The 57,671-nt window shown below is 50.8% G+C and carries 48 protein-coding genes and 5 tRNA genes (1 of these 53 running past the window's edge); 23 read left to right on the top strand and 30 right to left on the bottom strand.

From position 1 onward, the window contains the following. The 15 genes from dacA to miaB all read right to left on the bottom strand — a co-directional run. Positions 1–638, bottom strand: the 5' portion of a protein-coding gene (gene dacA, locus JK211_RS09425; RefSeq protein ID WP_212708420.1) for a D-alanyl-D-alanine carboxypeptidase DacA. The gene continues 574 nt to the left of window position 1, outside the view; 638 of the gene's 1,212 nt are visible here — the first part of the coding sequence; it begins with the start codon at positions 636–638; its stop codon lies off the left edge, out of view. 120 nt (positions 639–758) lie between these two features. Further along, entirely contained in the window at positions 759–1,877 is a 1,119-nt protein-coding gene (gene rlpA / locus JK211_RS09420; RefSeq protein WP_212708419.1) for an endolytic peptidoglycan transglycosylase RlpA, read from the bottom strand. 10 nt (positions 1,878–1,887) lie between these two features. Continuing rightward, the gene (mrdB, locus tag JK211_RS09415) at positions 1,888–3,006 is read right to left on the bottom strand and encodes a peptidoglycan glycosyltransferase MrdB (protein ID WP_371734605.1); all 1,119 of its coding nucleotides are present in this window, start codon (positions 3,004–3,006) and stop codon (positions 1,888–1,890) included. A 2-nt stretch (positions 3,007–3,008) separates the two neighbouring features. Then, positions 3,009–4,913 carry a peptidoglycan DD-transpeptidase MrdA gene (mrdA, locus tag JK211_RS09410; protein ID WP_212708418.1) on the bottom strand — a complete coding sequence of 635 codons (1,905 nt, stop codon included), beginning with the start codon at positions 4,911–4,913 and terminating at the stop codon, positions 3,009–3,011. A gap of 34 nt (positions 4,914–4,947) precedes the next feature. Beyond that, complete coding sequence (rlmH, locus tag JK211_RS09405) at positions 4,948–5,418, bottom strand: 23S rRNA (pseudouridine(1915)-N(3))-methyltransferase RlmH (protein WP_212708417.1); 471 nt, start codon at positions 5,416–5,418, stop codon at positions 4,948–4,950. A gap of 3 nt (positions 5,419–5,421) precedes the next feature. Continuing rightward, positions 5,422–5,739: a ribosome silencing factor gene (rsfS, locus tag JK211_RS09400; RefSeq protein ID WP_212708416.1), complete on the bottom strand. Its 318-nt coding sequence runs from the start codon at positions 5,737–5,739 to the stop codon at positions 5,422–5,424. A gap of 94 nt (positions 5,740–5,833) precedes the next feature. Further along, complete coding sequence (gene nadD / locus JK211_RS09395; protein ID WP_212708415.1) at positions 5,834–6,478, bottom strand: nicotinate-nucleotide adenylyltransferase; 645 nt, start codon at positions 6,476–6,478, stop codon at positions 5,834–5,836. Continuing rightward, positions 6,471–7,502: a DNA polymerase III subunit delta gene (gene holA, locus JK211_RS09390; RefSeq protein WP_212708414.1), complete on the bottom strand. Its 1,032-nt coding sequence runs from the start codon at positions 7,500–7,502 to the stop codon at positions 6,471–6,473. Before holA ends, nadD begins: the two co-directional genes overlap by 8 nt. Next, a complete protein-coding gene (gene lptE / locus JK211_RS09385; protein ID WP_343877586.1) occupies positions 7,502–8,098 on the bottom strand; it encodes an LPS assembly lipoprotein LptE in 597 nt (198 codons plus the stop codon). Before lptE ends, holA begins: the two co-directional genes overlap by 1 nt. Positions 8,099–8,112: 14 nt before the next feature. Continuing rightward, complete coding sequence (leuS, locus tag JK211_RS09380) at positions 8,113–10,695, bottom strand: leucine--tRNA ligase (protein ID WP_212708413.1); 2,583 nt, start codon at positions 10,693–10,695, stop codon at positions 8,113–8,115. A gap of 269 nt (positions 10,696–10,964) precedes the next feature. Next, a complete protein-coding gene (gene lnt, locus JK211_RS09375) occupies positions 10,965–12,497 on the bottom strand; it encodes an apolipoprotein N-acyltransferase (protein ID WP_212708412.1) in 1,533 nt (510 codons plus the stop codon). A 6-nt stretch (positions 12,498–12,503) separates the two neighbouring features. Then, positions 12,504–13,385, bottom strand: a complete 882-nt coding sequence (corC, locus tag JK211_RS09370) for a CNNM family magnesium/cobalt transport protein CorC (RefSeq protein ID WP_212708411.1) — start codon at positions 13,383–13,385, stop codon at positions 12,504–12,506. A gap of 86 nt (positions 13,386–13,471) precedes the next feature. Beyond that, positions 13,472–13,951, bottom strand: a complete 480-nt coding sequence (gene ybeY, locus JK211_RS09365) for an rRNA maturation RNase YbeY (protein ID WP_212708410.1) — start codon at positions 13,949–13,951, stop codon at positions 13,472–13,474. Then, a complete protein-coding gene (locus JK211_RS09360) occupies positions 13,948–15,000 on the bottom strand; it encodes a PhoH family protein (RefSeq protein ID WP_212708409.1) in 1,053 nt (350 codons plus the stop codon). Before JK211_RS09360 ends, ybeY begins: the two co-directional genes overlap by 4 nt. A gap of 197 nt (positions 15,001–15,197) precedes the next feature. After that, positions 15,198–16,622 carry a tRNA (N6-isopentenyl adenosine(37)-C2)-methylthiotransferase MiaB gene (gene miaB, locus JK211_RS09355; protein WP_212708408.1) on the bottom strand — a complete coding sequence of 475 codons (1,425 nt, stop codon included), beginning with the start codon at positions 16,620–16,622 and terminating at the stop codon, positions 15,198–15,200. A 172-nt stretch (positions 16,623–16,794) separates the two neighbouring features. Between miaB and ubiF the strand changes: the two genes are divergently transcribed. Next, positions 16,795–17,967 (top strand): 3-demethoxyubiquinol 3-hydroxylase, encoded by a 1,173-nt coding sequence (gene ubiF / locus JK211_RS09350; protein WP_212708407.1) that lies wholly within the window; start codon positions 16,795–16,797, stop codon positions 17,965–17,967. Positions 17,968–18,089: 122 nt separating this feature from the next. Here the strand turns inward: ubiF and JK211_RS09345 are convergent. The 10 genes from JK211_RS09345 to nagB all read right to left on the bottom strand — a co-directional run bounded on the left by JK211_RS09345 (position 18,090) and on the right by nagB (position 24,921). After that, positions 18,090–18,164: transfer RNA gene (locus JK211_RS09345), tRNA-Gln, on the bottom strand. Between the two features lie 8 nt (positions 18,165–18,172). After that, positions 18,173–18,249 (bottom strand) — tRNA-Met (locus JK211_RS09340). 18 nt (positions 18,250–18,267) lie between these two features. Continuing rightward, positions 18,268–18,342, bottom strand: a tRNA-Gln gene (locus JK211_RS09335). Positions 18,343–18,363: 21 nt separating this feature from the next. Further along, positions 18,364–18,448, bottom strand: a tRNA-Leu gene (locus JK211_RS09330). Between the two features lie 6 nt (positions 18,449–18,454). Next, positions 18,455–18,531: transfer RNA gene (locus tag JK211_RS09325), tRNA-Met, on the bottom strand. Positions 18,532–18,862: 331 nt separating this feature from the next. Next, positions 18,863–20,527 (bottom strand): asparagine synthase B, encoded by a 1,665-nt coding sequence (gene asnB / locus JK211_RS09320; protein WP_212708406.1) that lies wholly within the window; start codon positions 20,525–20,527, stop codon positions 18,863–18,865. 351 nt (positions 20,528–20,878) lie between these two features. Continuing rightward, the gene (locus JK211_RS09315; protein WP_212708405.1) at positions 20,879–21,631 is read right to left on the bottom strand and encodes an HAD-IIA family hydrolase; all 753 of its coding nucleotides are present in this window, start codon (positions 21,629–21,631) and stop codon (positions 20,879–20,881) included. A 38-nt stretch (positions 21,632–21,669) separates the two neighbouring features. Continuing rightward, positions 21,670–22,890 carry an ROK family protein gene (locus tag JK211_RS09310; protein ID WP_212708404.1) on the bottom strand — a complete coding sequence of 407 codons (1,221 nt, stop codon included), beginning with the start codon at positions 22,888–22,890 and terminating at the stop codon, positions 21,670–21,672. A 7-nt stretch (positions 22,891–22,897) separates the two neighbouring features. Beyond that, entirely contained in the window at positions 22,898–24,046 is a 1,149-nt protein-coding gene (nagA, locus tag JK211_RS09305; RefSeq protein WP_212708403.1) for an N-acetylglucosamine-6-phosphate deacetylase, read from the bottom strand. Between the two features lie 74 nt (positions 24,047–24,120). Then, a complete protein-coding gene (gene nagB / locus JK211_RS09300) occupies positions 24,121–24,921 on the bottom strand; it encodes a glucosamine-6-phosphate deaminase (RefSeq protein WP_212708402.1) in 801 nt (266 codons plus the stop codon). 337 nt (positions 24,922–25,258) lie between these two features. Between nagB and nagE the strand changes: the two genes are divergently transcribed. The 5 genes from nagE to JK211_RS09275 all read left to right on the top strand — a co-directional run bounded on the left by nagE (position 25,259) and on the right by JK211_RS09275 (position 33,742). Continuing rightward, entirely contained in the window at positions 25,259–27,295 is a 2,037-nt protein-coding gene (gene nagE / locus JK211_RS09295; protein ID WP_212708440.1) for an N-acetylglucosamine-specific PTS transporter subunit IIBC, read from the top strand. Positions 27,296–27,444: 149 nt separating this feature from the next. Further along, positions 27,445–29,112 (top strand): glutamine--tRNA ligase, encoded by a 1,668-nt coding sequence (glnS, locus tag JK211_RS09290; protein WP_212708439.1) that lies wholly within the window; start codon positions 27,445–27,447, stop codon positions 29,110–29,112. 325 nt (positions 29,113–29,437) lie between these two features. Beyond that, positions 29,438–30,832 carry an OprD family outer membrane porin gene (locus tag JK211_RS09285; RefSeq protein WP_212708401.1) on the top strand — a complete coding sequence of 465 codons (1,395 nt, stop codon included), beginning with the start codon at positions 29,438–29,440 and terminating at the stop codon, positions 30,830–30,832. Between the two features lie 20 nt (positions 30,833–30,852). After that, positions 30,853–31,050: a ChiQ/YbfN family lipoprotein gene (chiQ, locus tag JK211_RS09280; RefSeq protein ID WP_212708400.1), complete on the top strand. Its 198-nt coding sequence runs from the start codon at positions 30,853–30,855 to the stop codon at positions 31,048–31,050. Positions 31,051–31,081: 31 nt separating this feature from the next. After that, a complete protein-coding gene (locus JK211_RS09275) occupies positions 31,082–33,742 on the top strand; it encodes a family 20 glycosylhydrolase (protein WP_212708399.1) in 2,661 nt (886 codons plus the stop codon). Between the two features lie 110 nt (positions 33,743–33,852). Here JK211_RS09275 and fur read toward each other — a convergent pair whose 3' ends face one another. The 4 genes from fur to ybfF all read right to left on the bottom strand — a co-directional run bounded on the left by fur (position 33,853) and on the right by ybfF (position 36,492). Next, positions 33,853–34,299, bottom strand: a complete 447-nt coding sequence (gene fur / locus JK211_RS09270) for a ferric iron uptake transcriptional regulator (RefSeq protein WP_212708398.1) — start codon at positions 34,297–34,299, stop codon at positions 33,853–33,855. Positions 34,300–34,624: 325 nt separating this feature from the next. Further along, a complete protein-coding gene (gene fldA / locus JK211_RS09265) occupies positions 34,625–35,155 on the bottom strand; it encodes a flavodoxin FldA (RefSeq protein WP_212708397.1) in 531 nt (176 codons plus the stop codon). A 133-nt stretch (positions 35,156–35,288) separates the two neighbouring features. Further along, a complete protein-coding gene (ybfE, locus tag JK211_RS09260; protein WP_212708396.1) occupies positions 35,289–35,564 on the bottom strand; it encodes a LexA regulated protein in 276 nt (91 codons plus the stop codon). A gap of 145 nt (positions 35,565–35,709) precedes the next feature. Then, entirely contained in the window at positions 35,710–36,492 is a 783-nt protein-coding gene (gene ybfF, locus JK211_RS09255; RefSeq protein ID WP_212708395.1) for an esterase, read from the bottom strand. Between the two features lie 240 nt (positions 36,493–36,732). Here ybfF and seqA point away from each other — a divergent pair, with 240 nt between their 5' ends. The 9 genes from seqA to JK211_RS09210 all read left to right on the top strand — a co-directional run bounded on the left by seqA (position 36,733) and on the right by JK211_RS09210 (position 45,743). Then, the gene (gene seqA, locus JK211_RS09250; protein ID WP_212708394.1) at positions 36,733–37,278 is read left to right on the top strand and encodes a replication initiation negative regulator SeqA; all 546 of its coding nucleotides are present in this window, start codon (positions 36,733–36,735) and stop codon (positions 37,276–37,278) included. A 30-nt stretch (positions 37,279–37,308) separates the two neighbouring features. Then, positions 37,309–38,949, top strand: a complete 1,641-nt coding sequence (gene pgm / locus JK211_RS09245; RefSeq protein WP_212708393.1) for a phosphoglucomutase (alpha-D-glucose-1,6-bisphosphate-dependent) — start codon at positions 37,309–37,311, stop codon at positions 38,947–38,949. Positions 38,950–39,134: 185 nt separating this feature from the next. Further along, entirely contained in the window at positions 39,135–39,953 is an 819-nt protein-coding gene (locus JK211_RS09240; RefSeq protein WP_212708392.1) for a DUF1722 domain-containing protein, read from the top strand. Beyond that, positions 39,950–41,392, top strand: a complete 1,443-nt coding sequence (gene phrB, locus JK211_RS09235; RefSeq protein ID WP_212708391.1) for a deoxyribodipyrimidine photo-lyase — start codon at positions 39,950–39,952, stop codon at positions 41,390–41,392. The genes JK211_RS09240 and phrB overlap by 4 nt, the downstream gene beginning before the upstream one ends. Before the next feature lie 8 nt (positions 41,393–41,400). Continuing rightward, entirely contained in the window at positions 41,401–42,144 is a 744-nt protein-coding gene (locus JK211_RS09230; RefSeq protein ID WP_212708390.1) for a type 2 GTP cyclohydrolase I, read from the top strand. Between the two features lie 275 nt (positions 42,145–42,419). Beyond that, on the top strand, positions 42,420–43,076 hold the full coding sequence (gene pxpB, locus JK211_RS09225) for a 5-oxoprolinase subunit PxpB (RefSeq protein WP_212708389.1): 657 nt from the start codon (positions 42,420–42,422) through the stop codon (positions 43,074–43,076). Next, complete coding sequence (pxpC, locus tag JK211_RS09220) at positions 43,070–43,999, top strand: 5-oxoprolinase subunit PxpC (protein ID WP_212708388.1); 930 nt, start codon at positions 43,070–43,072, stop codon at positions 43,997–43,999. The genes pxpB and pxpC overlap by 7 nt, the downstream gene beginning before the upstream one ends. Beyond that, the gene (gene pxpA / locus JK211_RS09215; protein WP_212708387.1) at positions 43,996–44,733 is read left to right on the top strand and encodes a 5-oxoprolinase subunit PxpA; all 738 of its coding nucleotides are present in this window, start codon (positions 43,996–43,998) and stop codon (positions 44,731–44,733) included. Before pxpC ends, pxpA begins: the two co-directional genes overlap by 4 nt. 155 nt (positions 44,734–44,888) lie before the next feature. Beyond that, positions 44,889–45,743, top strand: coding sequence for a shikimate dehydrogenase (locus JK211_RS09210; protein WP_212708386.1), 855 nt, complete (start codon positions 44,889–44,891; stop codon positions 45,741–45,743). A 54-nt stretch (positions 45,744–45,797) separates the two neighbouring features. On the opposite strand, the gene JK211_RS09205 is transcribed toward JK211_RS09210, so the two are convergent. Further along, positions 45,798–47,081, bottom strand: a complete 1,284-nt coding sequence (locus JK211_RS09205) for a citrate synthase (RefSeq protein WP_212708385.1) — start codon at positions 47,079–47,081, stop codon at positions 45,798–45,800. A 584-nt stretch (positions 47,082–47,665) separates the two neighbouring features. Here JK211_RS09205 and sdhC point away from each other — a divergent pair. From sdhC to sucD, 8 genes are all read left to right on the top strand, one after another. After that, positions 47,666–48,055, top strand: coding sequence for a succinate dehydrogenase cytochrome b556 subunit (gene sdhC, locus JK211_RS09200; protein ID WP_212708384.1), 390 nt, complete (start codon positions 47,666–47,668; stop codon positions 48,053–48,055). After that, on the top strand, positions 48,049–48,396 hold the full coding sequence (gene sdhD, locus JK211_RS09195; protein ID WP_212708383.1) for a succinate dehydrogenase membrane anchor subunit: 348 nt from the start codon (positions 48,049–48,051) through the stop codon (positions 48,394–48,396). Before sdhC ends, sdhD begins: the two co-directional genes overlap by 7 nt. Then, positions 48,397–50,163, top strand: coding sequence for a succinate dehydrogenase flavoprotein subunit (gene sdhA, locus JK211_RS09190; RefSeq protein ID WP_212708382.1), 1,767 nt, complete (start codon positions 48,397–48,399; stop codon positions 50,161–50,163). 17 nt (positions 50,164–50,180) lie between these two features. After that, positions 50,181–50,894 carry a succinate dehydrogenase iron-sulfur subunit gene (locus JK211_RS09185; RefSeq protein WP_212708381.1) on the top strand — a complete coding sequence of 238 codons (714 nt, stop codon included), beginning with the start codon at positions 50,181–50,183 and terminating at the stop codon, positions 50,892–50,894. Between the two features lie 399 nt (positions 50,895–51,293). After that, positions 51,294–54,101 (top strand): 2-oxoglutarate dehydrogenase E1 component, encoded by a 2,808-nt coding sequence (gene sucA, locus JK211_RS09180; protein WP_212708380.1) that lies wholly within the window; start codon positions 51,294–51,296, stop codon positions 54,099–54,101. Positions 54,102–54,116: 15 nt separating this feature from the next. Continuing rightward, entirely contained in the window at positions 54,117–55,337 is a 1,221-nt protein-coding gene (gene odhB / locus JK211_RS09175) for a 2-oxoglutarate dehydrogenase complex dihydrolipoyllysine-residue succinyltransferase (RefSeq protein WP_212708379.1), read from the top strand. A gap of 68 nt (positions 55,338–55,405) precedes the next feature. Then, positions 55,406–56,572, top strand: a complete 1,167-nt coding sequence (gene sucC / locus JK211_RS09170) for an ADP-forming succinate--CoA ligase subunit beta (RefSeq protein WP_212708378.1) — start codon at positions 55,406–55,408, stop codon at positions 56,570–56,572. Next, positions 56,572–57,447: a succinate--CoA ligase subunit alpha gene (gene sucD, locus JK211_RS09165; RefSeq protein WP_212708377.1), complete on the top strand. Its 876-nt coding sequence runs from the start codon at positions 56,572–56,574 to the stop codon at positions 57,445–57,447. The genes sucC and sucD overlap by 1 nt, the downstream gene beginning before the upstream one ends. Positions 57,448–57,671 lie beyond the last annotated feature (224 nt).

Below are 57,671 nucleotides of genomic sequence, written 5' to 3'. Positions count from 1 at the left end.
TTGTAGATTGCGTATTCGTCAGGCACGTCGCGGATTAAGGCCTGACCGATCAGTGCCATATCCCGTGCTGAACTATACTGGCCATCAGCATCCAGCCCATGGACGGTTTTGAAGTGAGTGTTTTTTAATCCCAGAGCGCTGACATAGTTATTCATCAGACCGACAAAGGCGTCCTGACTACCGGCGACATAATCGGCCATTGCAACGCAGGCATCATTCCCGGATTGCAGTACAATCCCCCGTGTCAGTTTAGACACCGGGACCCGATCTCCGGGTTTAAGAAACATTAATGAAGACCCTTTGAATACCGGATTGCCGGTTGCCCAGGCATCCTGGCCGACAGTCACCATATCATCCTGATGGATTTTACCGGCTTTGAGCGCCTGGCCAATCACATAACTGGTCATCATTTTGGTGAGGCTTGCCGGGTCGCGGCGGTTATCTGCATTTTTTTCTGCCAGTACTGTGCCTGAATTATAATCAATCAGGATGTAGGCTTCGGCATCAATATCAGGGACGCCGGGGATCATGGTTTGCAGATTGACATCATCAGCCATTGCAGAATGACTGATAATCAATGCAACCAGAGAGGCAGAACTGAATTTGGTCAGGAAGTGCAAAGGGGAATTTCTCTTCATCTTTAGAGTAACTTCATCCATGGGACAGGTATTATTTGTCACAAACTATAACAGGATGCCCTTGTAACAGGCATCCTGCTTTACTTAAGTTTATGCTTTAGCGCAAAACAGAAGGGAAAATTACGGCGCAGTAGTAATAAATGAGTTTATTTTTTCACCTGATAATCGCTGCTGTAACGCGGCGGCTTCCTTGCGATCGGCATAACCTCCCAGTTGTACACGGTAGGTGTTCCCGTTAACGACTTCAGTATGTGCGTTAACGCCAAAACGCTGGCTCAGCTTCTGCTCTAACTGTCTGGCACGCTGTGCATCATTGAGTGCCGCGACCTGGACGACAAAGCCGTGACTTTTACTCGCGGAGGACGCCGGTGTTTTTGCGGCCGGGGCTGCAATAGCTGCTGCTGCCGGCGCGGGTGGGGTTGCCGCCGGGGTTGCAGGCTCCAGTACGCCGCTGGCTAACGGCTGTGGCGCACCAAGAAAACCGTTACTGTGTAGCGGGGCACCCATACTGTTACTACTTTGCAAGCTGCTATTGGCTATCGGCATAACATGAGAGGTACCAGTAACTGACGGGGCCGTGGCTGGTAAAGCGGTACTGTTACTGCTTTGTATAGCCGGTGTCGGGGCCATATCAGTGCTGTCCAGGTTTGGTCTGGCCGGTAAGTCATAACTTTGTATAGCCACTCTGGTCCCGTTGGTTCCCGGTCCGGATAAGGTACCATCGGGAGCGACAGTAATAGCATCTACACGAACCTGTGTATTATTGGAAATATTCAGTCGCCCTGCGGATGCAGAAGACAAATCGATGATTCTTCCTGCAACAAAAGGACCGCGGTCATTAATCCGTACCACCAGCTGACGACCATCCGCCAGATTGGTGACACGTGCATAGCTCGGAATGGGCAGGTAAGGGGACGCTGCGGTATAGGCATTCGGGTCGAATTTCTCACCGGAAGCCGTGGTATTGCCTGCAGACTCCTGACCATAAGAACTTGCCAATCCGATCTGGCTGAAGTTTGACGTATCCGTGACGACACGGTAGCTGACACCGTTGACTGTATAATTCTGATTCGCTGAAGCGATCAGCGGCTCATATTTAGGCGGGATACCGGGAATTTCCACCACCGGCCCGGTCCAGGCGGGCTGAGCAGGGGCGGTATATTGCTGTTGCTGGTCGACGGAACATCCCGCCAATACTAACGATGTCAGTCCAATACAGATCAGCCATTCCTTACGCATGTATCGCCTCTTAAACGCTTTTTGATAACATTTTTCGATGAGTATGGATCGACATCACAATGCCGAATCCAGCCATTAATACGATCAGTGCTGAGCCACCATAACTGATCAACGGTAGCGGAACTCCTACCACCGGTAAAATACCGCTTACCATACCAATATTAACAAATACATAGACAAATAATATCAGCATAATACCGCCGGCCAGCACACGGCCAAAGGTTGTCTGGGCTTTGGCCGCAATTACCAGTCCGCGCATAATTAATAGCAGATACAGCGCCAGTAACGCCAGTACGCCAACCAGACCCAGTTCTTCTGCCAGTACCGCAAAGATAAAGTCAGTATGGCGTTCCGGCAAAAACTCCAGCTGTGACTGGGTACCATGCAGCCAGCCTTTACCTTCAAATCCGCCGGATCCGATAGCAATTTTAGACTGAATAATATGATAACCGGCACCGAGGGGATCACTTTCCGGGTTAAGCAACATCATTACACGGTCACGCTGGTATCCATGCATCAGGAAAAACCACAGGATCGGAATAAAAGCGGCCACCAGCACCACGGCAATACCGATAAGTTTCCAGCTCATACCGGATAAGAACAGGACAAACAGTCCTGAAGCAGCAATCAGGATAGCGGTCCCCAGGTCAGGCTGTGCGGCCACCAGCAGGGTAGGCAGGAAGATTAATATTAATGCAATAGCGGTATTTTTCAGGGTCGGCGGGCAGACATCACGGTTAATAAACCGCGCGACCATTAACGGTACTGCTATTTTCGCAATTTCAGAGGGCTGAAAACGCACAAAGCCGAGATCCAGCCAGCGCTGGGCACCTTTACTGATATGACCGAAAGCATCCACGGCCACCAGCAGTACAATACTGAGTATATACAGATAGGGTGCCCAGCTTTCATAAACCCGTGGCGGTACCTGGGCCAGTACCAGCATCAGGGTGACACCCATCGCAATCTGGCCCAGCTTACGTTCCATCATGCCCGGATCCTGACCGCTGGCACTCCAGATAACAAATCCGCTATAGGTGAGCAGGGCAAAAATTATCAGTACAAACAGAGGGTCAATATGGATGCGGGTCCATATTGACCGTTTCTGAGGACTACGACTCAGGGACATATTTACTCACCTTCATAACCAGGAGGAAGCGGTGCGGCCTGAGGGAGCTCAGTATTGTTGTCTCCCAGCATAATGTGATCAAGGATCTGCCGCATAATGGTGCCGACTGCGGCACCTGCACCGCCATTTTCTAAAATCATTGTGACTGCAACCCGCGGATTATCATACGGAGCAAACGCGGTCATCAGCTTATGGTCCCGCAGACGTTCGGTTATCCGGTGCGCGTTATAAGTTTCATTCTCTTTCAGGCCAAACACCTGGGCGGTTCCGGATTTGGCGGCAACTTTATAAGGCGTACCTTCAAAGCTTTTACGGGCCGTACCATTTGGCCGGTTTGCCACACCGTACATGCCGTCTTTGGCGATTTCCCAGTATCCGGAATTGACTTCTCCGATAGTGGTGGCCGCGGGTGGCTGGTAGGACACAATATCCGCGCCCTGGCTTTCGGCCAGCAGAAAATGAGGTACCTTAACCACACCGTCATTAATCAGGGTCATCAGGGCTTTATTCATTTGCAACGGTGTGGCTGTCCAGTATCCCTGGCCAATACCGACCGGAATGGTATCGCCCTGATACCAGGGCTTTTTAAACCGCCGCAGTTTCCACTCTCGTGTCGGCATATTACCGGCACTTTCCTGAGGCAGGTCAACACCGGTACGCGAGCCATAGCCGAACTTCTGCATCCATTCGGCTAACCGGTCGATCCCCATATCATAAGCGACCTGATAGAAAAAAGTATCTGCAGATTCTTCAAGAGATTTCGTGACGTTAAGCCGCCCGTGCCCCCATTTCTTCCAGTCACGGTAGCGTTTCTCTGTGCCGGGCAATTGCCACCAGCCCGGATCGACTAATGAAGTGTTACGATTAATCACACCTGCACTTAATGCTGAAACAGCAACATACGGTTTTACCGTCGACGCGGGCGGGTAAGCGGCCTGAATGGCCCGGTTATATAATGGCCGATCGGGGTCGGTCAGCAAACCTTTATAATCCGTTGACGAGATGCCGTTAACAAACAGATTCGCATCGTAGCCCGGCGTTGAGACCATTGCCAGAATATCTCCGTTACGCGGGTCAGTGACTACCACCGCGGCCCGGCTGCCCTGCAGCAGGCTCTCAATATATTGTTGCAGTTTCAGGTCGATGGTCAGGTAAATATCACGTCCGGCACGCGGCGCCTCCTGGTGCAACTGCCGAATAACTCTGCCGCGGTTATTCACTTCGACTTCCTGGTAGCCGGCTTTACCATGCAGAGTATCTTCGTAATAGCTTTCTATACCGAGCTTGCCGATATCATGGGTCGCCGCGTAGTTGCCGGTTTTTCCTTCCAGCTCAAGTCTTGCCACGTCACGGTCATTAATTTTCGAAACATAGCCGACAATGTGCGTCAGGGTTGCACCGTAAGGATAATAACGGCGCTGATAACCTTTAACTTCAACCCCCGGATAACGGTACTGATTTACCGAAAAACGGGCGATCTGCAATTCATTTAAATTACTTTTCAGCGGAACAGAAGTGAACCGGCGTGATCGTTTACGTTCTTTTTCGAAGGCGTCCAGATCTTCCTGGCTCAGATCCAGTATTGACTGCAATTCCTGCAGGGTTGTTGACAGACTGGCAACTTTTTCCGGCACCAGCTCGGCCTGATAAATCGTACGGTTAATTGCCAGCGGGATTTTATTACGATCATAAATAATCCCGCGGCTCGGTGCGACTGGCACCAGTTTAATCCGGTTCTGGTTTGAACGGGTGCTGTAGTCGTCGAAGTGAAGGATCTGCAGATGCCAGAGATTAAACACCAGAATGCTGCTCAGCAGCAGAATGCCGAAAAAAGCGACTAACGCTCGTCTGGCGAACAGTTTTTGCTCGGCTGTATAATCTCTGAACGCACTACTGGTTAAGTTCATCCGCGGCCTGTCAGTCCGGAAGTTGCCTTATCTGCTATTCGCGATGATAAGGGTGGTTAGTGGTAATACTCCATGCCCGGTAAAGGCTTTCGGCAACCAGCACACGAACCAGCGGGTGGGGGAGCGTCAGAGCAGATAATGACCAGCTTTGTTCAGCCGCAGCTTTACAGGCGGGGGCCAGCCCTTCAGGTCCGCCGATTAACAGGCTGACATCACGGCCATCCAGCTTCCAGCGTTCAAGCTGTTGTGCCAGCTGAGGTGTTTCCCAGGGCTTACCCGGAATATCCAGAGTGACGATGCGGTTACCTTTGCCGACAGCTGCCAGCATTGCTTCGCCTTCCTTTTCCAGAATACGTTTGATATCGGCATTTTTTCCCCGTTTACCGGCAGGGACTTCGATCAACTCAAACGGCATATCTTTCGGAAAACGGCGCAGGTAGTCCATAAACCCCGTCTGCACCCAGTCGGGCATTTTGGTGCCGACTGCGACAAGTTGCAGTTTCACGTGTCAGCCCCAGAGTTTTTCCAGCTCATACAGCTGACGGCTTTCTTCCTGCATTATATGAACGATAACTTCGCCGAGATCTACTACTACCCATTCACCGTCGTCTTTACCGTCGGTACCCAGCGGGCTGACGCCTGCGGCGCGTGATTCCTGTGCCAGGTGGTCTGCAATTGAGACGACATGACGGTTAGATGTACCGGTACAAATGACCATACAGTCAGTGATACTGGATTTACCACGGACATCGATAGCGATAATATTTTGTGCTTTGAGGTCATCGACTTTATCGATAACGAAAGATTGGAGTGTCTGGCCTTGCAAAAGGTTCCCCTCGTGATGTGCTGGAAATAACAGAGTGACCGTCATAATATCCCGGCCGGTCGAATTTGAAGCGGCGGAGTATATCACGCCCTAATCAATCGCGATATAAGCCAGCCTGCCGGATGTAGTTAATCACTGACAGAGGCAGCAGGTCGCTGCATGACTGGCCGGTATGCAGGCGCTGACGGATAACCGTGGCCGACACCGGGTAATACGGTGTATCAGCCAGACAGATAAGCCCGGCAGGATACTGTTGCAGCCGCCGCGGGTCATCGGTCAGATGTTTACTGATCCAGTGTTGCAGCTCTGCAGACTCCGGCTGCCGACAGTAGCCGGGGCGACGGCAGACCAGCAGATGACAAAGGGACATCAGTTCCTGCCAGCGGTGCCATTTATTCAGGTTGAGGAGAGAGTCCTGACCAATAATAAACGCCAGGGGTTGCTGGCTGCCGCGTTCGGCACGGATAGTCTGCAGGGTTGTCACTGTCCAGGAAGGGGTGTCGCGGTGTAATTCCCGATCATCGATATCGAATAAGGGCAGATCGGCAATAGCACAACGCAGCATCGCCAGACGCTGTGCCGGACTGGCGACCGGCTGAGGACGATGAGGCGGCAGATTATTCGGTAACAGGGTAACTTTATGCAACCCGGTCAGACGTGCCAGAGCTTCAGCAGAACGCAGGTGACCGAAATGAACCGGATCAAATGTGCCGCCAAAGACCGCATGTAACTCAGACATCGCTCACCACCACCGGTGACTTCCCGAAGGTCAGTTGCAGTGTAAGAGAGGCCAGCGGTGACCATACATCGCTGCCGTAATCCTGTTTTATGGTCAGTTCAATCGATGCCAGCTGCTTTATTGCCAGGTGCACCGCCTGGTTATCCAGTCGTTCCAGTGCCGCGGTAAATAATGGCCTGCGGTTTTGCCAGACACGCAGTTTGTCCATTAACTGACGGACGTTGTGCGACCCCTGTTGACGTTGCAGTTGCAGCAGGGTCATCAGTTCCCGCTGCAGGGTACGCACTAAAATAACCGGTTCGGCAGCCTCTTGTTGCAGCTGCTGCAGAATATGCAATGCCCGTTTACTTTTACCGGCCAGAATCGCATCTGCCCAGTGGTAGGGTGAAAAATGTGCAGCGTCGTTGACCGCTTGTTCTACTCTCGGTAACGTCAGCTGGCCTTCCGGCCACAATAAAGATAAGCGTTCCAGTGCCTGAGATAAGGCCAGCAGGTTACCTTCATAGCAGTAACAGAGTAAGCCGATAGCCTGCTGGTCAATGGCAATACCCAGGCTCTTACAGCGCTGACTTACCCAGCGGGGTAATTGTGCCTGTTCCGGAGTGGTGCAGGGTACCATCACAGCATTCAGGGATAACCCTTTAAACCAACCGCTGTTTTCCTGGGCTTTAGTCAGTTTGTGCAGATGCACAATCAGTAACAGATCACTGTGTAACAGTTCCGCAAGACGGATCAGCCGCGGGGTTATCTGGGCTGAGGGACCGTTTTCCGGCATCAGCAATGTCAGGGTCTGACGCCGGGTGAACAGGCTGAGGGATTGACAGACGGTAAACAGGGCATCCCAGTCGGTGTGGTTATCAATGGTAAAAGTTAAATGCTCGAGGAATTGTTGCTGGCGGGCGGCAGCAATAATGGCATCATGACTTTCCTGGCGTAACAGCGGGTCGTTACCACTCAGGAAATAACTGCCGCGCAACCCTTCAGCGAGTTGCGCGGCCAGTTGTTCAGGGTAAAGCCTGACCATCAGCGGGATGTCGTCACGCCTGCAGTGTCACTTTGCTGGCCCGAATGCGAGGTAATCGTCTCCGGGGCCGGTAAAGTGTCTGCGGTGTTTAACTGTGCGGCATGTACTGCCAGTAACTGACGAACCAGTTGCTGGGAAGCCCGTACCCGCATTTCCTGATAAATAATATCCTGCTCAGCATCTTTGGCCAGCGGTACGCCAGGGTTATCAAAGAATGTACGGTATACCGTAGTACTGAGCGGATAAATACCTTTACCCGGCAGCAGAACCTGCGCAGTGACAGTCATATACAGCTGATATTCGGCTGCAGTGCCGTCGAGGAATACGGACGCCGTATTACGACCGGAGCTTTCGGCTTCCAGGCGTAATGACGGAGTGGTATTACGGCGGTCTGCACTGTCATCCACCAGCGTAATATCATTAAGCCGTAATTGCTGACGTACGGTCCTGGCCAGCGGCCCGTATGGGTCATTGCTGGTTAATATCATGGTTTGCATTTCCTTCGGGATCCGGGTCGTTCCGCTGGTATGAAAACCACAACCTGCGGTGGCCAGTACGGCCACCGCAATCATCAGTGCTGAGAAAAGTTTGCGCACATCGCCTCCTGAACTTAACCTGCGACCAGGTTAAGCAGTTTACCCGGAACGTAAATAACTTTACGTACAGTAACGCCTTCCAGGTATTTTGCCACAAGGTGTTCCTGAGCGGCCAGAGCCTGCACCTGCTCCTGAGTGGAGTTAACCGGAACCGTAATTTTTCCGCGAACCTTGCCATTCACCTGAACCACAATCAGTACTGAGTCTTCGACCATGGCACTTTCGTCTGCCACCGGCCATTGCGCGGTGTCGATAGTCTGTTTGTGCCCCAGGGTCTGCCACAGTTCAAAACAGGCGTGCGGGGTGAACGGATACAGTAAACGAACCACGGCATCTAACGCTTCCTGCATCAGAGCACGATCCTGATCGGTGTCCTGTGGTGCTTTCAGCAGTTTGTTCATCAGTTCCATCACAGCGGCGATGGCCGTGTTGAAGGTCTGACGACGGCCAATATCATCAGAGACTTTTGCCACCGTTTTATGAACATCACGGCGCAGTACTTTCTGGTCGTCATTCAGCTGCCCGGCGTCTAACACCGGAGCGGGGCCCTTGCTGCTATGGTCATAGACCAGTTTCCAGACACGTTTCAGGAAGCGGTTAGCACCTTCAACGCCGGATTCCTGCCATTCCAGAGTCATTTCTGCCGGAGAGGCGAACATCATAAACAGACGGACGGTATCTGCGCCGTAACGTTCTACCATTAACTGCGGGTCAATACCGTTATTTTTAGATTTTGACATCTTACTCATACCGGCATAAATCACTTCACGGCCATCTTTGTCGGTGGCACTGGTAATCCGGCCTTTCTCGTCACGTACGACAGAAACATCGACCGGAGAAACCCAGTTACGCTCACCGTTGCTGCCTGTGTAGTAGAAGGCATCGGCCAGTACCATACCCTGACATAACAGGCGTTTGGCAGGCTCGTTTGAGTTTACCAGTCCGGCGTCACGTAACAGTTTATGGAAGAAGCGGAAATACATCAGGTGCATAATGGCATGTTCGATACCACCCACATACTGATCGACCGGCAGCCAGTAGTTGGCGGCGGCCGGGTCAAGCATTCCCTGGTCATAATGCGTACAGGTATAGCGCGCGTAATACCAGGATGACTCCATAAAGGTATCGAAAGTATCGGTTTCGCGCAGTGCCGGCTGACCATTCACCGTGGTTTTGGCCCATTCAGGGTCGGCTTTGATCGGACTGGTGATGCCGTTCATTGCCACATCTTCCGGAAGAATGACAGGTAACTGATCTTCCGGCGTCGGGACGACAGTACCGTCTTCCAGAGTTACCATTGGGATCGGGGCACCCCAGTAACGCTGACGGGACACGCCCCAGTCGCGCAGACGGTAGTTTACTTTACGCTCACCGACACCTTTGGCCGCCAGCGCATCAGCAATAGCGTTGAAACCGTCCTGATGAGACAGTCCATCGAACGGTCCGGAATTAAACAGCGTTCCCTTACCGGTCATTGCCGCGTCACTGATATCCGGTTCGCTGCCATCCTCATTGAGGATCACGGGTTTTATGGCCAGACCATATTTGCTGGCGAACTCCCAGTCACGCTGGTCGTGGCCGGGAACGGCCATAACCGCACCTGTGCCGTATTCCATCAGGACAAAGTTAGCCACCCACAGGGGTAATTTATCACCGGTCAGGGGATGGATAACAAACATGCCCGTTGGCTGACCTTTTTTCTCCATGGTTGCCATATCAGCTTCAGCAACTTTGGTATTACTGCATTCGTCGATAAACGCGCTCAGTTGCGGGTTACCGATGGCCGCCTGGCGTGCCAGCGGATGTCCGGCGGCAACAGCGACATAGGTCGCCCCCATAAAAGTGTCCGGGCGGGTGGTGTAGACCGTCAGTTTCTGGTCGCTGTCGGCCACATTAAAGGTGATTTCCACCCCTTCCGAGCGGCCAATCCAGTTACGCTGCATGGTTTTAACCTGCTCAGGCCAGCCTTCCAGCGTATCCAGGTCATTCAGTAACTCTTCCGCATAGTCAGTAATTTTGATAAACCACTGGGGGATCTCTTTACGCTCAACTTTGGTATCACAACGCCAGCAGCAGCCTTCGATAACCTGTTCGTTGGCCAGTACGGTCTGATCGTTAGGACACCAGTTGACGGCGGAAGTCTTTTTGTAGACCAGGCCTTTTTCAAACAGTTGCGTAAAGAACCATTGCTCCCAGCGATAGTATTCCGGCTGACAGGTGGCCAGCTCACGGCTCCAGTCGTAGCCAAAACCCAGCAGTTTCAGCTGGTTTTTCATATAATCGATGTTTTCGTAGGTCCAGGGTGCAGGCGCGGTATTATTTTTGACAGCGGCACCTTCGGCAGGCAGACCAAATGCATCCCAGCCAATAGGCTGCAGAACATTTTTACCCAGCAGACGCTGATAGCGGGCAATAACATCACCAATGGTGTAGTTACGCACATGGCCCATATGTAGACGGCCAGAAGGATAGGGGAGCATTGACAGGCAGTAGTACTTTTCTTTCCCTTCCTGTTCAGTGACTTTAAAGGTTTCCTGATCGTGCCAGTATTGCTGGACTTTAGATTCTATCTCTTCCGGGCGGTATTGCTCTTGCATGGCAGCCTGTGGTCCTTGTTGAATTGCGCGAAGCTTACTGCAGTGTTTTTTATACGATCCCCATAGCATACCCATAAGGTCAGCGCGCAACAACACCCGCATTACACCCTGGCGGTATTTATCATCGAAACAGGCAGCGGTGAGTGACAGAAATCGTCGTTTCAGCCCGTATGGCCGGCGATATTTCCGGCGCCGCCGGGCCGCAAAGCTGCCCGCCAGACTGCCCGGAAAACAAAGGAGACGCCGGTGCACAGCACCGGCAAAACAGATTAGCGGCGACGGCGGGCTATCAGTGAGGCAGCTATCGCTACGGCAGAGAGTAACCAGACCGTCAGGTTACCACTGCGGGCATAAGGTGTGAGCCCGCGCGCAGGCGTGACCTCAGCCTGTAATACACCCTCACTGAACTGCGGAAGCTGCTGCACAATATCACCCTGCGGATTCACAATAGCGGTTACCCCGTTATTAGTATCTCGCAGCAGCGGCCGGCCAAGTTCCAGAGCCCGCATCCGCGCCATCTGCAGGTGCTGCCAGGGGCCAATCGAGTGGCCAAACCAGGCATCGTTAGACACAGTCAGCAGAAAGTCAGTATCCGGCCGGAAATTATCGCGAACGTGCTCGCCCAGCACAATCTCATAGCAGATAGCCGTCGTCAGATGATAACCGTCGAGGTTTAACGGTGGCTGACGATACTGGCCACGGCTGAAAGATGACATAGGTAAATCAAAAAACGGAGCCAGCGGCCGCAGCAGATCTTCCATTGGCACAAATTCACCAAAAGGAACCAGGTGATTTTTCTGGTAACGATTCAGGCTTTGGTAACTGTAGGGCTGCTGCGGATTACCCAGAACCACGACAGTGTTGTAATCATGGTAGCGATTACCCTGCAATCTGGAATCGACAATACCGGTTGCGAGGGTACTGCCATTATTGCGCAGAATGTCATCCAGCTGTGTCAGAAAAGGCTGCTCGTTGCTTTCAAGATCAGTAATCGCCGATTCCGGCCAGATAATGATTCTGGCGTTGCCTAATACCGGGCGGGTAAGGCGCAGATAGGTATCCAGGGTGGTCTGTAGCTGCCGTGAGTCCCATTTCATTGACTGGGGAATGTTCCCCTGAACCAGCGCCACTGATACTTTGCGCTCAGTGACCGGCTGATACCAGTGCAGATAACGTAATGGCCAGCTGACCAGCATAATCAAAACCGCGGCTATCACTGCACGTAAATGACGCTGTAGCAGACTGTAGGTGATCAGGCCCGCAATCAGCATCAGGACAAAGGTAATACTTTCGACCCCGGCAAGGGGAGCCAGACCTTTCAGTGGTCCGTTGATCTGGCTGTAGCCAAATTGCAGCCACGGAAACCCCGTCAGTACCCAGCCGCGTAAGAACTCGGTGAACTGCCATAGTGCCGGGGCGGCTAGAAACAGTCGCCACGGGGTGGCGGCCGGCCAGAACCGGTTGAGTAATCCACTGAATAACATCGGGAAAAGGGACAACCAGCCCGCCAGCAAGACCACCAGAAATACATTTACCGGGCCAGGCATACCACCGAAAGTGGCAATACTGACGTATACCCAGTTGACGCCTGAGCCGAATAGCCCCATTCCCCAGAAAAAACCAATCGCTATCGCCTGCGGGGTGGAGCGTTTCAGAGTTAACGCCTGTAAACCTGTCAGGGAGATCAGGGCGGCAGGCCAGAAATCAAAAGGAGAGAATGCCAGGGTGCCGACGGCACCCGTAAGTAAAGCCAGCAACAGACGTATTTTCTGCTGCCGGAATAACTGATTCAGGGCCGTCATAGGCTGTTATTCGTCTTCAAGTTGAGGAGGAGTGGCATCATCCGGGATTTTAACGTGTACCTGGAGGATGCGACGTCTGTCGGCCATTGCCACTTTGAACTGATAACCGTCAATCGTAATATTTTCGCCCCTGGCCGGCAGATGCCCGAAACTTTGCATCACCAGGCCACCGATAGTATCGACTTCTTCATCACTAAACCCGGTACCAAACAACTCATTAAAGTCTTCAATAGTTGTCAGGGCCCGCAGGGAATAAGTATGGCGACTCAGCTGCCGGATATCGCTGGCATCCTCTTCGTCATATTCATCCTCGATTTCGCCGACAATCAGTTCAAGAATATCTTCAATGGTGACCAGTCCGGAAACGCCGCCAAATTCATCAATCACTATCGCCATATGGTAACGCTGGGAGCGAAACTCTTTGAGCATACGGTCGACACGTTTACTTTCCGGGACGACAACCACCGGACGTAATACCTCAGCGATACTGAATGGTGCCGAACTGCTGCGCATAAACGGCAACAGGTCCTTCGCCATCAGGATACCTTCCACATGATCTTTATCTTCACTGATCACCGGAAACCGTGAGTGGGCAGACTCAATGATAACATCGAGACATTCTTCGAGACTCTGGTCCTGTTTGAGGGTGATCATCTGAGAGCGTGGGATCATAATATCTCTTACCCGCTGCTCGGCAATTTCCATCACGCCTTCCATCATATCGCGGGTGTCCTGATCAATCAGGTCTTTCTGCTCTGAGTCGCGGATCAGCTCCAGCAACTCGTCACGGTTCTGGGGTTCACCGTGAAACAGTTGGTTGATCAGTAAAGAAAAAAATCCCTTTTTACTGGCGGGGGTATCGCTGTTTTGTGAATGGTCATCGCTCATGGCGTATTTATTTAGTTCTCTCTGTGGGGGAATAAATGCTGTCAGGGGGCGTCACTGACAGCAGGGTGACCGGCAGAAACCGGTGATTAATCCATATCTTTCTCGGAAATGTACGGGTCAGGATAGCCCATAGCAAGCATTATCTCTGTTTCAATGCCTTCCATCTCTTCGGCTTCATCATCAATGATGTGGTCGTAGCCTAACAAATGCAGGGTACCATGCACTACCATATGTGCCCAGTGAGCTTCGGCCAGTTTCTGCTGATCCGCAGCTTCACGTTCGACGACCTGCCGGCAGATAATCAGGTCCCCAAGCAGGGGTAAATCCTCGATGCCCGGCGGTGCCTCAAACGGAAAGGACAGCACGTTAGTCGGTTTGTCCATACCGCGGTAGGTCAGATTCAGTTCGTGGCTTTCTGCTTCATCTACCAGCCGGATAGTCACCTCACTCTCGGGCTGAAACAGGCTGACGGTTGCCGTCAGCCAGCGGAGAAAGGAAGCTTCATCCGGGAGTCCGCGGGTATTTTCACAGGCATTCTGCAAATCAAGTGTTACGTTACTGCTCATACATTCTCCTGCGGGGGGGAAAGCGCTTCTTTTTTACGCTCTTCAGCCTGCCGCTCACGGCGTTTCTGGTCAGCTTCTTCCCAGGCTTCATAGGCGACCACTATCCGTGCTACCACGGGATGGCGCACCACATCTTCACTGTGGAAGAAATTAAAACTGAGCTCTTTCACGCCGGATAAGACTTCAATGGCGTGTTTCAGGCCAGAGCGTGCATTACGGGGGAGATCGATCTGTGTGACATCCCCGGTGATCACCGCTTTGGAGTTAAAACCAATACGGGTCAGAAACATTTTCATCTGTTCAATAGTGGTGTTCTGACTTTCATCCAGAATGATAAACGCATCATTTAATGTACGACCACGCATATACGCCAGCGGAGCCACTTCAATTACATTACGTTCAATCAGTTTCTCAACACGCTCAAAGCCCAGCATTTCAAACAGCGCGTCATACAATGGCCGTAAATAAGGGTCAACTTTCTGACTCAGGTCACCCGGCAAAAACCCCAGCTTCTCTCCGGCTTCAACCGCCGGACGGGTCAGCAGGATGCGCCGGACTTCCTGGCGTTCCAGAGCATCGACTGCCGCAGCCACTGCCAGATAGGTTTTGCCGGTACCGGCAGGGCCAATACCAAAGGTAATATCATGGTCGAGAATATGGGCAATATAGCTCGTCTGGTTCGGGGTGCGTGGTTTGATCACCCCGCGCTTAGTCTGAATATTAACCGCCTTACCGTAATCCGGCACACTGTCGGCGGTCTGTTCCAATACACGACTTTCTTTGATTGCCAGATGAATAGCTTCCGGATCAATCTCTTTGCTTTTACCGCGTACCGGTGCTGTCTCCACATACAGATTTTTCAGTATATGTTCCGCAGCATCCACGCACAGGGGTTTGCCGGACAGAGTAAAACGGTTATCGCGGCGATTAATCTCTATCCCGAGGCGACGTTCCAGATGTTTCAGATTATCGTCAACAGGGCCGGTCAGACTGAGCAGACGCTGATTATCTGCTGGTTCGAGGGCTATTTCGCGGGTTTCGATATTCAAAGTAATCCTATGGGTCGCTGAGGGCCGGTTAATCAACAACACACTATGCTGCCTGTTTTACAGGGGGATAGCCGCTAGTGATGCTGTTTGTCAGAAATTAAATGGTATATCAGGATATCGGGGCGGAATCAGAAAAATCCAGCCCCCGGAGGCAGGCTTTTTGCGGCAGCGGAAGGCTGCCGCAGCGGATAACGGGATCAGGGCTGCCAGATACCGACACCGGTCTCGTTTTCTTTACGGGTGCGGGCAATGACCGAAGCCGGAGACTCAGTGACGCGCAGTTCCATCTCTTTTTCCGTACGGACGGCGACACCACGCAATGAGTTAGGATAGACATCGACTATTTCAACATCGACGAATTTACCAATCATATCCGGGGTGCCTTCGAAATTGACCACGCGGTTATTTTCGGTACGACCGGAAAGTTCCATCAGATTTTTACGTGAAGTGCCTTCCACCAGTACCCGCTGAACTGTCCCCAGCATACGCCGGCTCCAGGCCATTGCCTGCTGGTTAATCCGTTCCTGAAGGATCCATAAACGCTGTTTTTTCTCTTCTTCGCTGACGTCGTCAGGCAAATCCGCCGCCGGAGTACCGGGCCTGGCAGAATAGATAAAACTGAAGCTCATATCAAAATTAACATCAGCAATCAGTTTCATGGTCTTTTCGAAGTCTTCCTGAGTTTCACCCGGGAAACCGATAATAAAGTCAGAACTGATTTGGATATCCGGCCGTGCTTCACGCAGTTTACGGATAATCGCTTTGAATTCCAGCGCGGTGTGTGCGCGCTTCATTAGCGTCAGGATCCGATCGGCACCGCTTTGCACTGGTAAATGCAGGAAGCTGACCAGCTCCGGAGTATCGCGATAGACATCGATAATATCATCGGTAAACTCAATCGGATGACTGGTGGTAAAGCGGATACGGTCAATGCCGTCAATCGCAGCGACCAGACGTAACAGGTCGGCAAAACTACAGACCGAGCCATCGAAATTTTCGCCCCGGTAAGCATTGACGTTCTGACCCAGCAGGTTAACTTCACGCACCCCCTGAGCAGCCAGCTGGGCGATTTCGAACAGAATATCATCGCTGGGACGGCTGACTTCTTCACCACGTGTATAAGGGACCACGCAGAAAGTACAGTATTTATTACAGCCTTCCATTATGGAAACAAAGGCTGTAGGGCCATCGGCACGAGGTTCCGGCAAACGGTCAAATTTCTCGATTTCCGGGAAGCTGATATCAACTACCGGGCTTTTGTTACCCCGGACACTGTTGATCATTTCCGGCAGACGATGCAGTGTCTGCGGACCGAACACGATATCCACATAATGTGCGCGCTGGCGGATATGGTCGCCTTCCTGTGATGCAACACAACCGCCGACACCGATAATCAGTTCCGGATTTTTTTCTTTTAAAATTCTCCAGCGTCCCAGCTGGTGGAATACTTTTTCCTGGGCCTTTTCACGGATAGAGCAGGTATTAAGCAATAATACGTCCGCCTCTTCCGCATTCTCGGTCAGAGTAAAGCCGTGGGTTGTATTCAGGAGGTCTGACATTTTAGATGAATCGTACTCGTTCATCTGGCAGCCCCAGGTCTTTATGTGCAATTTTTTTGTCATCAAACTGGCCATTAATTCAGTGCAAGGATGTGCAGGCGGCATATTGTAATGCTTTGCTGCTGTTGTGACCAGTGCGGAGGCTTTTCTGATCGTGACTTGATTTTCCGGTACACTGTGGCGATTAACGTAGCCCGGATGATGGCGGGTAATCAGTCATGGGAAGGATAGTCACATGCAGGAAGATCAATTTGATGTAGTGATCACCGGCGGGGGTATGGTCGGTGCGGCTCTGGCCTGTGGTTTAGCACGGCATCAGTTCAGGGTGGCGGTGATAGACCACCAGTTACCGCGTCCCTTTGATCCCGCAAGCCTGCCGGATGTCCGTATTTCGGCAATAGGGGCGGCTTCGGTAGGGTTACTTAAAGAGCTTGAAGTCTGGGACGCCGTGCAGGCGATGCGCTGTACTCCGTACCGTCGTCTGGAAACCTGGGAATGGCAGAATGCCCACGCGGTGTTTGATGCGGCGTCACTCGGTTTGCCTGAGCTGGGTTATATGGTGGAGAACAGTGTCCTGCAATCAGCCTTGTGGCATAAAATGCAGTCGCAGGACATAACCCTGCTGTGTCCGGCCAGCGTGACATCCGCCAGCTACAACGGCCAATACTGGCAGCTGACTCTGCAGAGCGGTCAGCAGCTTACCACCCGGTTATGGGTGGGGGCCGACGGCGCTAACTCAAAGGTTCGCCAGCTGGCAGGCATCGGGGTTAATGGCTGGGATTATTCACAATCCTGTATGCTGATTTCGGCAGAATGTGAAAATCCGCCCGGTGACAGTACCTGGCAACAATTTACGCCGCAGGGACCACGGGCATTCCTGCCATTACATGACAATTATGCTTCACTGGTCTGGTATGACAGCCCGGCCCGCATCCGGCAATTATCCAGGCTGCCGCTCAGTCAGCTTAATCAGCAGGTCGCCAGCCATTTTCCTGACCGCCTCGGTAAAGTCACAGTACTGGGCTGCGGTGCATTCCCTCTGACTCGTCGACATGCCACCGGTTATGTGCGTCCCGGGCTGGCACTGGTCGGTGATGCAGCTCATACGATTAATCCGCTGGCAGGGCAGGGGGTTAATCTCGGGTATCGTGATGTTGACGGATTAATTGATGTTCTGGCGGAAGCACGAAAAGCGGGGTGTGACTGGTGGCAGTCAGAGGTGCTGAACCGTTATCAGCGTAAACGCTACAAAGATAATTTACTGATGCAAAGCGGAATGGATCTTTTCTATCTGGCATTCAGTAACCGGAGCCATCCGTTAATGCTGGCGAGAAACCTTGCCCTGATGGCTGCCCAGCGTGGTGGCTGGCTGAAAAAGAAAGCCCTCAGCTATGCGCTGGGGTTATAGCCCCGGATCAATTCAGAGAGTGTTCTGTCGAGAGATAAAGCGGTCTGCGGACCGTTTTTTATGGGCTGACAGTAAGTAAAAAACACAAAAGAAAAAAGCTCACCGGAGTGAGCTTTCAAAATTGGCTGGGGTGCAGGGATTCGAACCCCGGAATGCTGGTATCAGAAACCAGTGCCTTACCGCTTGGCGACACCCCAATTTTATTTGGTGGCTACGACGGGATTCGAACCTGTGACCCCATCATTATGAGTGATGTGCTCTAACCAACTGAGCTACGTAGCCGTTTACTGCTTTTCAATGTGGCTGGGATACCTGGATTCGAACCAGGGAATGCCGGTATCAAAAACCGGTGCCTTACCGCTTGGCGATATCCCACCTGCTAAACTCTGAAGATAATGGTGCGGGAGGCGAGACTTGAACTCGCACACCTTGCGGCGCCAGAACCTAAATCTGGTGCGTCTACCAATTTCGCCACTCCCGCAAAACATGGTGGCTACGACGGGATTCGAACCTGTGACCCCATCATTATGAGTGATGTGCTCTAACCAACTGAGCTACGTAGCCATACGTATGTTTTTGCGTTACCTTCATCGGCGTTGCGGGGCGCATTATGCGGAGTTGACCCATGATCGTCAACAAGTTTTTTGACGTTTTTTACCTGAAAGGGTTTGTTTGAATGGTGAATAACCATAATGGTGAATTGTTGGTCGTTTTGTGCTGTTGCTTTACCCGATCCTGCGGATCAGACCGAACTGCGGGGGATATAAGGAGAAACTGACCGTGCCATCATGGCTAAGCTGCGCTCCGGTCCGCTGACGGGACTGCAGTAAATCACCGGACGGTGCCCATAAAAAAGGCCGCGAAAACGCGGCCCGATAAACAGGGGAATAATAAATCAGTAGGCTGACTGGTGGACGCCTACGGCACGTCCTGACGGGTCATCCATGGTTTTGAAAGCGTCGTCCCATTCAATGGCTTTCGCCGAGGAGCAGGCGACCGAAGGACCGCCAGGCACACATTCTGCGGCCGTCGCAACAGGGAACAACTCTTCAAATATCTCACGGTACAAAAAGGCTTCTTTCGACGCGGGTGTATTGTACGGGAAACGGAAGTGCGCCATCTCAAGTTGCTGATCAGTGATCTGGCTGGCCGCGACTGCTTTCAGTGTATCGATCCAGCTATAGCCGACACCATCAGAAAACTGCTCTTTCTGACGCCATGCCACGCTTTCCGGCAGATAGGAAGAGAAGCATTCACGCAGAATGTGTTTTTCCATTTTTCCGTTACTGCCACACATTTTATCTGCCGGGTTAATACGCATGGCCACATCGAGGAATTTTTTATCCAGAAAAGGCACACGGGCTTCTACTCCCCATGCGGACATGGCTTTGTTCGCTCTGGCGCAATCGTACATATGCAGTGCTGCCAGTTTACGGACGTTTTCCTCGTGGAATTCTCGGGCATCAGGCGCTTTGTGGAAATACAGATAACCACCAAACACTTCGTCCGCACCTTCACCTGACAGCACCATTTTAATGCCCATCGCTTTGATCTTACGCGACATCAGGTACATCGGGGTGGATGCCCTGATGGTGGTAACATCGTAAGTTTCGATGTGATAAATCACATCACGGATAGCATCCAGCCCTTCCTGCTCGGTGAAGTGAATTTCATGGTGTACAGTCCCCAGCGAATCAGCCACTTCTTTGGCTGCTTTCAGGTCCGGTGCGCCTTTCAGGCCAACGGCGAAAGAGTGCAGCTGAGGCCACCAGGCATCACTTTTATCCTGATCTTCAATACGTCTGGCCGCAAAACGCTTGGTAACAGCCGAAATAATCGACGAATCCAGGCCGCCTGATAATAAGACTCCGTAAGGTACATCTGACATCAGATGGCTTTTCACTGACTCTTCCAGCGCTTCTTTCAGTGCAGCCGCATCAGTCTTGTTATTAGCAACATTGTCATATTCCATCCAGTCACGCTGGTAGTACTGACGAATTTCTCCGTCGGTGCTGGACATATAGCTTCCCGGCGGGAATTCGCTGATAGTACGACACACCGGTACCAGTGCTTTCATCTCAGAGGCAGCAAACAGGTTACCGTGCTCATCATAACCAATATACAGCGGGATAATCCCGATATGATCGCGGCCGATCAGCCAGCTGTTTTTTTCTTTATCGTAAAGAATGAAGGCAAACATCCCCTGTAAATCGTCGAGGAAATCGATACCTTTTTCCTGATACAGGGCCAGAATAACTTCACAGTCTGAGTCTGTCTGGAACTGATAGCGGTCACTCAGTTCTGCACGCAGTGCGCGATGGTTATAGATTTCGCCGTTGACCGCCAGAACGTGGGTACCGGCTGCGTTGTACAGTGGTTGTGCTCCGTTATTGACGTCAACAATTGATAAGCGTTCATGGGCCAGAATCGCATTATCATCAGCATAAATACCTGACCAGTCCGGGCCACGGTGACGCATCAGACGCGAAAGTTCCAGCGCTTTTTTACGCAATTCAACGGGATCCGTTTTCAGATCCAGAACCCCAAAAATCGAACACATAAGCTACTCCTGAGTGCATAGACGGTAATATTGTCAGAATAAATAATAGTGATTAACAGCTGCCTGTCCGGGCGCGATATATAAGAAAATGCGCTATTACACCGGAGGTTGGCAAGTCATTTAATTCTGAAATTGGAAATAGTGGTTTGCAGGGCTGTAATATTAAAAAATATTCAGTTTTTGTGGGTGTTTTTTGAATTTAATTTAAAGAAACTGCCTTTCCGTCTGTTTTTTATACTCTGCTCGCCCGACAAGGAATGAGCGGGTTCGGGTATATTAATCGTGCCGGAAGCGGATACCCTGAAGATATCTTTAACCGGCACCGGGTGTGTTATCAGAAAATACTCTGGTTCAGAACAGGTCTATATCAGCGACTGATGGATAAATCCAGTCCGGCCTGAAGGGTAACTGACTGACATCTTCCGCCTGTGATACACCCGATAACACCAGAACCGTTTTTAAACCGGCCTGGAATCCGGCCAGAATATCGGTTCGCAGATTATCGCCGATAATCACCGTGTCTTCGGAATGGGCATGCATTTTGTTAAGAGCTGCCCGCATAATATAGGGGCTGGGTTTACCGACCACGAACGGACTACGCCCTGAAATTCGCTCAATACCGGCACATAACGCACCGCACGCCGGGACAAAACCACGCCCGTGAGAGTCAGGGTTGGTCGCAATAAAGCGTGCACCGTTGACGATAAAGAATGCCGCTTTATGCATCATTTCCCAGTTAAAAGACCGGGTCTCTCCGACAATCACAAAGTCGGGGTTGATATCAGTAATCGTAAATCCGGCTTTGTACAATTCATGAATAAGTGCGCCTTCGCCAATGACATAGGCTTTTTTCCCTTCCTGGCGGCGTAAAAAATCTGCGGTGGCCATGGCCGAGGTATAGAAAGCAGATTCGGGCAGGGTAATACCAGCAGAAGAGAAACGGTTAGCAAGATCCTGCTCTGTCTGTGACGGATAATTGGTCAGTACCACCAGCGGAATTTCTTTTTCCAGTAAACCGTGCAGAAATTCTTTAGCACCCTCAACGGCCGTATTATCATGCATTAAAACGCCGTCAATATCGCAAATCACATTCTTAATCGTCATTCATTACCATCCGCAAGTAGAGTTGCAAAATTACGTTATTATTCTTCCAGTAAATGCTGCAGCAGGATGCCGTTCAGCATCGCACGTTTGGCCAGCGCGAAAGCACCAATAGCAGAGCGGTTATCCAGTTGTGAACGTACCACCGGCAGGTTCTGACGAAAATCATTCAGTGCCTGATTATCAATACAGCTGCGGATCACCGGGAAGAGTATCTCTTCTGCGGCGGTGATCTCTCCTGCCAGTACAACTTTTTGTGGGTTAAACAGATTAATGGCCATCGCCAGCGCTTTACCCAGATGGATGCCCACGTCGGTGATCAGCGCCCGGGCCATGGTATCACCCTCACAGGCGGCCCGGCAGATATCGGCGATGCCGGTGGCTGACGGGTGCAGCGTACCGGGATAGCCTTCTGCTATTAGTTTCTGTGCTTTTTCTGTAATTGCATTGTTCGAGGCAATCGTTTCCAGACAGCCAAAGTTACCGCAGTAACAACGCTCACCTAAAGGATCAACCTGTATATGGCCAATTTCCCCGACGTTTCCATTACTGCCGAGAAAAATATTACCGTTCACAATAATTCCGGCACCGGTTCCACGGTGAATACGCACCAGTAAGGAATCTGCGCAATCACGGGTAGCGCCAAAATAGTGTTCGGCCAGGGCCAGGCTGCGAATATCGTGGCCGACGAAGCTGGCAATATTAAAACGGGCGGTCAGATTTTTCACCAGTGGCCAGTGAGTTTTACCAATATGTGGCATAAAGCGCACTACACCGCGTTCCGGATCGACCAGGCCCGGCAAAATAACGGCGATGGCAATGATTTCTTTCAGTACCCTGTGCTGTTGCTGCATAAAGCTATCGATAGCTGAAAATAATGCAGCTTCGACGGCATCCTGTTCGCTGTATGGAACAGGGTAGTGTTGTTCGGCCAGTAATTCGCCACCTAAGTCAAACAGTGCCAGGGTAGCATCCTGGCGGCCCAGACGTACTGCAATGGTATGGAAACCGTGGTTTTCGGTCACAATAGAAATTGCCCGTCGTCCGCCGGTGGATGCCTGCTGCTCGACTTCTTTAATCAGTCCGCGCTCAATCAGCTGGCGGGTAATTTTGGTAACGCTGGCGGGGGCAAGCTGGCTGATTTCTGCAATCTGTATCCGGGATATAGGTCCCTCCTGATCAATCAGGCGATATACTGCTGCGCTGTTTAATTGCTTAACAAGATCAATATTACCAATTTGCGTCTGTCTGCCAGTGCCCATTAAATACTTACCTGCTGAAAACCACGTCACCATTAACGATAGTTTTTAATATTGTAAAGTCACGAGAAAAAACAGTCAGGTTGGCTACTTTGCCTTGCTGAATCGACCCCAGCTGTTCCTCTGCGCCCATAGCCCTGGCCGGATAGAGAGTTGCCATGCGCAGGGTTTCCTCCAGAGAGAATCCTGCATGTTCAACACAATTACGCACGGCTTCAATCATGGTCAGTGAAGAACCACTTAGCGTACCCTGCTCATCCACACACAAGCCGTTGCGATAGTATATTGTTTTACCGGCAAAAATGAACTGTTCAATATCGGCCCCGGCCGGGGCAGTGGCATCGGTGACCAGCATCAGCTTGTCACCTTTGATGGCTTTGGCATTACGAATATTGGCATAATGAACATGCAGGCCATCCGCGATAACACCACAGTAGACCTGCGGGGAGTCAAAGATCGCCCCTGTTAATCCCGGTTCACGGCCGGCGGCTGCTGTCATCGCATTATACAGGTGAGTCGCGCTGGTAATGCCGGCATCGAAGCCCTCGATGGCCCTGGCATAAGTGGCATTAGAATGGCCCGCTGAAACGATAATACCTGCTTTACGTAAGGCGCGGATGTCTTCTGCGCTCACATTTTCCGGTGCCAGAGTGATCTGACTAACGGCATCAGCATTATCACAAAGAAATTTTAATAATTCTGCAGTTACGGGGCGGATTAAGTCCGGGTTGTGGGTCCCTTTTTTAATTTTATTCAACCAGGGGCCTTCAATATGCAGCCCCAGCGCCTGGTGTTTATGTTGCGTCAGCCATTGCTGCATGGTCTTAACAGCTTTAATGATCATCTCGTCGGTACTGGTTATCAGAGTCGGCAGAAAACTGGTGCAGCCGGATTTTTCGTTGGCCCGTTGCATGATCGCCAGTGTGTCGATACTCAGAGCGGATAACTCATCGTTAAACTGTACACCGCCACAGCCATTCAATTGCAGGTCAATAAAGCCGGGAGAGATGATTGCCCCTGACACGTCATGGCGGGGGGTATTTTCCGGTAACTGACGGGCAGGGCAGAGTTGTGCAATCCGTCCGTCTTTGATCAGAACCGCATGATCATCAAGTACCTGATATCCCGTATAAATCCGGCCATTCACTAAAGCGTACATTTGAGGTTCTCCGTCAGATAATAAAGCGGCCCGTCACACCGGGCGGGGATCCGTTATCTGCATTACTTGCTGAGTTAAATATCTTTTATATTATCAGCTTCCATTTCACGGAAGTACTTTACGGTTTTTACTTTCAGTTCACCGGTGGCAGGTTCGTCACAGACGATAATGGATTTAGCGTGTAATTGCAGGCAACTGATGGTCCAGAGGTGATTAACATTGCCTTCCACTGCAGCCTGCAGTGCCAGTGACTTTACCTGTCCGTTCACCAGAATCATGATTTCTTCAGCATCCAGCAGTGTTCCGACACCAACGGTCAGCGCATGTTTTGGCACCTGACTGACATCACCGCCAAAAAAACGTGAATTAGCAAGACGGGTTTCCTGAGTCAGGGTTTTAATACGTGTCCGGGATGCCAGTGAGGATGCCGGTTCATTAAAAGCGATATGGCCGTCATTACCCACACCGCCCATAAACAGGTGAACTTTACCGTACTGGCGGATTTTATTTTCATAGCGCTGACATTCGGCATCAACATCACTGGCATTACCGTCCAGCAGATTAATGTTGTCGGCCGGAATATCAATATGGTCAAAGAAATTCCGGTGCATAAACGTATGATAGCTTTCCGGATGCTGTCTGGGTAAACCGACATATTCGTCCATATTAAAGGTCACAACGTGCTTAAAGCTGACCTCACCATTTTGGTGCATCCGGATCAAATGCTGGTAGGTTTGCCGGGGCGTGCTTCCGGTGGGTAAGCCGAGAATAAAAGGACGGTCGGCATTCGGAGCGAAGGCATTAATGCGTTGGGTGATATGCCTGGCTGCCCAGCATGCAACTTCGGCTGAGGTTTCCAGCGGGATGAGTCTCATACATTACCTCAATTCAGTAAACAAATCAGTTAACGGTGAGAGAGTGCCGGTTGTTGCGGATTAAGGGCCGACACAATAACACTCTGGCAGGGATGCTGTATCGATAATTAAAATCATAAAATAAGTAGTGAGTTATTACCAGTGGCATCTATCTTGCAATGTAATTTTTGTTGATTTTAATCACGATAAAACGGGAATTAATTTGCGAAGCGAATTAAAAACTACATACACTCAATCGCAGAGAGTTTTGGTGCTGGCACTGTCTGAATGACTTACGATGTAAGGTTCGGCAGGCATAGGCGTTGAACAGCCTGTTTCAGAGGGGAGATTAGTGAATATAATCGGTTATTTACAGAAAGTCGGGCGTGCACTGATGGTGCCGGTTGCAACCTTGCCCGCTGCCGCCATTCTGATGGGGGTAGGTTACTGGCTGGATCCGGATGCCTGGGGGGCAGGAAATGCGTTAGCTGCCCTGCTGATTAAATCCGGGTCGGCAATTATTGATAATATGTCAGTGTTATTTGCTATCGGGGTAGCCTATGGTTTATCGAAAGACAAAGATGGCTCTGCCGCATTAACCGGGTTTGTCGGCTTCCTGGTGGTGACGACGCTGTGTTCACCGGCCGCCGTCTCAATGATACAAAAGATCCCTGTTGACCAGGTTCCTGCGGCTTTCGGAAAAATTAATAATCAGTTTGTCGGTATACTGGTCGGGATCCTTTCAGCAGAGGTCTATAACCGTTTCAGCCATGTGGAATTACCCAAAGCGCTGTCTTTTTTCAGTGGCCGACGGCTGGTGCCGATCCTGGTATCGTTTCTGATGATTGTGGTGGCCTTTTTACTGATGTATATCTGGCCGGTGATCTTTGGTGTGCTGGTCTCTTTTGGCGAACATATCCAGAAACTGGGGGCGGCAGGCGCAGGGATCTATGCCTTTTTTAACCGTTTACTGATTCCGGTCGGTTTGCACCATGCGCTGAATTCTGTGTTCTGGTTTGATGTGGCCGGTATTAACGATATCCCTAAATTTCTCGGCGGCGCTGAATCTATTGCCAACGGAACCGGCATTGTCGGTATTACCGGGCGTTATCAGGCGGGTTTCTTTCCGGTGATGATGTTTGGTTTACCCGGTGCTGCGCTGGCTATCTGGCAGTGTGCTCGCCCGGAAAACCGTGCCAAAGTCGGCAGTATTATGCTGGCCGCGGCTTTCGCTGCATTTTTCACCGGTATTACCGAACCTCTTGAATTTTCATTTATGTTTGTTGCCCCGGTGCTGTATCTGATACATGCCGTGCTGACCGGTATTTCGGTCTTTATTGCTGCATCTATGCACTGGATTGCCGGATTCGGTTTCAGTGCCGGACTGGTGGACCTGGTCTTGTCGACCCGTAATCCGCTGGCGACACACTGGTATATGTTGATCCCTCAGGGACTGGTGTTCTTTGTTATCTACTACGTTGTTTTCCGGTTCACTATTCTGAAATTTAATCTGAAAACACCGGGCCGTGAACTGGCGGTCAGTGGTGATGAATCAGATGGTTATGATGAAGATATTGAGCCTGCTGACAGTAAAGAATCAGCCACGGAGACTCTGGCAAGGCGTTATATTGGTGCTGTCGGAGGTTCAGATAACCTGACGGCTATTGATGCCTGCATTACACGCCTGCGTCTTAATGTGGCCGACGCTGAGCGGGTGAATGATTCGCTGGCCAAAAAACTGGGGGCGGCCGGGGTGATCCGTCTGAATAAACAAAGTGTCCAGATTGTGGTCGGAACCCAGGCCGAAAGCATCGCCAGGGCAATGAAAACGGTACTGGAAAAAGGGCCGGTACCGGCGGCAGGTACTCCGGAGCCTGCAGCCCGCAAAGCAGCAGAAAACACACCGCAACAGGCCACCCGTAACAGCACTCAGCCAGTTGTTGCGACTCTGGTGGCACCGGTCAGCGGTAAAGTTGTGGCGATTGAAGACGTTCCCGATGAGGCATTTGCTTCTAAGGCGGTCGGCGATGGTCTGGCAATCCTGCCATCAGGCAGTACGGTGGTCTCTCCGCTCAGTGGCACAGTCGTCAAAATATTTGCCACGCACCATGCCTTCTGTCTGGAGTCAGAGTGCGGTGCGGAAGTTGTGGTACATATGGGGCTGGATACGGTGGCACTGGAAGGAAACGGCTTCCGTTGTCTGATCACGGAAGGTGACAGCGTGGTTGCCGGGCAGCCGATACTGGAAATGGATCTCGATTACCTGAATAGCCATGCGCGGTCGATGATAAGCCCTGTGGTTATCAGTAATATTGATGATTACAGCGGGCTGACCCTGCTGGCCGGTGAGACAGTAGTAGCAGGAGAAACGGAGATTTATCAGATAAAAGGCTGATTTTTCCCGGACGATCATCAGGCAGGAAGTCATTCCTGCCTTTTTTATCTTTGTTTATCAACTAACGGTTGTTTCCCGGTGTCGCTTTGTGGATCATATCCGGTAACTTTATGGGTAATCACCCTGATCTACGTACTGAGGAAATTGAGATGAGTGAGGCTGAAGCCCGCCCAACGAACTTTATTCGCCAGATTATTGATGAAGATCTGGCGAGCGGTAAGCACAACACGGTGCATACCCGTTTTCCACCCGAACCTAACGGCTACCTGCACATTGGGCATGCGAAATCTATCTGCCTGAACTTTGGTATTGCACAGGACTATCAGGGGCAATGTAATTTACGCTTTGATGACACCAACCCGGTCAAAGAAGACGTGGAGTTTGTCGAGTCGATTAAACGTGATGTGCAATGGCTGGGATATCAGTGGGATGGTCAGATCCACTATTCTTCAGACTATTTTGAACAGTTGTATCAGTACGCGATGGAACTGATTCAGAAAGGCCTGGCTTACGTGGATGAGCTTTCTCCGGAACAAATCCGTGAATACCGTGGTTCACTGACATCAGCGGGTAAAAACAGTCCTTACCGTGACCGCAGCCCGGCAGAAAACCAGGCATTATTTGAGAAAATGCGCAACGGTGAGTTTGCTGAGGGGACGGCCTGCCTGCGCGCTAAAATCGATATGGCATCCAGTTTTATGGTCATGCGTGACCCGGTGCTGTACCGGATTAAATTTGCTGAGCATCACCAGACCGGTAATGCATGGTGCATTTATCCGATGTATGACTTTACTCACTGTATTTCCGATGCGCTGGAAGGGATTACCCATTCACTCTGTACTCTGGAGTTCCAGGATAACCGCCGGTTGTATGACTGGGTACTGGACAATATTTCGATTGAAAGTCACCCGCGTCAGTACGAATTTTCCCGCCTGAATCTCGAATATGCGGTGATGTCGAAACGTAAACTGACACAGCTGGTGGCCGAAAATATTGTGGAAGGCTGGGACGACCCGCGCATGCTGACTGTTTCAGGCCTGCGTCGTCGGGGTTACACCGCGGCTTCTGTACGTGAGTTTTGCCGTCGTATCGGGGTAACCAAACAGGACAATATTGTTGAAATGGCCTCGCTGGAGTCCTGTATTCGTGATGATTTAAATGAAAATGCACCGCGGGCGATGGCGGTCCTTGACCCGGTTCGTGTCGTGTTGGAAAACCTGGCGGAAGGTCACACGGAAGTGTTATCGATGCCTAATCATCCGAACCGCCCGGAGATGGGAAGCCGTGAAGTGGTGTTTAGCCGTGAGGTTTGGATTGACCGTGCTGATTTCCGTGAAGAAGCCAACAAACATTATAAACGTCTGGTGACAGGTAAAGAGGTTCGTCTGCGCAATGCCTATGTGATAAAAGCTGAGCGGGTGGAAAAAGACGAGGCGGGTAATATCACGACTATTTATTGCCAGTGCGATACGGAGACGCTGAGCAAAGATCCTGCCGACGGACGTAAAGTTAAAGGTGTGATCCACTGGGTATCGGTAACCGCCGGTGTGCCTGCTGAATTCCGTTTGTATGATCGCCTGTTCAGTGTCGCTAATCCCGGAGCAGAAGACGATTTCCTGTCAACGATTAACCCTGAATCGCTGGAAATTCGCCATGGCTATGCGGAACAGAGCCTGCAAAATGCAGTCGCTTCTTTCTCGTATCAGTTTGAGCGGGAAGGTTATTTCTGTGCTGATACTGTGTATTCCTGTCCTGAAAAGCTGGTTTTTAACCGCACCGTCGGACTTCGGGATACCTGGGCTAAAGCCGGTTCCTGAATCGGCTGACTGAAATAACGGGAAAAACGCCACGTTTGTGGCGTTTTTTTTTGGATTGAAATAACCTATTATTATTTTAACGCTCTTACCATTATTGCTTATTTCCGATAATTATATCTTCCTGATTTTTATTATTTTTAACATTTATTCTTTTTGTGAACTTTATCATGCATTTGATATTTCACGCGGAAATAGCTTGATAATTCGTGTCACGAAAAATATTCTGAAGCCGATGAATAACGTTGTGCAGGGAAGATATGCTGTTATCACTGTAATTATTTAATCATTTTACTGTTGAATATTACTATCGGGAAGGATCCGCGATATGTCTGAGTATACCCGTAACTATAAAGTATTAACTCTGTCGTTACTGATGACAGGCAGTTATTTCGTTTTATCACCGGAGGTGAATGGGGCAGGTTTTATTGATGACAGTCAGCTGAATGGTAATGTTTATTATTGGCAGCGGGAGAGAGACCGTAAGGATATTGCTTCTGGAAAATATAAAACAAATCTTGCGCATGGTACATGGAACGGTAATCTGGACTTCTCTTCGGGTTATGCGGCGGATATCATCGGTATTGATGTTGCAGCCTTCACTGCGATAGAAATGACGGAGTCCGGTGACAGCAGCCATCCGAACGAAATTGCTTTTTCATCGAGTAATAAAGCCTATTCTGAAGACTGGAGCGGTGATAAAAGCGGGATTAGTTTATATAAAGCCGCATTAAAAATGAAATACGGTCCCTTTAAATTACGTGCCGGATATATTCAGCCAGAAGGCCAGACATTACTGGCACCACACTGGAGTCTGTTACCGGGTACCTATCAGGGCGCAGAGGCTGAAGCTGCTTTCGATTATGCAGACTACGGAGCTCTCAAATTTTCTTATATGTGGACCAACCGCTATAAGTCACCGTGGCATATCGAAATGGACCGTTTTTACAAAAATGATCGCCGTTCCAGAGTCGCATACCTGCACTCACTGGGGGCTAAGTATGATTTCAAAAATGGTTTGTTACTGGAAGCCGCTTATGGTGAAGCCAGAAATTATATCAGTCAGTATTTTTTGAAAACCAGCTATAGCGTTGACCTTGCCGGTTCGCCGTTACACAGCAGTTATCAGTTTTATGGTTCCCGGAATAAATCTCAGCAACAAGGGGCGAACCAGGTGTATGACGGAATGGCGTGGCTACAGGCTGTAACCTTTGGTTATCGTGTCGGTCAGGTCGATTTACGTCTGGAAGCCACCAGTGTAAAAGCCGCAGGCAGGCAGGGATATTTTCTGCAACGCATGACCCAGACCTATTCCTCGTCTAATGGCCGGCTGGATGTGTGGTGGGATAACCGTTCTGACTTTAACGCCAACGGTGAAAAAGCAGTATTCCTTAGTGCGATGTATGACCTCAGCCGCTGGCAACTTCCGGGCTGGGCGGTAGGCGCATCGGTTGCTTATGGCTGGAATGCGAAGCCGTCCTCTGTCAATGAGGCTGCAGATAGCTGGTATTTCTCCGGGAATAAAATAAAGGAATCCTCCTGGAGTCTGGATGGGATTTATACCGTACAGCAGGGGCGTGCTAAAGGAACATTATTTAAATTGCACTTTACACAATACAGCAATCACTCTGATATACCCAGTTATTCCGGGGGTTACGGAAATATGTTTCAGGATGAGCGTGATGTGAAATTTATCATGATGGTACCTTTTAATATTATTTAATTCCCGTAAAAGGACGGATTATGAAGTATTTACTGTGCTTTTTTATCGTATCAGGCCTGGCCGGGTGTCAGGCATCAATAAAAAAACCACTTAATAATAATATGGAAACTGTCAGTCCGCGTGATTATCAGGCCTGTATTAATACCCTGAAAAGCGGTGATGATGAAGACTCTGTTATTCGTTGCCAGCGTATTACTAATGAAATAAGAAAAAATTAATTAAATTAACATAATGAATTAAGGACGACTCATGAAATATACCCGAAAACATGTGTTAGCCGGTATAGTCAGTGCTTTGCTGTTATGCAGTACGGCTACCGCCAGTCAGATGACTATCGATAAAATAAGTCAGTTTGGTGTGAAGTTTTCAGTACAGGATAATCTGGCCGCGACCAATGGTATTGACTGTGCCGCCCTGGGCGGCGACTGGGGATCCTGTTACCGTGCCTCTATCACACTGACTAATCCCGGAGAAGCGCTGAATGACAAAGACTGGGCCATTTATTTCTCCAGTATTCGACAGATTCTGTCCGTCGGGAATGATCAGTTTAAAATCACGCATCTGGTGGGGGATTTACACAAGATAGAACCCACGGATAAATTTCGTGGCTTTCCGGCCAGGCAGTCAGTGGTTTTGCCATTGATCAATGAATACTGGCAGGTTTCTGTCAGTGATGTATTGCCGCGCTGGTATGTCACTTCTGGCGGAGCAACCCCGAAGGTGATCCGTGTCACGGATACTGAAGATCTGCAGCAGATCACCGACATCCCGTCGGGCCAGTGGCGTCGCAGCCCGACCGATGCCAATATCCTGATGACTGCAGAAAATCGTTACCTGAAAAATAAGTCTGTCCGGTTAATCAGCCGCCAGCAACTGCGTGGTCAGATTATCCCCACCCCGCAACAAGTGGATATACGGCAGGGAAATGTCAGCCTGAAACAAGGGGTTGTACTTAGTCTCGGGGCATTACCGGCAGACAGTGCGCAGGTGATTCACCGGGCATTTGAAGCGGCGGGGGTCCGGACCGGTGAAGGGTATCCGGTGAGCACCCGCATTGTCCCCGCTGATTTTACCGGTGAGGCAATAAAACAAGGGGCATACCGGCTGGATGTTTCGGCAGATAAAACCGTGATTACCGGTTACGATCCGCAAGGCGTATTTTATGGCCTTCAGTCATTATTGCAATTAATCCCGCCGCAGGGTGACCCGCTGATACCGGAAATTCGCATACAGGATGCGCCGCGCTTTGCGTATCGTGGAATATTTATTGATGTCGCCAGGAACTTTCATTCTAAAGCCGCGATCCTGCGGACTCTGGCTCAAATGTCTGCCTATAAACTCAATACTCTGCATCTGCATCTGAGTGACGATGAAGGCTGGCGACTGGAAATCCCCGGTTTACCTGAGCTGACGCAGGTCGGGGCCAGCCGTTGCCATGACCTCAGTGAAACCCGCTGTTTGCTACCGCAACTCGGCTCCGGCCCGGATACCGGTACCAATGGCAGCGGATTCTTCAGCCGTGAAGATTACCTGGAAATACTGAGATATGCGAAAGCCAGACAAATAACGGTGATCCCTGAAATCGATATGCCAGCCCATGCCCGGGCGGCAGTGATTTCGATGGAAGCCCGTTATAAAAAACTGATGGCGGAAGGTAAAACCAGAGAGGCGAATGAATATCGTCTTCAGGATGCCGGGGATAACTCGCAGGTGACCACAGTACAGTTTTATGATCGTACCAGTTTTGTTAATCCCTGCCTGCCTTCTTCGCGGCGTTTTACTGATAAAGTCATGTCGGAAATTATCAGTATGCATAAAGACGCCGGGCAACCGTTACAGCGCTGGCATTTCGGGGGGGATGAAGCCAAAAATATCTATCTCGGGGCCGGATATACGGATAAGACTAATCCTGAACCGGGTAAAGGTCAGCGGGATATGCGGTTGCAGGATCATCCGTGGCAGAAATCAGCAAGTTGCAATAAATTACTGCAATCCGGTGCCGTTGCGGATCTCACCCATTTACCTGGCTGGTTTGCATTGCAGGTCAGCCAGCTGGCCAAATCTCACGGGCTGAAGGGTATTCAGGCCTGGCAGGACGGACTGAAAGAAATCAGTGATAACCGTCAGTTTAGTACCAGAGATAATCTGGTGAATTTCTGGGATACCCTCTATTGGGGGGGCGTCAGTTCAGTCAATGACTGGGCGAATAAAGGTTATCGGGTGATTGTATCTAATCCTGATTATCTTTATCTGGATATGCCCTATGAAGTGAATCCTCAGGAACCCGGCTATTACTGGGCAACCCGTTTCACTGATGAGCGGAAGATCTTCAGTTTCGCGCCGGATAACCTGCCACAAAATGCAGAAACATCTACGGACCGTGATGGTAACAGCTTTGCGGCCAATTCTGCCGGTCACTGGCCGGGGGCTTATGGTATGTCAGCACAGGTCTGGAGTGAAATAGTGCGTACCGATCAGCAGATGGAGTACCGGTTATATCCACGGTTATTTTCCGTGGCAGAGCGGGCCTGGCATAAAGCTGACTGGGAATTACCGTATAAACAGGACCAGTATTTTGAAAAAGGGAAAACACAGCATGTCGATCAGCAACGGCTGGATAATGACTGGCAGCGCTTTGCTAATCTTTTGGGGCAGTCAGCCCTGATACGGCTGGATACGGCCGGTATAAATTACCGTATACCTGTGCCCGGCGCGGTGATCATCAACGGCACTCTGCAGGCTAACACTGCTTTACCCGGGGTCGCTATTGAATATTCCGTTGATGGTGGTCAGCAATGGCTACCGTATAACAGTCTGAAAGCTCCTGCGGTGGCCGGTAACGTACTGGTCAGATCCATCAGCCCTGACGGTAAACGCTTTAGTCCTTCAGTAGCTCCGGTGGCCGGATAACAGAGGGAAGGGCAGATAAAAAAACCCGCAATTTGCGGGTTTTTTATCTGTAAGACTATGACGGTAAACATCCGTCATCAGATAACAGTTACAACCTGAACAGGGCCGGGTTATTTATCGTTATGTAATGAATCATCTTCGCGGCAGTCACCTTCTGTACAGTGACCATACAGATAAAGACTATGGTTAGTTAGCTTAATACCAAACCGGGTTGCGATTTCACGCTGGCGTTGTTCAATTGACTCATCACTGAACTCAATCACTCTGCCGCAATCCAGGCAGATCAGGTGGTCATGATGTTGCTGCTGAGTCAATTCAAAAACTGACTTACCGCCTTCGAAGTTGTGACGGGTAACGATGCCCGCATCATCAAACTGGTTAAGCACACGGTAAACGGTGGCCAGACCAATTTCTTCACCCATATCGATCAGGCGTTTATACAAGTCTTCCGCACTGACATGGTGGCATTCTGGTTCCTGAAGCACTTCCAGAATTTTCAGTCTTGGAAGGGTAACTTTCAGGCCAGCCTTCTTCAATGCGGAGTTGTTGTCAGTCATGCAGTTTATGTCCTGTTACTTTTGAAAAATGACTTTGGCAAGAAGCCCTGAAGTTTGTTAGATAATGACCTTATAATTGTTAGTCCATTATAGGACTGATACACCAAAATTGAAACTACAGACCTGAAAACAACGCACCAATAACACTTCAATAAAGTGTTTTACTGTGCTCAGGTCCGGTGCATCAACTCTGTCAGGGTCTGACCCTGACATCTCTTATAAGCCGGGCGCTGCCGAAAAGAAGAGTGCGGGTTCTTCTGGTCATGTTAGTCGTTCCCGCAAGTGTCTGAAGTAAACAGTATCACAACTGATACTAAAACCCCTATTAAGCCTCGAGGATTTCTTTCAGCTGCAGTTCGTCCGAAATCTGGTTTACCCACTGGCTGACACGCTCAGCAGTCAGCTCTGGCTGACGATCTTCGTCAATCGCCAGTCCGAGGAAGTGGTTGTCATCGGCAAGGCCTTTGGATGCTTCAAAATGGTAACCGGCAGTCGGCCAGTGGCCGACAATCACCGCGCCTTTTGGCTCGATAATGTCACGCAGGGTACCCAGTGCATCACAGAAATATTCGGCGTAGTCTTCCTGATCACCGCAACCAAATAGCGCAACCAGCTTACCGTTAAAATCAATTTCTTCGAGGGTCGGGAAGAAGTCATCCCAGTCGCATTGTGCTTCGCCATAGTACCAGGTCGGGATGCCCAGCAGCAGAATATCGAAAGCTTCCAAATCTTCTTTGGTACTCTTAGCGATATCGTGCACTTCAGCAACGTCTTTACCCAATTGTTTCTGGATCATTTTCGCGATGTTTTCTGTGTTGCCGGTATCGCTGCCAAAAAAGATGCCTACGATTGCCATGTGGGGATAACCTCTTGAATCTTCGAATCAGATAATTGTAATGTCACTACAGATGCGCAGATGATAACAGACCTGCGATGTGTGCGGAACTTGTAAACCGGTCAGATTTGTCCCTGAGTGCGTTTCCCTGAACTCAGTCCTGCTTTAGCTGTGCCAGAATAATTTGTTCAATAAGTTCACTGCGGCTCAGGTTACGTTCCGCAGCCAGCGCGTTCAGAGCATCGACGACTTCAGTGTTCATTTTGAGTTCAACCCGTTGTAAACCTCGGACTTTATCTCGTTTCAGTTGATTGCGCTTATTTATCCGCAATTGCTCATCCCGGGAAAGCAGACTGGTTTTGGGACGACCGGGCCGGCGTTCGTTGGCGAACAAATCGAGCGTGGTACGATCCGTATTTTCTTTTGCCATGATTTTTGAAACTGAACACCTGCTATGTATCAGATACACGCAGCTTATGATGAATGAATACCGTTATCATGTTAAAAGCACACGATAAAAATTTAGCGCGCAATCATACTCCAGTGCGATGAAGGACGCCAATGTTTAAACCATCTCAGCCCTGAGTTTTCTGCGGGCCGTATAAAAAACGCTGAACTGCGTTGAGCACTGCCACAGGTTTTTCCGCATGGACCCAGTGACCGGCACCGGCAATGATATGTGCTTTCGCACAGGGAAATTGTGCCAGTAACGGGGTACGGTACAGCGGGTCAAGGTAAGGTGATGCACCTCCGCCGATAAATAATGCCGGATGAGGCCAGCAAGGGCAGGTTTCCCAGCCAGCAATGGTGGTGTAGTTTTCCCATAAAGCCGGCACATTAAACAACCATTCTCCCTGATGAAAAGATTTAAGCAGAAAATTAATCACCATCTCATCCCTGAGTATGGGTCTCATCAGTTCCGCCGCCGCATCTCTTCGGGTGACCGCTGCCTGACTGACCGCCCGCAGTGCTGCGAAAATATCGTCATGGCGACGAATCTGATAATCGACCGGGGCAATATCAATCATCACCAGTCGTTTGATCCGTGCCGGTGCCAGTGCGGACATGGCCATGGCAATTTTTCCGCCCATCGAATGGCCGATAACATTCACCGTTCCGAGTTGCAGATGGTCGAGAGTATCGAGCATATCCCGGGCCATGGCGGCATAGGACATCTCTGCTGCCCGCGGAGAATGTCCGTGGTTTCGCACATCGACCTGAACCACCGGCGCGCGGGATTTCAGATGACGGGCCAATACCCCCAGGTTATCCAGGCTGCCAAACAACCCATGGATCAATAAGATCGGGGATAATTCTTCATCAAATTGTTCAGTTTGCAGACGGCTGTTTAAAATCATGGCAAAGTTCTTACGGTTGAAAGCCTGGCTTAGGGTATCATGGTTTAATCTTTCATGAACTCAGCAGAAAATGTTTAGGGTATTATCTGACTTTTAGCGGAATTGCTATTCAGCGCTTCCGGCTTCGCTGAGTTTAATTTTATAATCACCTGGTAAAATATCGGGCGCAGAATACCGGATATTTAGCGGCACAGCTGCGCAGAAAGACATTTTACCCCAGTCATAACAGTACGGAATAAGATGAAAACGATTGAAATAGACGATGATCTTTATCGTTATATTGCCAGCCATACACACCATATTGGTGAAAGTGCCTCTGATATATTACGCAGAATGCTGAATGTATCCGGGCTGGCGGAATCCGCGGCTCAGGAAATACCGTCTGAGAAACGTGATACGCCGCTACTGGCAGAAACCCGAGCTGGCTCTCGCCCGCAGGATCGGGTCCGTACCGTACGTGAATTGCTGTTATCTGACGAATATGCGGAACAAAAACGTGCTGTTAACCGGTTTATGATGGTGTTATCCACCCTCTACCGGCTGGACCCGCGGGAATTTCAGGTAGCTACCACCACCATGCAGGGCCGCACCCGGGTGTATTTTGCCGGTGATGAACAAACATTGTTACAGAATGGTACGCATACCAAACCAAAACATATTCCCGGAACCCCGTATTGGGTGATTACTAATACGAATACCGGCCGCAAATGCAGCATGATTGAACATATTATGCAGTCGATGAAGTTCCCTCAGGAGCTTGCTGACAAAGTTTGCGGTACTATTTAATCCGAACTTAAGCGTTAGGGAGAAATGCCGATGGCCAATCACCCACGGGCAGGGCAACCTGCTCAGCAGAGTGATCTGATTAATGTTGCACAACTGACATCACAATATTATGTACTGAAACCGGATGTTTCTGACAGTGAACATGCCGTTAAATTCGGCACCTCCGGCCACCGTGGTAGTGCAGCACGTAACAGCTTCAATGAAACACATATCCTTGCTATCGCCCAGGCTATTGCCGAGGAACGCAAAAAAAATGGAATTACCGGGCCATGTTATGTAGGTAAAGATACTCATGCACTTTCAGAGCCAGCAATTCTTTCAGTACTGGAAGTGCTGACGGCGAATGGCGTTGAAGTGATTGTCCAGCAGGATAATGGCTATACACCGACACCGGCTATCTCTAACGCAATCCTCGAACATAATAAACGTGGCGCTTCGCTGGCTGACGGTATTGTCATAACGCCTTCTCATAATCCGCCTGAAGACGGGGGGATCAAATATAATCCGCCCAATGGCGGACCTGCGGATACCAATGTCACGAAAGTGGTTGAAGCACGTGCTAACCAGCTGATAAAAGATGAATTACGGGATATAAAACGTTACACCCCGGCACAGGCTGCCGCCAGCGGTCTGATTCATGAGCAGGATCTGGTACAGCCGTATATTGAAGGGCTGGCAGAGATTATTGATTTTGATGCCATCAGAAACGCTAATCTGACCATCGGTGTTGATCCGCTGGGCGGTTCAGGCATTGCCTACTGGCCACGTATTGCAGAACATTATCAGCTGAATATTACGCTGGTAAATGATGCTATCGATCAGACCTTCCGTTTTATGCATCTCGATAAAGATGGCGCAATCCGTATGGATTGTTCATCCGAATGTGCAATGGCGGGCTTACTGGCGCTGCGTGATAAGTTTGATTTAGCTTTTGCCAACGATCCGGACTATGACCGGCATGGTATCGTGACGCCAGCCGGATTAATGAATCCTAACCACTATCTGGCGGTCGCAATTAATTATCTGTTCCGTCACCGTAAACAATGGTCACCGGAAGTTGCTGTGGGTAAAACCCTGGTGTCCAGTGCCATGATTGACCGGGTAGTGCAGGATCTCGGTCGTAAACTGGTCGAAGTCCCGGTGGGTTTCAAATGGTTCGTGGATGGTCTGTTTGATGGCAGCCTTGGGTTCGGTGGAGAAGAGAGCGCCGGTGCTTCATTCCTGCGTTTTGATGGCACGCCATGGTCCACGGATAAAGACGGTATTATTATGTGCCTGCTGGCGGCAGAAATTACCGCTGTGACAGGACTTAATCCGCAACAGCACTATGATAACCTGGCGGAGAAATTTGGGTCGCCGAGTTATAACCGTCTGCAGGCTGCGGCCAGTACATCACAGAAGGCGGCGTTATCTAAGCTGTCTCCTGAAATGGTCAGCGCAGAGACACTGGCGGGCGATCCGATCATTGCCCGTCTGACTGACGCTCCGGGTAATGGTGCCTCTATCGGTGGTCTGAAAGTGATGACCGCGAACGGCTGGTTTGCTGCACGTCCGTCAGGGACCGAAGATGCTTACAAAATCTATTGTGAGAGTTTCCTCGGCGCAGAACATCGCGAGAAAATTGAAAAAGAAGCCGTACAGATTGTCAGCGAAGTGCTGAAAAATGCCTGACGGCTATCCATAGTAACAAAGGCGCTGATATCAGCGCCTTTTTTTATCCTGGCGGCCCGGAGTTTTGAGCCAGGCAGAAGCAATAATAGTGCCATCCCCCGCGCATCCCCGCCAGGCAAGAGGACCTTTACGTGGCGCGGGACGATATTGTAAACTTGTACAAAATTCTAACAAGGTACAAGTTTATGCCTCCTTTAGTCGTCGCTGGCCTGCTGGCCGGTTCTGATTATGCCCCGGTGACTGAGCACCTGCTGATGGCATTGCCCGCCGAATGGCAACTGCTACAGCTGCCGCTGACTGAGTTGTCCGGCATGCTTCAGGACTGTGATGTGGCCCGGAGCAATACGCAGCCAAAGGCTTATTACCCTGAATTACCGGTCAGCGGCATCATTGTCAGCCGCAATGTTACTGAGTCCGGTGATGCGCTATTTTCTCCGCAACATTTGCAACGGCAGCTGGTCGATATGCCGGTCTGCAGTGAGGACGGACTTCAGGATCCTGAACAACGGCGGCTGTTTATTCAGGCAGTCAGCGCCCGTGCAGAGTTCGATGCATTGTGTGAGTCGCGGCTCAGTGCGCATCAGCTGATTCAGTTCCATAGCCGGTATAAATCGTTGTTACTGGCACACTCACAGCCGTTATATCGTCAGCTGGGGCCGCTGGTGGCAGGGATATCTGAATGGTCGTCCCTGAAAGATTTTGCCGCAGAATATCGCAGCAGGATGATGGCAATCATGTTATTACCTGACAGCCGTGCCAACCATACCAATGTCCTGATGCATATTCAGGGATATTTCAGGCCTTACCTGAGTAGCGCCCGGCGCCAGCACCTGACGGAAACTATTGAACACTATCGTTGCGGGTTACTCCCTCTTTCCGTACCGGTCACGGAATTACGTCAGTTACTGGCGGAATACCCTCATCCCTGGCTTGAATCGCAACGCTATCTGTTTCCTTATCTGCCTTCGGCGCGGAAATGTACTGAATTACAGGAGGATAAGTGAAAACACATATTGTCTGGCTGCGTGCAGATTTACGACTGCATGATAATCCTGCACTTTATGCCGCCTGCCAGGATCCTCAGGCAAGGGTCATTGCTCTGTATATTGCCACCCCGGGGCAATGGCAGCAGCATGATGTTTCTGGTCGTCAGCTGGAATTTATCCGCGACGGGCTGAAACTGCTGAGTGAAGAATTATCGGCACTCCGTATCCCGTTATTATATGCCTCTGCTGACAGTTTTACCGACAGTGTCTCCTGTCTGACAACGCTCTGTATAAAGCATCAGGCAACTCAGCTGTTTTATAATTACCAGTATGAACTCAATGAACAACGACGGGACCGGCTGGCAGAACAGCAGCTCTCCGCCAGCGGTATTATCTGTGAAGGATTTCATGACGGGACCCTGTTGCCGCCGGGCAGTGTGCTGACCGGTAAAGGGACAATGTACAATGTTTATACCCCGTTCAGTAAAGCCTTGCTGAAGGTGCTTAATACAGAGCTTCCCGAATGCTATCCGTCACCGGCAGTCAGAGAATACCCGGCTGATCTGGCCGGAGATGAGATTCCGTGCCTCAGCCCGGACAGCCAGCAATATGACCGGAAATTATTCCCGCCGGGCCACCGGGCTGCATTACAACGTTTACGCAGTTTCAGTCAGGATAAAATCCGGGATTACCACCGGCTGCGTGATTTTCCTGAGCAACCGGCAACCAGCGGGTTGTCCCCTTATCTGACGACCGGACAAATTTCCGCCCGTCAGTGTCTGCGACGTATTGTCCATGATCATCCCCGGGCGCTGTCCGGCGGCGATGAAGGCAGCTGGCTGAATGAAATTTTCTGGCGTGAATTTTATCGCCATTTACTGGTCGCGTATCCGCAATTATGCCGGCATCAGCCGTTTACGGACTGGACGCGAAATATCCGCTGGCAGCAGAATGATGTGCAGTTTACTGCCTGGCAACAGGGCAGCACCGGGTTTCCGATAGTGGATGCCGCGATGCGGCAATTACAGGAAACGGGCTGGATGCATAATCGCCTGAGAATGATCGTTGCCAGTTTTCTGGTAAAAGATTTGCTTATCGACTGGCGGCAAGGTGAACGCTATTTTATGTCACAACTACTTGATGGCGATCTGGCGGCGAATAATGGTGGCTGGCAGTGGGCAGCGTCGACGGGTACCGATGCTGCGCCTTATTTCCGTATTTTTAATCCGCGTTTACAGGGAGAACGTTTTGACCCGCAGGGCGATTTTATCCGCCGCTGGCTGCCTGAACTGGCGGGAATACCGGGAAAAGCTATCCATGACCCCCATGAGTGGGCAAAAAAGAACCGTGTAACGCTGGCTTATCCGTTACCGATTGTCGATCATAAGCAGGCACGGCAGACTACGCTGCAGGCATTCGAAACTGCCCGTAAAGGCGGAAATTCAGTACAGGAATAAGGTTATCCATGAAAAACACCATGCTTGAAGAATTAATTAATCAGCAGCTTAACAGCCAGAGCTTCAGCGATTATGCGCCGAATGGGATGCAGGTTGAAGGCCGTCAGCAGGTCCGTAAGGTGGTGACCGGAGTAACTGCCTGCCAGGCGCTGCTCGATGAAGCTGTGCGTTTACAAGCGGACGCATTAATTGTGCACCATGGCTATTTCTGGAAAAACGAATCGCCGCTGATTAAAGGGATGAAGCGTCAGCGACTACGGACGTTATTACTGAATGACATTAATCTGTATGGCTGGCATCTGCCATTAGATGCCCACCCTGAACTGGGTAATAACGCACAACTGGCAAAACTGCTGGGCATTATCCCTGAAGGTGAAATTGCCCCTTTAGTCCCTTGCGGGCGTCTGGCTGTTCCGATGGAAGGGGAAGCATTTGCTGAACTGATCGGCCAAAAACTGGGCCGTGCGCCGCTGCATTGTGCTGATAATGCTCCTCAGACGATCCGTACTCTGGCCTGGTGTACAGGTGGCGGACAGGGCTTTATTGATGACGCGGCAGAGTATGGGGTTGATGCCTTTATCAGCGGTGAAGTTTCCGAAAAGACTATCCATGTGGCCCGTGAGTGCGGTCTGCATTTCTTTGCTGCCGGCCATCATGCCACCGAGCGTGGCGGGGTTAAAGCCCTGGGCGAGTGGCTGACTGAAACCCACGGGCTGGACGTCACATTTGTTGATATTGATAACCCTGCCTGAGGTATCACACCCGCCCGGCTATGCGGCGGAAACGGCTAAAGGTTTCCGCCATATCTCATCTTATCCCCGTTTTTCACTGCTTTTTTCTGCATAACCTCCGTAAAAAAGGTGTGTTTTGTCAGAGATAAACAACCTTAAAAGCATCCCGGATATTAAAATTATTGACATAAATCCTCCGGTTGCGGATAAGGTTATTAACGGAATGACTCCCCGTTTATCCGGCAGCCGGTAATATAACGCGGGAGTTGTTGACAGGGGATAAGTGGAGGCAGGTTGTGCAGCAACTAAGATGTTACATGCTGGGTGAACAGGCGTTAGTTCTGGAGTTGTCGGCACCATTATTGCTGGACTCACAGCAAAAAATCCGCGGGTTAACCCGGCGGTTATCTGCGCTGGAACAGGTTCAGGAAGTGGTGCCTGGCATGAATAACCTGACGGTTATGCTCCGTGAGATTCCTGCTGATCCGCTGGCCGCCCTGCGACAGCTGCGCAGTTGGTGGGATGAAAGTGATGCCGATGAGTCGGTTTCCCGCACCATCGAGATTCCGGTGGTGTATGGGGGAGATGCCGGGCCGGATCTTGCAGCGGTTGCCAGGCAATGTCAGCTGACGGCGTCGCAGGTCGTGGAACGGCACAGCGCGGTGCTATACACCGTTTATTGTATTGGTTTTCAGCCGGGGTTTCCTTATCTTGGCGGGCTGGACCCGGCGATCCATTGTCCGCGCCGTGCTGAGCCGCGGGTCTCTGTACCTGCGGGCAGTGTCGGCATTGGTGGCAGCCAGACCGGTATTTATCCGTTAGCTGCCCCGGGTGGCTGGCAGCTTATTGGCCGTACCCTGACGCCGTTGTTTTTAGCACAACGAACCCCTCCGGCACTGCTGGCGCCGGGCGACAGAGTACGTTTTGTTCCGCAAAAGGAGGGGCAATGTTAACTATTCTTCGTGCCGGTATGGCGACCTCTCTTCAGGATGCCGGCCGGCCCGGTTATCGGCAGTCAGGGATCAGCCTTGCCGGGGTTATGGATCATCCGGCAATGGAAACTGCCAATCTGCTGGCGGGTAACAGCCCTGACTGTGCTGTTTTAGAAATAACACTCGGTCAGTGCCAGTTTCGTTTTGAACGTGACAGCTGGTTCGCTCTTACGGGGGCAGGATGTGACGCTGATCTGGACGGTAAAACGGTCTGGACTGGCTGGCGGATCCCGGCGAAACGGGGGCAAATACTGACGTTAAGCAGGGCAACCCGGGGTGTGCGCAGCTATCTGGCCGTGGATGGCGGGTTCGATATTCCGCAGGTGATGGCGTCGTGCAGTACCGATTTGAAAGCGGGTTTTGGCGGCTGGCAGGGCAGGTATCTGCGTGACGGCGATATGTTACCGCTGAATCTGCCGACACATCACTTTTCCCGAAGTGTCGGTGTCAGACAATTATTGTGGGGTAACCGTATCCGGGTGTTGCCGGGGCCGGAATATCATGAGTTCAGCCGCGAGGCTCAGCAGGCATTCTGGCGTACCGGCTGGGTATTATCTCCCCAAAGTAACCGCATGGGATACCGTCTGCAGGGCCGGACGTTATCGCGGGATACATCACGTGAGTTGTTGTCTCATGCAGTGGTCCCGGGGACGGTGCAGGTCACCAATGGCGGACAACCGGTGGTACTGATGGCTGATGCCCAGACGACCGGAGGATATCCGCGTATCGGGGTTGTTATATCTGCAGATTTGTACCATCTTGCGCAGCTGAGGCCCGGTGAACCTGTTCACTTTATTCACTGTACATTAGAGCAAGCCAGGCAGGCGAAGCAACAGCAGCAGCATGCACTGGATATGATTAAATGGGGGCTTCTGGCGTCATGAAAATTGATTTAAATGCAGACCTGGGGGAAGGCGGTGATTATGACCAGCAATTACTGCAACTGGTGAGTTCCGCCAATATTGCTTGCGGTTTTCATGCCGGAGATGCACCGATGATGTTGCAGTCGGTACGCTGGGCAAAACAGTATCAGGTAAAGATTGGTGCGCACCCGTCTTTTCCTGATCGCCAAAACTTTGGCCGGACAGCCATGTCTTTACCTCCGGCAGAGATTTATGCCCAGCAGTTGTATCAGATCGGTGCGCTGCAGGCGATAGCCGCCAGCGAAGGTGTCGGGTTATTTCATGTGAAACCTCATGGCATGTTGTATAACCAGGCTGCGAATGATCGGCAACTGGCGGATGCCATTGCCCGCGCCGTGGTGGCGGCCGATCCGGCGCTGGTACTGGTCGGACTGGCAAACAGTGAGCTGATTGCCGCCGGCCGGCATTACGGGCTGACAACCCGTGAAGAAGTGTTTGCTGATCGTGGTTATACCGCATCCGGACGACTGGTGCCCCGCGGGCAGCCGGGGGATTTGCTGGCCGATGCTTCTCAGGCTATCGGGCAGACCCTGATGATGATTCAGCAAGGGCGTGTACAGGCTGTCAGTGGCGAATATGTTAACGTCAGCGCTGAGACGGTCTGCCTGCATGGTGATGGTGAACACGCGTTGGTATTCGCCCGCGAACTCAAAGACGCTTTCCGGCAACAGGATATCACTGTTTCCGCAGAATAGTGCCTGTCGGCAGGGATGCCCGATGCGGACAAGGATGTCTGCGGCAGCGGCGGAGAGTTATGTAATATTATGATTCATAATATTAACCTGACCAGGTTGACCCGCAGAGAATTCTGTCTGACCCTTAAAAGACCGACCCTGTAAAGGAGCATATCATGGCAGAACAACAAAATTTCCTGAGTGATCTTACCGGCTCTTTCTCCTCTCCCTGTAGTGAAAACCCGACGGTGGCTATGATGGAAGCGGTTTATCGCCACCAGGGCATTAATGCGCGTTATATTAACTGTGATGTCGGACAGCAACAGCTGGCAATGGCAGTGGCGGGTGCTAAAGCGATGGGCTGGCGCGGGTTTAATTGTTCAATACCCAACAAACAAACCATTATTGATTATATTGATGAGCTGGGAACCTCAGCCAGGGTTATTGGTGCAGTCAATTGTGTGATTATCCGTGACGGTAAACTGACCGGCGAGAATACGGATGGCAAGGGATTTGTCGAGGCATTGAAAGAACACATTGACCCGCGTGGAAAAAAGCTGACATTACTGGGAGCCGGTGGCGCAGCCCGGGCGATTGCGGTTGAATCAGCGCTGGCAGGCGCCAGTGAGATTACGATTATTAACCGTGACCAGCAGAAAGGACAGGCGCTGGCTGAACTGATTACGCAGCATACCCCGGCCAGGGCCAGATTTGTACACTGGACAGCGGGTATCGCCATTGATGCCGGACAGGATATTGTGGTGAATGCGACGTCAGTCGGTCTGGATGATGCTGAAGCATTACCGGATATTGATATTGAGAGCCTGAAACCCACCCAGTTTGTCGCTGATGTTATCCCTAACCCGCCGCAGACAGCTTTATTACGTAAGGCCGCAGATCAAGGCTGTCAGACACTTAACGGGCTGAATATGCTGGTAAATCAGGGAGCGCTTAATCTGGCTTACTGGTTTGATCGCCGGGCGGATAAAGCGCCGATGAAAAAAGTATTACAGCAACTCTTCACCGGCTAAGTCTGTGTTGTCACGGGGGAGATAAAAGAAGGTGCCGCAGGCACCTTCAGCAGATTATTTCTGCAGGCGGGAATGAAATTCCCGTTCACTGTACCCGGTATACAGCTGGCGCGGACGGGCAATTTTCATACCTTCTTCATGCATTTCTATCCAGTGGGATATCCAGCCGACGGTTCTTGCCATTGCGAAAATAACCGTAAACATGGAAGTCGGTATCCCCATGGCTTTCAGGATCAGACCGGAATAGAAATCGACGTTCGGATACAATTTACGCTCAATAAAATACGGGTCGTTGAGTGCAATATGTTCCAGTTCCATAGCGACTTCCAGCAGGTCGTCTTTCATGTCCAGCTCTTTCAATACTTCATGGCAGGTTTCGCGCATTACCGTGGCACGGGGATCATAGTTTTTATACACCCGGTGACCGAAGCCCATTAAGCGGAAAGAATCGTTTTTATCTTTCGCGCGGCGGATAAACTCCGGAATATGCTCGACCGTCTGTATTTCCTCCAGCATCCGTAACGTTGCTTCGTTGGCTCCCCCGTGAGCAGGTCCCCACAGAGAAGCAATACCCGCCGCGATACAGGCGAATGGGTTAGCACCCGAAGAGCCGGCGGTGCGTACCGTCGATGTTGAAGCATTCTGTTCGTGATCCGCATGCAGGATCAGGATCCTGTCCATAGCCTTTTCAAGTACCGGGTTGACCACATACTCTTCACAAGGGGTGGCAAACATCATATGCAGGAAATTCCCGGCATAGGAGAGGTCGTTACGCGGATAAATAAAGGGCTGTCCGAGGGAATACTTATAGCACATGGCGGCAACCGTCGGCATTTTCGACAGCAGACGATAAGCGGCGATATCCCGGTGGCGCTGATTATTCACATCCAGAGAGTCATGATAAAACGCAGCCAGGGCACCGGTCACACCGCACATCACTGCCATCGGATGGGAGTCGCGGCGAAAGCCATGGAACAGACGGGTAATTTGTTCATGGATCATCGTATGACGGGTGACGGTGGTTTTAAACTGTTGGTACTGCTCCGGTGTCGGGGCCTCGCCGTACAGCAAAATATAACAGACTTCCAGATAGGTGGAATGTGTCGCTAATTGTGAGATTGGGTAACCGCGATGTAACAGGATACCTTCCTCACCATCAATATACGTGATTTTCGATTCGCAGGACGCGGTGGAGGTAAACCCCGGGTCAAAAGTGTACAGGCCGCGGTTGCCCAGTGCCCGGACATCTACGACATCCTGACCCAAACTGGCTTTAAGGACATTGAGCTCTAAAGACGTTTCACCCTCAAAAGTTAACGTCACTTTCTTGTCTGTCATTCTGGTCTCCTTTAGCGTCTCACTGCAACCATCAGGAACGCCAAATTATGCGCAATATTTGCTTAAAAAAACGCACCGCTTGTTGTTTACTGCTCAGGTATTTTGCTAAAACAACCTGTGGCAGCAAACACGTCCGGATATAATTTTTCGCCTGCTACCGGCGTTGAAATAGTTCGGTAATGATTATCTAAGCGATTTGCTTCCTGTCAGTTATATATCGCAGGTATATCGGAATGTCTATCCCGAACCATGCGCGGCTATGATAACGGCTTTACACTCAGGATGTGAAATAAATGTTTATTTAATGTGAACAGTAGCGGAGGTGTCGGAAAAATTGTCTGTATCGTGATAGTGATCACTGTTCTGCCCAATTTTATCCAAACAATATGTAGGGTAATTGTAATCAGATTGTGATCATCTTATACTTTGTAAAGGTCTCCGGAATACCCTGTCGTCAGGAGTCACCCAGCGTTTTTACGCGTCATTTAACACTGGATGTTACTGTCAGAGTGGCGGGAAAATCAGCATGATAACGATTTTCACGTTCCAGCAGGACCGGAGGAAGCTAAAATAATAAAAGCTGTGTGGGCAAAACCTTGAAAAAACAAAGACCTGTCAACCTGGATCTCTCGACAATCAAGTTTCCCTTGACTGCAATAGCATCAATTCTCCACCGTATCTCCGGCGTGATTACCTTTGTCGCTATCGGAATTCTGCTGTGGTTACTTGGATTGTCTCTCTCTTCCCCCGAAGGCTTTCAACATGCATCAGCCATGCTCAATGGCCTGGTCGTCAGATTCATTCTGTGGGGCATTCTGACGGCGCTGGCTTATCATATCGCGGGTGGTATTCGTCATATGCTGATGGATTTTGGCTTCCTCGAAGAAACTCTGGCAGCCGGTAAACGTTCTGCACAGATTACTTTTACAATCACTGTTGTGCTGTCGGTTCTGGCGGGGGTTCTTGTATGGTAACTAACGTTTCTGCACTCGGCCGTAATGGTATCCATGACTGGTTATTGTTGCGTGGTGCTGCGATTGTCATCGCCCTGTATGTCCTCTATATACTCGGTTTCTTTGTTTTTACCGGTCATGTCACTTTTGATGTCTGGCGCGGTTTTTTTGCCGCAACATTTACCCGTGTATTTACTCTGCTGGCGTTATTTTCGCTTCTGATTCATGGCTGGATCGGTATGTGGCAGGTACTGACCGATTATGTCAAAAATGTAGCATTACGGCTGGTAGTGCAGGGGCTGGTGATCCTGGCGTTACTTACGTATGCGATTTACGGAACGATTATCGTGTGGGGTGTGTAAATGAGTTTGCCGGTCAGAGAATTTGATGCAGTGGTCATTGGTGCAGGTGGCGCAGGTATGCGTGCAGCACTACAGATTTCACAGTCAGGGCAAAGTTGTGCTCTGTTATCAAAAGTATTTCCAACCCGTTCCCATACGGTTTCTGCTCAGGGGGGGATTACCGTTGCCCTGGGTAATACCCATGAAGATAACTGGGAATGGCATATGTATGACACTGTTAAAGGGTCCGATTACATCGGTGATCAGGATGCTATCGAATATATGTGTAAAACCGGGCCGGAAGCGATTCTGGAACTGGAACATATGGGATTACCATTCTCCCGTCTGGATGATGGCAGGGTCTACCAGCGTCCTTTTGGCGGGCAGTCGAAAAATTTCGGCGGGGAACAGGCTGCGCGTACTGCCGCAGCGGCTGACCGTACCGGCCATGCGTTGTTACATACCCTTTATCAGCAGAACCTGAAAAATAAAACCACCATCTTTTCTGAATGGTATGCCCTGGACCTGGTGAAAAATCAGCAAGGTGCAATTGTCGGTTGTACTGCGCTCTGTATCGAAACCGGAGAAGTGGTTTATTTCAAAGCCAAAGCGACCATTCTGGCGACCGGCGGGGCGGGGCGTATTTATCAGTCAACAACCAACGCGCATATTAATACCGGTGATGGTGTGGGAATGGCCCTGCGGGCCGGAGTGCCGGTACAGGATATGGAAATGTGGCAGTTTCACCCGACAGGTATTGCCGGTGCCGGGGTGTTAGTCACGGAAGGCTGTCGTGGTGAAGGCGGATATTTGCTGAATAAACACGGTGAACGCTTTATGGAACGCTATGCACCGAACGCCAAAGATCTTGCCGGACGTGATGTGGTGGCCCGTTCTATGATGATCGAAATCCGTGAAGGCCGTGGTTGTGATGGTCCGTGGGGACCTCACCTTAAACTCAAACTTGACCATTTAGGTAAAGACGTCCTGGAATCACGTTTACCGGGGATCCTTGAACTCTCCCGGACATTTGCCCATGCGGATCCGGTGAAAGAGCCGATCCCGGTGATCCCGACCTGCCATTATATGATGGGCGGGATCCCGACCAAAGTGACGGGTCAGGCGCTGACGGTTGATGAACATGGTAATGATCAGGTCGTTCCGGGCTTGTTTGCTGTCGGTGAAATCGCCTGCGTATCAGTGCATGGCGCTAACCGGCTGGGAGGCAACTCGCTGCTTGACCTGGTGGTGTTTGGTCGTGCTGCGGGCTTGCACCTGCTGGAATCTATTCAGCAGCAGGGGCCACTGGCTGATGCGACAGAAGACGATATTAATGCTGCGCTGGCCCGCTATCAGCGCTGGGATAATAACACTACGGGTGAAGACCCGGCGGAAATCCGGAAAGCGCTCCAGACCTGTATGCAGCATAACTTCTCCGTATTCCGCGAGGGGGATGCAATGGCCAAAGGGCTGGAAGAATTAAAGCATATCCGTGCCCGGCTGCAGGATGCGCGGCTTGATGACCGCTCCCCGGACTTCAACACCCAGCGTGTTGAATGTCTGGAGCTGGATAATCTGATGGAAACGGCTTATGCCACCGCAGTTGCCGCAAATTACCGTACCGAAAGCCGCGGCGCGCACAGCCGTTTCGATTTCCCTGACAGGGATGATGCGAACTGGTTATGCCACAGTCTGTATTTACCTCAGACTGAAAGTATGACGCGGCGTGAAGTCAATATGCAGCCTAAGTTACGTCCGGCGTTCCCGCCGAAAGTGCGTACTTATTAACCGGTGGAGAAAGATAAATGAAACTGGAATTTTCGCTGTACCGGTATAATCCTGAGGTTGATGATGCCCCGCGGATGCAGGATTACACCCTTAATGCAGAAGAAGGCAGTGATATGATGCTGCTGGATGCATTAATTCTGCTTAAAGAACAGGACCCCAGCTTGTCATTTCGCCGTTCCTGTCGTGAAGGGGTATGTGGTTCTGACGGTCTGAATATGAACGGGAAAAACGGTCTGGCCTGTATTACCCCGCTCTCAGCCCTGAGAGGCAAAGGTAAAATTGTCATCCGTCCGTTACCCGGGCTGCCGGTGATCCGTGATCTGGTCGTGGACATGGGGCAGTTTTATGCCCAGTACGAAAAGATTAAACCTTTCCTGCAAAATAATGACCGTAACCCGCCAGCCAGGGAAAATCTGCAGTCTCCTGATCAGCGTGCCCATCTTGATGGCCTGTATGAATGTATTCTGTGTGCCTGCTGTTCAACGTCCTGTCCGTCTTTCTGGTGGAACCCGGATAAATTTGTCGGCCCGGCGGGTTTGCTGGCGGCTTATCGTTTCCTGATTGATAGTCGTGATACAGAAACAGATGCACGTCTGGATGCACTTGATGACGCGTTCAGTGTTTTCCGCTGCCACAGTATTATGAATTGTGTGAATGTTTGTCCGAAGGGGCTGAATCCTACCCGCGCGATTGGTCACATTAAATCTATGCTGCTGCAACGAGGGGCCTGATATAGATACGCCGGGAAGCATTGCTTCCCGGCAATTGACGGAAACCCTGGTAAACCTTTTCCCGGTGCGACAGACGAAAGGGTTTACAAAGGTTCCCTTGCGGGCAAAGACAGCACCATGATGTTCGCTCCGTTGAACCTGGGAGACAGTGTGACTGCTGAAGGCAATCTTGCATGTCCACAACACCCTGTTTAATGATATAAAACAAGGTGATGATGATTGCGGACAGTAGTGATGCAGGGTGAAAAATCATTCCCCGTTTAACGCCTGCAGGATGGCAGTATCAGGCAGGCAGAATTTACTGTGGAATAGCACTCATCGGCCGACGCATTGTCCCGGAACACCCGTGAAAACGGCAACAATAACTACGAAAAGCATGATAATGCACAAGGGATCACCATGCAGAACAATGCAATGAAACCCTGGCTGGATTCTTCCTGGCTGGCCGGAGCGAACCAGTCTTATATAGAACAGTTATACGAGGATTACCTTACAAGTCCTGATTCTGTAGAACCTGTCTGGCGGGAACTGTTTGAACAATTCCCTGCTGATAACCTTCGTCCGGAACAATTTCATTCAACGACCCGTGATTACTTTCGCCGTCTGGCTAAAGATTCCACCCGGTATACCTCATCGGTCACGGATCCTGAAGCGAATTCCCGGCAGGTAAAAGTATTGCAGCTGATCAATGCTTTTCGTTTTCGGGGTCATCAGCAAGCCAGCCTTGACCCGTTAGGGCTCTGGAAACAGGATCCGGTACCGGATCTTGACCCGGCATTTCATGGTCTGACGGCCGAAGATTTCGGGGAAACTTTTAATGTGGGGTCATTTGCCATTGGCAAAGACACCATGAAGCTGGCGGATCTTTATGAAGCACTGAAGCAGACATACTGCGGCTCGATTGGTGCGGAATATATGCATATTAATAACACCGAAGAAAAGCGCTGGATTCAGCAGCGTATTGAATCGGTGGCCGGACGTGCCAGCTTTACGAGCGGCGAGCGGAAAAAATTTCTGCAGGAACTGACTGCAGCCGAGGGAATTGAGAAATATCTCGGGGCAAAATTCCCGGGGGCGAAACGTTTTTCTCTGGAAGGCGGAGATGCATTAATCCCGATGTTGCGTGAAATGATCCGACATTCGGGAAAACATGGTACCCGTGAAGTGGTACTGGGTATGGCACACCGCGGGCGTCTGAATGTACTGATCAATGTACTGGGTAAGAAAACCCAGCATTTGTTTGATGAGTTTGCCGGTAAACACAAAGAGTTGCTGGGCACCGGTGATGTGAAATACCACATGGGGTTTTCTTCAGATATTGAAACCGAAGGCGGGCTGGTGCATCTGGCACTGGCCTTTAACCCGTCTCATCTGGAAATTGTCAGTCCGGTAGTGATGGGGTCGGTGCGTGCCCGTTTAGATCGTCTGTCACAGCCGTCGATTGACCAGGTTTTGCCAATTACAATTCACGGTGACGCTGCGGTTACCGGTCAGGGGGTCGTGCAGGAAACCCTGAATATGTCCCAGGCCCGTGGTTATGAAGTGGGCGGAACGGTTCGTATTGTTATCAACAATCAGGTGGGCTTCACCACCTCTAATCCTCAGGATGCACGTTCAACACCTTATTGTACTGATATCGGAAAAATGGTGCTGGCACCCATTTTTCACGTGAATGCGGACGATGCGGAAGCCGTGGCATTTGTGACACGGCTGGCGCTGGATTATCGTAATACCTTTAAACGTGACGTCTTTATTGACCTGGTATGCTATCGCCGCCATGGTCATAACGAAGCGGATGAGCCAAGTGCAACCCAGCCGCTTATGTATAAAAAAATCAAAAAACATCCGACGCCCCGTAAAATTTATGCAGATCGATTGCAGGATGAAGGGGTGATCAGCAGCGCGGATGCCACAGAAATGATGAACCTGTACCGGGATGCCCTGGATTCAGGTGAATGTGTGGTAGACGAATGGCGTCCGATGACTCTCAATTCTTACACCTGGTCTCCGTACCTGAACCATGACTGGGACGAAAGCTACCCTGCAACCGTTGAGATGAAAAGGTTGCAGGAGCTGGCCCGGCGTATCAGCCAGATACCTGAAGGTATTGAAGCACAGTCACGGGTACTGAAAATTTATCGTGACCGTCAGGAAATGGCCGAAGGCACCCGGCCATTCGACTGGGGCGGGGCGGAAAACCTGGCCTATGCCACGCTGGTGGATGAAGGTGTGCCTATTCGTCTGTCGGGAGAAGATACCGGACGGGGAACGTTTTTCCATCGGCATGCGGTGATCCATAATCAGATTAACGGGTCAACCTACACGCCGTTACAGCATATCCACCACGGGCAGGGAAAATTCAAAGTCTGGGATTCCGTATTGTCTGAAGAAGCGGTACTGGCTTTTGAATATGGCTATGCAACCGCAGAGCCACGTACCCTGACTATCTGGGAAGCCCAGTTTGGTGACTTCGCCAATGGTGCTCAGGTGGTTATTGACCAGTTTATCAGCTCCGGTGAGCAAAAGTGGGGACGGATGTGTGGCCTGGTCATGTTATTACCGCATGGCTATGAAGGGCAGGGGCCGGAACACTCATCCGCCCGGCTGGAACGTTATCTGCAACTCTGTGCAGAGCAGAATATGCAGGTCTGTGTCCCTTCCACGCCGGCGCAGGTCTATCATATGTTACGTCGCCAGGCCCTGCGCGGTATGCGCCGGCCACTGATTGTGATGTCCCCTAAATCCCTGTTACGTCATCCGCTGGCCGTTTCCGGGCTCGGGGAGCTGGCAGACGGACAGTTTATGCCGGCGATCGGTGAAATTGATCCGCTGAATCCGGCAAATATTCGCCGCGTAGTGATGTGTGCCGGCAAAGTCTATTACGATTTACTTGAGCAGCGCCGTAAAAATGAGCAGCAGGATGTGGCTCTCATCCGTATTGAACAGCTGTATCCTTTCCCGCATCAGGCTGTGCAGGAGCTCCTGCAGTCTTATTCACATGTGACCGATTTTATCTGGTGTCAGGAAGAGCCACTGAATCAGGGTGCATGGTATTCCAGTCAGCATAATTTCCGTGAAGTTGTACCGCAGGGAGCGTCATTGCGCTATGCAGGGCGTCCGGCATCCGCCTCGCCTGCTGTCGGGTATATGTCTGTTCACCAGCAGCAGCAGCAAGCGCTGGTAAATGATGCGCTGAACGTTGATTGATTATAAGGAAAGATAATGAGTAGCTTAGATATTCTCGTTCCCGATTTGCCGGAGTCTGTTGCCGACGCCACTGTGGCTACCTGGCATAAAAAACCGGGTGACAGCGTCCGGCGCGATGAAGTGCTGGTCGAAATTGAAACCGATAAAGTGATCCTGGAAGTGCCGGCGTTTGCTGACGGGGTGCTTGAGGCGGTACTGGAAGATGAAGGGGCGACGGTAACTTCGCGCCAGTTATTAGGCCGTCTGAAAGAAGGTAACAGCAGCGGCAAAGAATCGGCGGTGAAAACCGAAGCCAAAGAATCGACCCCGGCACAACGACAGACGGCTTCGCTGGAAGAAGAATCCAGTGATGCTCTTAGCCCGGCTATCCGCCGTTTAATTGCTGAACATTCACTGGATGCTTCTCAGATTAAAGGCAGCGGGGTAGGCGGGCGTCTGACCCGTGAAGATGTTGAAAAATATCTGGCCGGACAGAAGACCGCCCCTCTGCCTGCTGCCGCAGCAACAGTAACAGCAGAGCAACCGGCACTGAGCAACCGCAGTGAAAAACGGGTACCGATGACCCGGTTACGTAAGCGGGTGGCCGAACGTTTGCTGGAAGCGAAAAACAGCACTGCCATGCTGACAACGTTTAACGAAGTGAACATGCAACCGATTATGGATCTCCGTAAACAGTATGGTGAAGCGTTCGAAAAACGTCACGGCGTACGGCTCGGGTTTATGTCTTTTTACCTTAAAGCGGTTGTGGAGGCACTGAAACGCTATCCGGAAGTCAATGCTTCCATCGATGGTGATGATGTGGTCTACCATAACTACTTTGATGTCAGCATTGCCGTGTCTACCCCGCGCGGTCTGGTCACCCCGGTGCTGCGTGATGTCGATGCCCTGAGCATGGCCGCGATCGAGAAGAAAATTAAAGAGCTGGCGATTAAAGGCCGTGACGGAAAACTGACGGTTGAAGAACTGACGGGCGGTAATTTCACGATTACCAATGGCGGAGTCTTTGGCTCTCTGATGTCGACGCCGATCATTAACCCGCCACAGAGCGCGATCCTCGGTATGCATGCGATAAAAGATCGACCAATGGCCGTCAATGGCCAGGTAGTAATCCTGCCGATGATGTACCTGGCATTGTCTTATGATCATCGTTTGATCGATGGCCGTGAATCCGTGGGTTATCTGGTCGCGATTAAAGAGCTGCTGGAAGATCCGGCCCGCTTGTTACTGGATGTCTGATTTTTAGCCGGGCGTTCCTGAGGGGCGCCTGTTTTTTATTCTTTTCAGAACTGAATGGATAGAACATCATGAATCTACATGAATATCAGGCAAAACAACTGTTTGCCCGGTACGGCTTACCTGCCCCTACAGGGTATGCCTGTACAACCCCGCGTGAAGCGGAAGAAGCCGCATCGAAGATCGGAGCCGGGCCCTGGGTCGTGAAATGTCAGGTCCATGCCGGTGGTCGCGGTAAAGCCGGTGGTGTGAAGGTTGTGCACAATAAAGAAGACATTGGTGCGTTTGCTGAACAGTGGCTGGGTAACAAACTGGTTACCTATCAGACAGATGCTGATGGTCAGCCAGTCAATCAGATTCTGGTCGAAGCGGCGACTGATATTGATAAAGAATTATATCTGGGTGCGGTCGTTGATCGCAGCAGCCGCCGTGTGGTCTTTATGGCTTCGACGGAAGGTGGTGTGGAAATAGAGAAAGTCGCGGAAGAAACGCCTCATCTGATCCACAAAATGGCCATTGATCCATTGACCGGACCGATGCCGTACCAGGGCCGTGAACTGGCATTTAAACTTGGCCTGCAAGGCCGGCAGGTGAGCCAGTTTGCGAAAATTTTTATGGGACTGGCAACTCTCTTCCTTGAGCGGGACCTGGCGCTGGTGGAAATCAACCCGCTGGTGATAACTACCGCGGGGGAACTGGTGTGTCTGGACGGTAAACTGAGTATTGATAGTAATGCGTTATTCCGTCAGCCTGAACTGCGGGAAATGCATGACCCAAGCCAGGAAGATGCCCGTGAAGCCAGTGCTGCACAATGGGAGCTGAATTACGTAGCTCTGGAAGGCAATATTGGTTGCATGGTCAATGGTGCCGGCCTGGCGATGGGAACCATGGATATTGTTAAGCACCACGGCGGTCAGCCGGCGAACTTCCTTGATGTGGGCGGTGGTGCGACTAAAGAACGCGTTACCGAAGCATTTAAAATTATTTTGTCGGATGATGCGGTCAGTGCGGTTTTTGTGAATATTTTCGGTGGTATTGTCCGCTGCGATTTGATCGCCGACGGTATTATCGGTGCGGTTGAAGAAGTCGGCGTTAATGTCCCGGTAGTGGTCCGTCTGGAAGGCAATAATGCGGAGAAAGGGGCGAAAAAACTGGCCGAAAGTGGTTTAAATATTATTGCAGCAACCAGTCTCACTGACGCGGCTCAGCGTGTAGTGGCTGCAGCGGAGGGCAAATAATGTCAATTCTTATCGACAAAAATACCAAAGTTATTTGCCAGGGATTTACTGGCGGGCAGGGGACATTTCACTCTGAACAGGCGATTGCTTATGGTACGCAAATGGTGGGCGGAGTCACGCCGGGTAAAGGCGGGACCACGCACCTTGGCCTGCCGGTATTCAATACCGTACGTGAAGCGGTAGAGCATACCGGAGCGACAGCCTCGGTTATTTATGTGCCGGCACCGTTCTGCAAAGACAGTATCCTTGAAGCTATCGATGCCGGGATTAAACTGATTATTACTATCACTGAAGGTATCCCGACGCTGGATATGCTGACGGTTAAAGTCAAACTAGATGAAGCCGGTGTGCGGATGATTGGCCCGAACTGCCCGGGGGTGATTACTCCGGGAGAATGTAAAATCGGTATTATGCCAGGTCATATCCATCTGCCGGGTCGCATCGGGATTGTCTCTCGTTCAGGGACACTGACTTATGAAGCTGTTAAGCAAACCACAGATATTGGCTATGGACAGTCAACCTGCGTGGGTATTGGCGGAGACCCGATTCCAGGCTCAAACTTTATTGATATTCTGGCATTGTTTGAACAGGATCCGCAGACCGAGGCGATTGTGATGATTGGTGAAATTGGCGGGAGTGCAGAAGAGGAAGCAGCCGCTTATATCAGTCAGCATGTGACCAAACCGGTCGTCAGCTACATTGCCGGTGTGACTGCACCAAAAGGTAAACGTATGGGGCATGCCGGCGCGATTATTGCCGGGGGGAAAGGGACTGCAGATGAGAAATTTGCAGCTCTTGAAGCTGCCGGAGTTAAAACGGTTCACAGCCTCGCAGAGATCGGTGAGGCTGTGAAATCGGTATTACCTGCCCGCTGATCTCCTTCGGCTCTGATTAAACCACTGCCAGCCGGCGGTGGTTTTTTTTCCCCTATAGCAGAGGTCAGTGAATGACAAACAATCTTCAACGACTAACACGCTGTAATAATGGGATAAATACAATTATTCTTTTTATTATGATTTATTGGTAATGATTCCAATTTATTGATAGTGATTTATTGTCATGTAGTACCCGATGACTTTGTCATGCAGTTCAACTGACT

Origin of the sequence: Tatumella sp. JGM130 (assembly GCF_018257525.1) — a bacterium.
Classification (GTDB): domain Bacteria; phylum Pseudomonadota; class Gammaproteobacteria; order Enterobacterales; family Enterobacteriaceae; genus Tatumella; species Tatumella punctata.
Note: the sequence above shows the minus strand (reverse complement) of the source record. Positions and strands in the feature narration are given on the sequence as shown.

What these genes read in the sequence shown, in the direction of transcription:
- rlpA (WP_212708419.1), bottom strand. Translation starts at nt 1,877, where the DNA reads ATGCGTAAGGAATGGCTGATCTGTATTGGACTGACATCGTTAGTATTG.
- mrdB (WP_371734605.1), bottom strand. Translation starts at nt 3,006, where the DNA reads ATGTCCCTGAGTCGTAGTCCTCAGAAACGGTCAATATGGACCCGCATC.
- mrdA (WP_212708418.1), bottom strand. Translation starts at nt 4,913, where the DNA reads ATGAACTTAACCAGTAGTGCGTTCAGAGATTATACAGCCGAGCAAAAA.
- nadD (WP_212708415.1), bottom strand. Translation starts at nt 6,478, where the DNA reads ATGTCTGAGTTACATGCGGTCTTTGGCGGCACATTTGATCCGGTTCAT.
- holA (WP_212708414.1), bottom strand. Translation starts at nt 7,502, where the DNA reads ATGGTCAGGCTTTACCCTGAACAACTGGCCGCGCAACTCGCTGAAGGG.
- leuS (WP_212708413.1), bottom strand. Translation starts at nt 10,695, where the DNA reads ATGCAAGAGCAATACCGCCCGGAAGAGATAGAATCTAAAGTCCAGCAA.
- lnt (WP_212708412.1), bottom strand. Translation starts at nt 12,497, where the DNA reads ATGACGGCCCTGAATCAGTTATTCCGGCAGCAGAAAATACGTCTGTTG.
- corC (WP_212708411.1), bottom strand. Translation starts at nt 13,385, where the DNA reads ATGAGCGATGACCATTCACAAAACAGCGATACCCCCGCCAGTAAAAAG.
- ybeY (WP_212708410.1), bottom strand. Translation starts at nt 13,951, where the DNA reads ATGAGCAGTAACGTAACACTTGATTTGCAGAATGCCTGTGAAAATACC.
- miaB (WP_212708408.1), bottom strand. Translation starts at nt 16,622, where the DNA reads ATGACAAAAAAATTGCACATAAAGACCTGGGGCTGCCAGATGAACGAG.
- ubiF (WP_212708407.1), top strand. Translation starts at nt 16,795, where the DNA reads ATGCAGGAAGATCAATTTGATGTAGTGATCACCGGCGGGGGTATGGTC.
- asnB (WP_212708406.1), bottom strand. Translation starts at nt 20,527, where the DNA reads ATGTGTTCGATTTTTGGGGTTCTGGATCTGAAAACGGATCCCGTTGAA.
- JK211_RS09315 (WP_212708405.1), bottom strand. Translation starts at nt 21,631, where the DNA reads ATGACGATTAAGAATGTGATTTGCGATATTGACGGCGTTTTAATGCAT.
- JK211_RS09310 (WP_212708404.1), bottom strand. Translation starts at nt 22,890, where the DNA reads ATGGGCACTGGCAGACAGACGCAAATTGGTAATATTGATCTTGTTAAG.
- nagA (WP_212708403.1), bottom strand. Translation starts at nt 24,046, where the DNA reads ATGTACGCTTTAGTGAATGGCCGGATTTATACGGGATATCAGGTACTT.
- nagB (WP_212708402.1), bottom strand. Translation starts at nt 24,921, where the DNA reads ATGAGACTCATCCCGCTGGAAACCTCAGCCGAAGTTGCATGCTGGGCA.
- glnS (WP_212708439.1), top strand. Translation starts at nt 27,445, where the DNA reads ATGAGTGAGGCTGAAGCCCGCCCAACGAACTTTATTCGCCAGATTATT.
- JK211_RS09285 (WP_212708401.1), top strand. Translation starts at nt 29,438, where the DNA reads ATGTCTGAGTATACCCGTAACTATAAAGTATTAACTCTGTCGTTACTG.
- chiQ (WP_212708400.1), top strand. Translation starts at nt 30,853, where the DNA reads ATGAAGTATTTACTGTGCTTTTTTATCGTATCAGGCCTGGCCGGGTGT.
- JK211_RS09275 (WP_212708399.1), top strand. Translation starts at nt 31,082, where the DNA reads ATGAAATATACCCGAAAACATGTGTTAGCCGGTATAGTCAGTGCTTTG.
- fur (WP_212708398.1), bottom strand. Translation starts at nt 34,299, where the DNA reads ATGACTGACAACAACTCCGCATTGAAGAAGGCTGGCCTGAAAGTTACC.
- fldA (WP_212708397.1), bottom strand. Translation starts at nt 35,155, where the DNA reads ATGGCAATCGTAGGCATCTTTTTTGGCAGCGATACCGGCAACACAGAA.
- ybfE (WP_212708396.1), bottom strand. Translation starts at nt 35,564, where the DNA reads ATGGCAAAAGAAAATACGGATCGTACCACGCTCGATTTGTTCGCCAAC.
- ybfF (WP_212708395.1), bottom strand. Translation starts at nt 36,492, where the DNA reads ATGATTTTAAACAGCCGTCTGCAAACTGAACAATTTGATGAAGAATTA.
- seqA (WP_212708394.1), top strand. Translation starts at nt 36,733, where the DNA reads ATGAAAACGATTGAAATAGACGATGATCTTTATCGTTATATTGCCAGC.
- pgm (WP_212708393.1), top strand. Translation starts at nt 37,309, where the DNA reads ATGGCCAATCACCCACGGGCAGGGCAACCTGCTCAGCAGAGTGATCTG.
- JK211_RS09240 (WP_212708392.1), top strand. Translation starts at nt 39,135, where the DNA reads ATGCCTCCTTTAGTCGTCGCTGGCCTGCTGGCCGGTTCTGATTATGCC.
- JK211_RS09230 (WP_212708390.1), top strand. Translation starts at nt 41,401, where the DNA reads ATGAAAAACACCATGCTTGAAGAATTAATTAATCAGCAGCTTAACAGC.
- pxpC (WP_212708388.1), top strand. Translation starts at nt 43,070, where the DNA reads ATGTTAACTATTCTTCGTGCCGGTATGGCGACCTCTCTTCAGGATGCC.
- pxpA (WP_212708387.1), top strand. Translation starts at nt 43,996, where the DNA reads ATGAAAATTGATTTAAATGCAGACCTGGGGGAAGGCGGTGATTATGAC.
- JK211_RS09210 (WP_212708386.1), top strand. Translation starts at nt 44,889, where the DNA reads ATGGCAGAACAACAAAATTTCCTGAGTGATCTTACCGGCTCTTTCTCC.
- JK211_RS09205 (WP_212708385.1), bottom strand. Translation starts at nt 47,081, where the DNA reads ATGACAGACAAGAAAGTGACGTTAACTTTTGAGGGTGAAACGTCTTTA.
- sdhD (WP_212708383.1), top strand. Translation starts at nt 48,049, where the DNA reads ATGGTAACTAACGTTTCTGCACTCGGCCGTAATGGTATCCATGACTGG.
- sdhA (WP_212708382.1), top strand. Translation starts at nt 48,397, where the DNA reads ATGAGTTTGCCGGTCAGAGAATTTGATGCAGTGGTCATTGGTGCAGGT.
- JK211_RS09185 (WP_212708381.1), top strand. Translation starts at nt 50,181, where the DNA reads ATGAAACTGGAATTTTCGCTGTACCGGTATAATCCTGAGGTTGATGAT.
- sucA (WP_212708380.1), top strand. Translation starts at nt 51,294, where the DNA reads ATGCAGAACAATGCAATGAAACCCTGGCTGGATTCTTCCTGGCTGGCC.
- odhB (WP_212708379.1), top strand. Translation starts at nt 54,117, where the DNA reads ATGAGTAGCTTAGATATTCTCGTTCCCGATTTGCCGGAGTCTGTTGCC.
- sucC (WP_212708378.1), top strand. Translation starts at nt 55,406, where the DNA reads ATGAATCTACATGAATATCAGGCAAAACAACTGTTTGCCCGGTACGGC.
- sucD (WP_212708377.1), top strand. Translation starts at nt 56,572, where the DNA reads ATGTCAATTCTTATCGACAAAAATACCAAAGTTATTTGCCAGGGATTT.